The sequence below is a fragment of the Streptomyces sp. NPDC001549 genome, from assembly GCF_042894025.1.
GTDB lineage: Bacteria > Actinomycetota > Actinomycetes > Streptomycetales > Streptomycetaceae > Streptomyces > Streptomyces kutzneri.
The window spans coordinates 1-54393 of the sequence record NZ_JBIAVJ010000022.1 but is presented as its reverse complement, the minus strand read 5'-3'; the positions used below and the strand labels follow the sequence as shown (position 1 = coordinate 54393).

General features: G+C 72.0%; 56 protein-coding genes, 1 rRNA gene, 1 pseudogene and 1 riboswitch (1 of these 59 only partly in view). Of the genes and pseudogenes, 19 read left to right on the top strand and 39 right to left on the bottom strand.

Going from position 1 to position 54393, the window contains the following annotated elements; translation table 11 throughout:
- Positions 1–237, bottom strand: partial view of an acyltransferase gene (locus tag ACFY04_RS30275; RefSeq protein WP_389121534.1) — the 5' portion only. 510 nt of this gene lie to the left of the window's left edge; 237 of the gene's 747 nt are visible here — the first part of the coding sequence; its start codon is at positions 235–237; its stop codon lies off the left edge, out of view.
- 138 nt (positions 238–375) lie between these two features.
- Between ACFY04_RS30275 and ACFY04_RS30270 the strand changes: the two genes are divergently transcribed.
- Entirely contained in the window at positions 376–921 is a 546-nt protein-coding gene (locus tag ACFY04_RS30270) for a gamma carbonic anhydrase family protein (RefSeq protein ID WP_389121532.1), read from the top strand.
- Here ACFY04_RS30270 and ACFY04_RS30265 read toward each other — a convergent pair.
- The 5 genes and pseudogenes from ACFY04_RS30265 to ACFY04_RS30245 form a co-directional block, all read right to left on the bottom strand.
- Complete coding sequence (locus ACFY04_RS30265; RefSeq protein WP_389121529.1) at positions 857–1603, bottom strand: ankyrin repeat domain-containing protein; 747 nt, start codon at positions 1601–1603, stop codon at positions 857–859. The genes ACFY04_RS30270 and ACFY04_RS30265 overlap by 65 nt on opposite strands.
- On the bottom strand, positions 1600–2274 hold the full coding sequence (locus ACFY04_RS30260; RefSeq protein WP_389121528.1) for a DedA family protein: 675 nt from the start codon (positions 2272–2274) through the stop codon (positions 1600–1602). The genes ACFY04_RS30265 and ACFY04_RS30260 overlap by 4 nt, the downstream gene beginning before the upstream one ends.
- A gap of 58 nt (positions 2275–2332) precedes the next feature.
- Positions 2333–4843: a beta-glucosidase gene (locus ACFY04_RS30255; protein WP_389121527.1), complete on the bottom strand. Its 2511-nt coding sequence runs from the start codon at positions 4841–4843 to the stop codon at positions 2333–2335.
- A 115-nt stretch (positions 4844–4958) separates the two neighbouring features.
- Positions 4959–5096: pseudogene (locus tag ACFY04_RS30250) on the bottom strand (DUF2191 domain-containing protein); the annotation flags it as partial.
- A gap of 64 nt (positions 5097–5160) precedes the next feature.
- A complete protein-coding gene (locus tag ACFY04_RS30245; protein ID WP_181382609.1) occupies positions 5161–5613 on the bottom strand; it encodes a DUF4442 domain-containing protein in 453 nt (150 codons plus the stop codon).
- Positions 5614–5709: 96 nt separating this feature from the next.
- On the opposite strand from ACFY04_RS30245, the gene ACFY04_RS30240 reads away from it, so the two are divergent.
- Complete coding sequence (locus ACFY04_RS30240) at positions 5710–6741, top strand: hypothetical protein (RefSeq protein WP_389121526.1); 1032 nt, start codon at positions 5710–5712, stop codon at positions 6739–6741.
- 69 nt (positions 6742–6810) lie between these two features.
- Positions 6811–8127: an MFS transporter gene (locus ACFY04_RS30235; RefSeq protein ID WP_389121524.1), complete on the top strand. Its 1317-nt coding sequence runs from the start codon at positions 6811–6813 to the stop codon at positions 8125–8127.
- Positions 8128–8158: 31 nt separating this feature from the next.
- On the opposite strand, the gene ACFY04_RS30230 is transcribed toward ACFY04_RS30235, so the two are convergent.
- The 4 genes from ACFY04_RS30230 to ACFY04_RS30215 all read right to left on the bottom strand — a co-directional run bounded on the left by ACFY04_RS30230 (position 8159) and on the right by ACFY04_RS30215 (position 12210).
- On the bottom strand, positions 8159–8950 hold the full coding sequence (locus ACFY04_RS30230) for a spermidine synthase (protein WP_389121747.1): 792 nt from the start codon (positions 8948–8950) through the stop codon (positions 8159–8161).
- A gap of 133 nt (positions 8951–9083) precedes the next feature.
- A complete protein-coding gene (locus ACFY04_RS30225; RefSeq protein ID WP_389121523.1) occupies positions 9084–9944 on the bottom strand; it encodes a patatin-like phospholipase family protein in 861 nt (286 codons plus the stop codon).
- A gap of 91 nt (positions 9945–10035) precedes the next feature.
- A complete protein-coding gene (gene tuf, locus ACFY04_RS30220; RefSeq protein WP_389121521.1) occupies positions 10036–11217 on the bottom strand; it encodes an elongation factor Tu in 1182 nt (393 codons plus the stop codon).
- Positions 11218–11493: 276 nt separating this feature from the next.
- A complete protein-coding gene (locus tag ACFY04_RS30215; protein ID WP_389121519.1) occupies positions 11494–12210 on the bottom strand; it encodes a DNA alkylation repair protein in 717 nt (238 codons plus the stop codon).
- 49 nt (positions 12211–12259) lie between these two features.
- Here ACFY04_RS30215 and ACFY04_RS30210 point away from each other — a divergent pair, with 49 nt between their 5' ends.
- The 5 genes from ACFY04_RS30210 to lnt all read left to right on the top strand — a co-directional run bounded on the left by ACFY04_RS30210 (position 12260) and on the right by lnt (position 16450).
- Positions 12260–12988: a TVP38/TMEM64 family protein gene (locus ACFY04_RS30210; RefSeq protein ID WP_389121517.1), complete on the top strand. Its 729-nt coding sequence runs from the start codon at positions 12260–12262 to the stop codon at positions 12986–12988.
- Between the two features lie 48 nt (positions 12989–13036).
- Entirely contained in the window at positions 13037–13915 is an 879-nt protein-coding gene (locus tag ACFY04_RS30205; protein WP_389121515.1) for an undecaprenyl-diphosphate phosphatase, read from the top strand.
- 164 nt (positions 13916–14079) lie between these two features.
- Positions 14080–14256: a hypothetical protein gene (locus ACFY04_RS30200; protein WP_181382610.1), complete on the top strand. Its 177-nt coding sequence runs from the start codon at positions 14080–14082 to the stop codon at positions 14254–14256.
- A 69-nt stretch (positions 14257–14325) separates the two neighbouring features.
- Positions 14326–14793: a nuclear transport factor 2 family protein gene (locus tag ACFY04_RS30195; protein WP_389121514.1), complete on the top strand. Its 468-nt coding sequence runs from the start codon at positions 14326–14328 to the stop codon at positions 14791–14793.
- 67 nt (positions 14794–14860) lie between these two features.
- On the top strand, positions 14861–16450 hold the full coding sequence (gene lnt / locus ACFY04_RS30190; RefSeq protein WP_389121511.1) for an apolipoprotein N-acyltransferase: 1590 nt from the start codon (positions 14861–14863) through the stop codon (positions 16448–16450).
- Here lnt and ACFY04_RS30185 read toward each other — a convergent pair.
- Positions 16374–17279 carry a Gfo/Idh/MocA family protein gene (locus ACFY04_RS30185; RefSeq protein WP_389121509.1) on the bottom strand — a complete coding sequence of 302 codons (906 nt, stop codon included), beginning with the start codon at positions 17277–17279 and terminating at the stop codon, positions 16374–16376. The two genes, lnt and ACFY04_RS30185, sit on opposite strands and share 77 nt — an antisense overlap.
- A gap of 84 nt (positions 17280–17363) precedes the next feature.
- Here ACFY04_RS30185 and ACFY04_RS30180 point away from each other — a divergent pair, with 84 nt between their 5' ends.
- The gene (locus ACFY04_RS30180) at positions 17364–17888 is read left to right on the top strand and encodes a DinB family protein (protein WP_389121507.1); all 525 of its coding nucleotides are present in this window, start codon (positions 17364–17366) and stop codon (positions 17886–17888) included.
- Between the two features lie 116 nt (positions 17889–18004).
- Entirely contained in the window at positions 18005–18544 is a 540-nt protein-coding gene (locus ACFY04_RS30175; protein ID WP_389121506.1) for a hypothetical protein, read from the top strand.
- A gap of 12 nt (positions 18545–18556) precedes the next feature.
- On the opposite strand, the gene ACFY04_RS30170 is transcribed toward ACFY04_RS30175, so the two are convergent.
- The 8 genes from ACFY04_RS30170 to ACFY04_RS30135 form a co-directional block, all read right to left on the bottom strand.
- On the bottom strand, positions 18557–19207 hold the full coding sequence (locus tag ACFY04_RS30170; protein ID WP_389121745.1) for a hypothetical protein: 651 nt from the start codon (positions 19205–19207) through the stop codon (positions 18557–18559).
- 95 nt (positions 19208–19302) lie between these two features.
- Positions 19303–19971 (bottom strand): uracil-DNA glycosylase, encoded by a 669-nt coding sequence (locus ACFY04_RS30165; RefSeq protein WP_189746257.1) that lies wholly within the window; start codon positions 19969–19971, stop codon positions 19303–19305.
- A 124-nt stretch (positions 19972–20095) separates the two neighbouring features.
- Positions 20096–21679 carry an ABC transporter substrate-binding protein gene (locus ACFY04_RS30160; RefSeq protein WP_389121504.1) on the bottom strand — a complete coding sequence of 528 codons (1584 nt, stop codon included), beginning with the start codon at positions 21677–21679 and terminating at the stop codon, positions 20096–20098.
- Positions 21680–21831: 152 nt separating this feature from the next.
- Entirely contained in the window at positions 21832–22593 is a 762-nt protein-coding gene (locus ACFY04_RS30155) for an SDR family oxidoreductase (RefSeq protein WP_030770413.1), read from the bottom strand.
- A gap of 28 nt (positions 22594–22621) precedes the next feature.
- On the bottom strand, positions 22622–23383 hold the full coding sequence (gene fabG, locus ACFY04_RS30150; RefSeq protein ID WP_327734427.1) for a 3-oxoacyl-ACP reductase FabG: 762 nt from the start codon (positions 23381–23383) through the stop codon (positions 22622–22624).
- Positions 23384–23567: 184 nt separating this feature from the next.
- Positions 23568–23951, bottom strand: coding sequence for a DUF3037 domain-containing protein (locus ACFY04_RS30145; protein ID WP_030009794.1), 384 nt, complete (start codon positions 23949–23951; stop codon positions 23568–23570).
- Positions 23948–24796 carry a HipA family kinase gene (locus tag ACFY04_RS30140; protein ID WP_389121501.1) on the bottom strand — a complete coding sequence of 283 codons (849 nt, stop codon included), beginning with the start codon at positions 24794–24796 and terminating at the stop codon, positions 23948–23950. Before ACFY04_RS30140 ends, ACFY04_RS30145 begins: the two co-directional genes overlap by 4 nt.
- Before the next feature lie 18 nt (positions 24797–24814).
- Positions 24815–25429, bottom strand: coding sequence for a cysteine hydrolase family protein (locus ACFY04_RS30135; RefSeq protein WP_389121500.1), 615 nt, complete (start codon positions 25427–25429; stop codon positions 24815–24817).
- 130 nt (positions 25430–25559) lie between these two features.
- Here ACFY04_RS30135 and ACFY04_RS30130 point away from each other — a divergent pair, with 130 nt between their 5' ends.
- Positions 25560–25985, top strand: a complete 426-nt coding sequence (locus ACFY04_RS30130; RefSeq protein WP_389121743.1) for a pyridoxamine 5'-phosphate oxidase family protein — start codon at positions 25560–25562, stop codon at positions 25983–25985.
- 12 nt (positions 25986–25997) lie between these two features.
- Here the strand turns inward: ACFY04_RS30130 and ACFY04_RS30125 are convergent, their stop codons facing one another.
- Positions 25998–26918, bottom strand: a complete 921-nt coding sequence (locus ACFY04_RS30125; RefSeq protein ID WP_389121499.1) for a LysR substrate-binding domain-containing protein — start codon at positions 26916–26918, stop codon at positions 25998–26000.
- Between the two features lie 38 nt (positions 26919–26956).
- Here ACFY04_RS30125 and ACFY04_RS30120 point away from each other — a divergent pair, with 38 nt between their 5' ends.
- Together ACFY04_RS30120 and ACFY04_RS30115 are read left to right on the top strand one after the other, a co-directional pair.
- Positions 26957–27985 carry a DMT family transporter gene (locus tag ACFY04_RS30120; RefSeq protein WP_389121496.1) on the top strand — a complete coding sequence of 343 codons (1029 nt, stop codon included), beginning with the start codon at positions 26957–26959 and terminating at the stop codon, positions 27983–27985.
- Positions 27986–28030: 45 nt separating this feature from the next.
- A complete protein-coding gene (locus ACFY04_RS30115; RefSeq protein WP_389121494.1) occupies positions 28031–28291 on the top strand; it encodes a hypothetical protein in 261 nt (86 codons plus the stop codon).
- Positions 28292–28373: 82 nt separating this feature from the next.
- On the opposite strand, the gene ACFY04_RS30110 is transcribed toward ACFY04_RS30115, so the two are convergent.
- Positions 28374–29708 carry an aminotransferase class I/II-fold pyridoxal phosphate-dependent enzyme gene (locus ACFY04_RS30110; protein WP_389121491.1) on the bottom strand — a complete coding sequence of 445 codons (1335 nt, stop codon included), beginning with the start codon at positions 29706–29708 and terminating at the stop codon, positions 28374–28376.
- 37 nt (positions 29709–29745) lie between these two features.
- Here ACFY04_RS30110 and ACFY04_RS30105 point away from each other — a divergent pair, with 37 nt between their 5' ends.
- A complete protein-coding gene (locus ACFY04_RS30105) occupies positions 29746–30456 on the top strand; it encodes a pyridoxamine 5'-phosphate oxidase family protein (RefSeq protein WP_389121488.1) in 711 nt (236 codons plus the stop codon).
- Here ACFY04_RS30105 and ACFY04_RS30100 read toward each other — a convergent pair.
- Both ACFY04_RS30100 and ACFY04_RS30095 read right to left on the bottom strand, forming a co-directional pair.
- Positions 30438–31397 (bottom strand): DMT family transporter, encoded by a 960-nt coding sequence (locus tag ACFY04_RS30100; protein ID WP_389121486.1) that lies wholly within the window; start codon positions 31395–31397, stop codon positions 30438–30440. The two genes, ACFY04_RS30105 and ACFY04_RS30100, sit on opposite strands and share 19 nt — an antisense overlap.
- A 324-nt stretch (positions 31398–31721) precedes the next feature.
- Positions 31722–32696: a DMT family transporter gene (locus ACFY04_RS30095; protein WP_389121483.1), complete on the bottom strand. Its 975-nt coding sequence runs from the start codon at positions 32694–32696 to the stop codon at positions 31722–31724.
- 173 nt (positions 32697–32869) lie between these two features.
- On the opposite strand from ACFY04_RS30095, the gene ACFY04_RS30090 reads away from it, so the two are divergent.
- On the top strand, positions 32870–33298 hold the full coding sequence (locus ACFY04_RS30090) for an SRPBCC family protein (RefSeq protein WP_314251349.1): 429 nt from the start codon (positions 32870–32872) through the stop codon (positions 33296–33298).
- A 102-nt stretch (positions 33299–33400) separates the two neighbouring features.
- Here ACFY04_RS30090 and ACFY04_RS30085 read toward each other — a convergent pair whose 3' ends face one another.
- Positions 33401–34021 (bottom strand): PadR family transcriptional regulator, encoded by a 621-nt coding sequence (locus ACFY04_RS30085; RefSeq protein ID WP_389121480.1) that lies wholly within the window; start codon positions 34019–34021, stop codon positions 33401–33403.
- A 292-nt stretch (positions 34022–34313) separates the two neighbouring features.
- On the opposite strand from ACFY04_RS30085, the gene ACFY04_RS30080 reads away from it, so the two are divergent.
- Positions 34314–35156, top strand: coding sequence for a PhzF family phenazine biosynthesis protein (locus tag ACFY04_RS30080; RefSeq protein ID WP_389121479.1), 843 nt, complete (start codon positions 34314–34316; stop codon positions 35154–35156).
- A 75-nt stretch (positions 35157–35231) separates the two neighbouring features.
- Here ACFY04_RS30080 and ACFY04_RS30075 read toward each other — a convergent pair whose 3' ends face one another.
- The 3 genes from ACFY04_RS30075 to ACFY04_RS30065 all read right to left on the bottom strand — a co-directional run bounded on the left by ACFY04_RS30075 (position 35232) and on the right by ACFY04_RS30065 (position 38660).
- On the bottom strand, positions 35232–35981 hold the full coding sequence (locus ACFY04_RS30075; RefSeq protein ID WP_389121478.1) for a hypothetical protein: 750 nt from the start codon (positions 35979–35981) through the stop codon (positions 35232–35234).
- 87 nt (positions 35982–36068) lie between these two features.
- Positions 36069–36908: a CPBP family intramembrane glutamic endopeptidase gene (locus ACFY04_RS30070; RefSeq protein WP_382546538.1), complete on the bottom strand. Its 840-nt coding sequence runs from the start codon at positions 36906–36908 to the stop codon at positions 36069–36071.
- A 219-nt stretch (positions 36909–37127) separates the two neighbouring features.
- Positions 37128–38660 (bottom strand): glutamate-cysteine ligase family protein, encoded by a 1533-nt coding sequence (locus ACFY04_RS30065; RefSeq protein ID WP_389121476.1) that lies wholly within the window; start codon positions 38658–38660, stop codon positions 37128–37130.
- A 487-nt stretch (positions 38661–39147) separates the two neighbouring features.
- Between ACFY04_RS30065 and ACFY04_RS30060 the strand changes: the two genes are divergently transcribed.
- Together ACFY04_RS30060 and ACFY04_RS30055 are read left to right on the top strand one after the other, a co-directional pair.
- Complete coding sequence (locus ACFY04_RS30060) at positions 39148–39768, top strand: hypothetical protein (protein WP_389121475.1); 621 nt, start codon at positions 39148–39150, stop codon at positions 39766–39768.
- A 261-nt stretch (positions 39769–40029) separates the two neighbouring features.
- Positions 40030–40218 (top strand): DUF5999 family protein, encoded by a 189-nt coding sequence (locus tag ACFY04_RS30055; RefSeq protein WP_030009772.1) that lies wholly within the window; start codon positions 40030–40032, stop codon positions 40216–40218.
- 138 nt (positions 40219–40356) lie between these two features.
- Here ACFY04_RS30055 and gcvP read toward each other — a convergent pair whose 3' ends face one another.
- Positions 40357–43242, bottom strand: a complete 2886-nt coding sequence (gene gcvP, locus ACFY04_RS30050) for an aminomethyl-transferring glycine dehydrogenase (protein ID WP_389121472.1) — start codon at positions 43240–43242, stop codon at positions 40357–40359.
- A gap of 195 nt (positions 43243–43437) precedes the next feature.
- Positions 43438–43536, bottom strand: a riboswitch (glycine riboswitch).
- 112 nt (positions 43537–43648) lie between these two features.
- Between gcvP and ACFY04_RS30045 the strand changes: the two genes are divergently transcribed.
- Positions 43649–44014, top strand: coding sequence for a PRC-barrel domain-containing protein (locus ACFY04_RS30045; RefSeq protein ID WP_052873034.1), 366 nt, complete (start codon positions 43649–43651; stop codon positions 44012–44014).
- Here the strand turns inward: ACFY04_RS30045 and ACFY04_RS30040 are convergent.
- From ACFY04_RS30040 to rrf, 11 genes are all read right to left on the bottom strand, one after another.
- Complete coding sequence (locus ACFY04_RS30040) at positions 44011–45474, bottom strand: DNA polymerase IV (RefSeq protein ID WP_389121469.1); 1464 nt, start codon at positions 45472–45474, stop codon at positions 44011–44013. The two genes, ACFY04_RS30045 and ACFY04_RS30040, sit on opposite strands and share 4 nt — an antisense overlap.
- 43 nt (positions 45475–45517) lie before the next feature.
- Positions 45518–46156, bottom strand: coding sequence for a MerR family transcriptional regulator (locus ACFY04_RS30035; protein ID WP_389121467.1), 639 nt, complete (start codon positions 46154–46156; stop codon positions 45518–45520).
- A 180-nt stretch (positions 46157–46336) separates the two neighbouring features.
- Positions 46337–46810, bottom strand: a complete 474-nt coding sequence (locus ACFY04_RS30030) for a bifunctional nuclease family protein (protein ID WP_030009777.1) — start codon at positions 46808–46810, stop codon at positions 46337–46339.
- Positions 46811–46861: 51 nt separating this feature from the next.
- On the bottom strand, positions 46862–47635 hold the full coding sequence (locus tag ACFY04_RS30025; protein ID WP_389121465.1) for a MerR family transcriptional regulator: 774 nt from the start codon (positions 47633–47635) through the stop codon (positions 46862–46864).
- A 19-nt stretch (positions 47636–47654) separates the two neighbouring features.
- Positions 47655–48602, bottom strand: coding sequence for an FHA domain-containing protein (locus ACFY04_RS30020; protein ID WP_301374854.1), 948 nt, complete (start codon positions 48600–48602; stop codon positions 47655–47657).
- A gap of 85 nt (positions 48603–48687) precedes the next feature.
- Positions 48688–49623, bottom strand: coding sequence for a DUF881 domain-containing protein (locus tag ACFY04_RS30015; RefSeq protein ID WP_389121462.1), 936 nt, complete (start codon positions 49621–49623; stop codon positions 48688–48690).
- A gap of 5 nt (positions 49624–49628) precedes the next feature.
- Complete coding sequence (locus ACFY04_RS30010; RefSeq protein WP_030010496.1) at positions 49629–49961, bottom strand: small basic family protein; 333 nt, start codon at positions 49959–49961, stop codon at positions 49629–49631.
- Complete coding sequence (locus tag ACFY04_RS30005; protein WP_314251318.1) at positions 49958–50866, bottom strand: DUF881 domain-containing protein; 909 nt, start codon at positions 50864–50866, stop codon at positions 49958–49960. The genes ACFY04_RS30010 and ACFY04_RS30005 overlap by 4 nt, the downstream gene beginning before the upstream one ends.
- Positions 50867–50976: 110 nt before the next feature.
- Positions 50977–53472, bottom strand: a complete 2496-nt coding sequence (locus ACFY04_RS30000) for a sugar phosphate nucleotidyltransferase (protein WP_389121460.1) — start codon at positions 53470–53472, stop codon at positions 50977–50979.
- Positions 53473–53572: 100 nt separating this feature from the next.
- Positions 53573–54163, bottom strand: coding sequence for a CDP-alcohol phosphatidyltransferase family protein (locus tag ACFY04_RS29995; RefSeq protein ID WP_327261436.1), 591 nt, complete (start codon positions 54161–54163; stop codon positions 53573–53575).
- A 137-nt stretch (positions 54164–54300) separates the two neighbouring features.
- Positions 54301–54393 (bottom strand): 5S ribosomal RNA (rrf, locus tag ACFY04_RS29990); the annotation flags it as partial.

Below are 54393 nucleotides of genomic sequence, written 5' to 3'. Positions count from 1 at the left end.
CTGCTCGCCGATGATGCAGTGCCCGCCGAGCCGGATCCACCGTTCGCCGAAGACGGTGCCCTGCGGGAAGGCGAGGCGGGTGCCGTCCCCGATCGCACCGAACCTGAGCCGCCCCGGGGTCTGCGCGGTGACCGCACCGGCCTGCTGCATCCAGCGCCAGCCGGTGTGGACCACGCGGCTCGCCAGCCGGCGGCGCACGGCCGTCAGAGATGAGAACGTGTTCTGTTTCTTCGGCACCCGGCCACGGTAGTGCGCCGGGCCCCGCTCGCCCCGGCCACACTCCTGTGATCTTCACCCCATCGCCGGTGCGGCGGCACGCGTGGCCTACGGTGCCGTTAGCGCGGCAACCGGACGACGGACGCAGAGGAAGAGAACATGACGCACCAGGCGGCCCAGGCACTCGTGGCGGGTGTCGGCGGCAAGAACCCGGACATCGACCCGACGGCCTTCACGGCTCCGACCTCGGTCGTGGTCGGCGAGGTCACCCTCGCCGCGGGCGCGAGCATCTGGTACTCGGCGGTGCTGCGCGCCGACTGCGGCCCGATCACGCTCGGCGCCGACAGCAACGTGCAGGACAACTGCACGGTGCACGTGGACCCCGGCTTCCCGGTCTCGATCGGCGAGCGCGTCTCCATCGGCCACAACGCCGTCGTGCACGGCTGCACCGTCGAGGACGACTGCCTGATCGGCATGGGCGCGACCGTGCTGAACGGCGCCGTGATCGGGGCCGGTTCGCTGGTGGCCGCGCAGGCCCTGGTCCCGCAGGGCATGATCGTCCCGCCCGGCTCACTGGTGGCGGGCGTCCCCGCCAAGGTGCGCCGTGAGCTGACCGACGAGGAGCGGGAGGGCATCAAGGTCAACGCCCTGATGTACGTGGACCTGGCCAAGCAGCACCGCGCGTCGGTGACCCCGGAGGGCTAGGCCGTCCCTTCCACGCGGCTGCGAGCAGGGTCCTGACGGCCTTGTAGTCCGGGTCGTGCGAGAAGGGTCCGCGGCGGGCGGTGATCCACTGCCCGGACGTCCCTTCCCGGACGGTCCGCTCGGTGGGGACGGCGCCCCGTGCGAGCAGCAGCTCCACCAGGGCCGGGTAGCCGAAGCGGGCGGACCAGTCGAGCACGGTGCAGTCCCTCGTCTCCTCCTCGATGTCGGCGCCCCGCTCCAGCAGCAGGTCCACGAGCTCCGTGTGCTCGCGGTCCCTGCGCGTGGCCGCCAGGACCAGCGGCACGTGGCGCATCCGTCCGGCGGGACCGCCGGGCGGGGCTCCCGCGTCGAGAAGGGCCCGGGCGACGTCCGTGTCCCCGTTCATCGCCGCCAGGCTCATCGGCGTCGCCTCGTCGTAGGCGCCGGCGTCGAGCCGGGGGTCGGCGCCCGCCGCGAGGAGCAGCCGGACGATCTCCGCGTGCCCGGCGCACACGGCCAGGTCCAGCGCTCTCCGGCCGCCGATGACATAGGCGTCGGGCTCGGCTCCCCCGGCCAGCAGGCGCTGCACCAAGGCCGTGTCGCCGCTCTCGGCCGCTCGTCCCAGCCCGTTGACCAGCGGGTTGTAGTGGTCCGACCGGCCCTCGTCGGACCAGTCCCCTTCCGGTCGCTCAGCTTCCGTCATTCGCCGACAGCGGCCCGGGCCGCCGGCTGCGAGGGGATCTCCGCTTCGGCGGCCGCTCCGGCGGCCGCGGCCGCCTTCTTCATCCGGCTGCGCACCACGAGCGTCACCGCGAGCCCGAACAGCACGGCGAGCCCCAGGGCCAGCCAGGAGAACCGCTTCAGCCACGGCTCGGCGACGATCCCGACCGAGTAGATGACGGCCGTGGTGCCGCCGGCCCAGAGGATGCCACCGAGGACGTTGGCGACCAGGAAGCGCCAGTAGGGCATGTGCAGCACGCCCGCGAGCGGACCGGCGAAGATCCGCAGCAGGGCCACGAACCGTCCGAAGAAGACGGCCCACATGCCCCACTTCTCGAAGGAGCGTTCCGCCAGCGCCACCTGCTGGGGTCCGAAGTGCTTGGGGAAGCGCCGGCCCAGCCGCTCGAGCAGCGGCTTTCCGCCCCGGCGGCCGATCGCGTAGCCGATCGAGTCGCCCACGATCGCCCCGGTGATCGCGCAGAGCCCCAGGACCACGGGGTCGATCTCCCCGTGCTGCGAGGCCAGCAGCGCCGAGCTGACCAGGATGATCTCTCCCGGCAGCGGGATGCCGAGGCTCTCCAGCCCGATGACCAGACCCACCAGGAGATAGATGCTGACCGCCGGAATCGTCTCCAGCCATTCCTGGATGTGCACCGGTACGTCCTCCCGTGTCGTCCCCGGCGCGCCCCCTGTGACACGCCGAACGGGCAGCCTATCCGCTCGTCACGACCGCCTTGGACCTCAGTGGCAGTTCACGCGACGAACGGCCCACGAACACCTGCCGTCGGCCGGAACCCAGCACCCAGGCTTGCCGCTCCGGGTCCCATGACGACAGCGCCCGCTCGCCGATGTCGAGGGTGACCCGCTCCGCCGCGCCCGGTGCCAGGACCAGTCGCCGGTAGCCGGCCAGCGCGCGCACCGGCTGGTCGAGCTCCAGTTCCGCGGACGGGCCGACGTACACCTGGGCCACCTCGGTGCCCTTGCGGCGACCGGTGTTGCGGACGGTGAACTCCACGCGCAGCCCGCCCCGCTCCGGGCGGACGGTGAGCTTCTCGTACTGCCAGGTGGTGTACGAGAGCCCGTGCCCGAAGGGGAAGAGCGGGGTCACCCGCTGGGCGTCGTACCAGCGGTGGCCGACGTGGATGCCCTCGGAGTACTCCTGCCGGCCGCCCACGCCCGGGTAGCGCAGCGGGTCGCCGCCGACCGGGGTGGCCTGCTCGTCGGCCGGGAAGGTCTGGGTGAGGCGGCCGCCGGGGTCCACGTCCCCGAAGAGGAGATCGGCGGTGGCTCCCGCGCCCTCCTGGCCCGGGTAGTACATCTGGAGGACCGCTCCGGTACGGGAGAGCCACGGCATCGTCGTACTGGAGGAGGTGTTGAGCACGACGGTCGTACGGGGGTTCGCGGCGGCCACCGCCTCGATCAGCCGCTCCTGCCCGCCCGGGAGTGCCAGGGAGGTCCGGTCCCGGCCCTCGGTGGCGTCCTCGTAGGCGAACAGCACCACGCTGCGGGCCGATTTCGCGGTCTTCACGGCCTCGGCGAGGTCCGCGGCGCGGATCGCCCCGGTGGTGTGCCGGAGCCGGAAGCGCTGGCCCCTGTCCCCGCCCTCGGCGGTCACGGCGAGCCGGTGGGCGCCCGCCTTGAGGGCGAGGGTGGTGCGGCGGACGCTCATCCCGTCGGGTGCGGAGCCGAGCAGGCCGCCGGCGAAGTACTCGGCCACGCCCTGCCGGACGGGGAACAGCTCCTCCCCGTCGATACGTACGACGGGCCGCTTCCCGGTGTAGTGGACGAGCAGGGTCCATTCGTCGTCGTCCGCGAGGCGGAACTCCCCCTCGTGGCTCCAGACGCGCCCGGGGTCCACGGCCCGCGCGTCCAGGTCGGCGGCCGGGGTCAGCAGCTTCGCCGGGAGCGGCCGCCCGTACAGGTCCTCGCCGAGGGCGTAGCGGACGGTCGAACCGTTCCCGGCCCGTCGCCGGATGGCGGTGAGCGGGGCGGCCGCCCCGTCGGGGACCACGTGCGCGCTGCCCCCGCCGCCGACGAAGGGCACCAGGCCGGTCGGTCCGATCACCGCGATCGAGCGGGCGCCGGCGCCGGTCAGGGGCAGGGTGCCGTGTTCGTTGCGCAGCAGCACCGCTCCTGCGGTGGCCACCTTGCGGGCGGTCCGCGCCCCGGCGGCGCCGTCGCGCGGGGGCCGGGCGGCGGGTGGGACCGCGAGCAGTCCGAAGCGGTCCATGGTGGTCAGGATCCGGTGGACGGCGAGGTCGACGGCGTCCTCCGGTACGGAGCCGCCGCGCACCGCCTCGCGCAGCGGTCCGCCGAAGTGGGTGCCGCCGGGCATCTCCATGTCGAGGCCGGCGCCGATGGCGGCGACGGTGCTGTGCGTGGCGTCCCAGTCGGACATCACCCAGCCGCCGAACCCCCAGCTGCCGCGCAGCAGTTCGTCGAGCAGCGCCTTGCTCTCGCAGGCGTGGACGCCGTTGACCTTGTTGTAGGCGCCCATGACGGCGCCCGCGCCGGCCGCCACGGCGGCCTCGAAGCCCCGTAGCTCGGTCTCGTGGAGGGTCTGCTCGGCGGCGATCACGTCGACGGTGTCGCGGCCGTGCTCCTGGTTGTTGAGGGCGAAGTGCTTGACGGTGGCGATGAGGCCCTCGTCCTGGATGCCGCGGATCATCTCGCCCACCAGGTCGGCGGTCAGGCGGGGGTCCTCGGCGAAGGTCTCGAAGTTCCGGCCCGCGTACGGGGTGCGGATGAGGTTGACCATGGGTGACAGCAGGACGTCCTGGCCGAGCGCCCGGCCCTCGCGGCCGATGACGCGGCCGTACTCGCGGGCCAGCGCCGGGTCGAAGGCCGAGGCGAGCAGGACCGGCGCGGGCAGTGCGGTGGCGGGTCGGGCGACCCGTACCCCGGCGGGCCCGTCGGCGAGGCGCAGCGCCGGGATTCCGAGGCGCGGTACGCCGGGCACGTAGCCTGCCTGGCCGAGGGAGGCGGGATCGGGGGCTCCGTGCAGCAGGGAGGTCTTCTCGTCGAGGGTGAGCCGCTCCAGCAGGGCGTCGATGCGCGCGGCGCCCTTGGCCTCGGCGGCGGCCGGTGCGGCGGGCGGGGCCTTACGGGCTCCCGCGCCCGGCGGCACCCCGGGCGCGCAGGCGCCCGCTCCGAGGGCCGTGACCGCCGTGCCCGCCGCCGCGAGCAGTCGCATCGCGGAACGTCTGGACACGGCCTCGCTCATGGGCGCTCCCTGCGGCGTGGGTCGGCGGGAGCGGCCCGCGCCGGACCGTTCCCGCGCCCACTGTGCGCCGCGTGCCCGCCGGGTCGGCCGAGACGCGCCACCGCGGCGCCGAGGTTCAGCCCTCCGGCAGCGGCGGCGCGCTGTCGGCGCCGCGCCGGGTCTCGTCCTGGCGCTGCACCCGTGCCTCGGTGCGGTGGCCGCGCGCGATGTAGTCCCGTACGACGGCCTCCACCGCGTCCTGATCCGGCCCGACCGTCAAGGCACCCCCTCCTAGGACGTGGCGGACCGTGGCCGCAGCGGTTGTCGTCCGCCGGTCGTCACGCGTTGGGACGCAGGGTCCAGACGACGGTCATCTCGCCGGTCACGGCCTCGTCCTCGCGCTGGATGGCGATGGTGACCGGGAACTCGGGGCGGCCGCCGGCGTCGAGTTCGGCGATGACCTCCGCGGCCGGGCGGCCGAGGGTGGCGGTGGCGGTCACGACGCCCTTGGCGAGCTTCTTGTAGCCGATCTCGGCCTTCACGGCGAGCGGGACGGCGCGCGAGAGCTGGTCGCCGAAGGCGGCCAGGACGATCGCGCCGCTCGCGGACTCGGCGAGGGTGAACATCGCGCCGGCGTGCGGGCCGCCGACGTGGTTGTGGTAGTCGGGCTGGTCCGGAAGCCGGACGACCGCGCGCTCGGGGGTGGTCTCCAGGAACTGGAGGTTCAGGGTCCGGGCCATCGGTACGGTCGCGGCGAGCAGTTCGCCCACGTTCATCTGATCTGCGCTCATGGGACGCGATGTTACCCACGAGTATACCTCGTTGACCAGAGCTCCCAAGGGGGCGGCCGTGGCTCCCCGCCGCCACGGCCACTATCGTTACCGGCCATGTGGCCAGGACAGCAGCAGCCGCCCGGGGGCGAACAGAACCCTCAGGACGCGCAACAGAACCCGTACCAGCAGCAGCCGGGACAGCCGGGGCAGCCGAACCCGTACCAGCAGCAGGCCGGTTACGGATACCCGCAGCAGCCGGGGTACCAGCAGCCCCAGGGCGATCCCGGCCAGCAGTGGGGACAGCCCCAGCTGCCTCAGCAGCCCCAGCCAGCCGCCACCGGCGGCGGGAGCCCGTACTCGACCAAGACCGTGGCGATCGTCGCCGCGGCCGCCGTCGTCGTGGTGGCCGCCGCGACCGGCGCCTTCGTCCTGACCCGGGACGACAAGAAGACCGAGGCCGACGACAAGCCGGCGGCCAGCCCCTCGGCACCGGCCTCCGAGGCACCCGCCCCGGCCGGCAGCAGCCCGAACCCGCGGGCCGGCGGCAGCGCCCAGCCCGTCATCCCGGGCTGGAAGGTCGTGGTCAACACGAAGTACGGGGTCAGCTACGACGTGCCCCCCGAGTGGAACGTCAACGAGTCCGGCGTGATCCTCTCCTTCCACGACGAGGTCAAGAACGACGGCACGCCGCTCATCACGATGAGCGGCACCGCCACCCTCAAGGAGGAGTGGTGCACGGTCGACAAGGACGCGGACGGCAGGGTCGAGAAGTTCTCCGTCGCGGACACCGGCATCAAGGGCGCCCAGGGCGCCAAGGACACCGCGCAGGTGGCGACCGACAACACCAGTGCCTGGGCCTGGGCGGCCTTCGCCCAGAAGGAGCCCAAGGGAACGGTCAAGGTCGGAGCTCCGAAGGAGTACACGACCTCCTCCGGGGTCAAGGGCCACCTGATCGTGGCGACCGCTCCGAACCTGAAGAAGGAGCACAAGTGCTCCACCGACGGCAAGACGGTCGGCTTCGGCTTCAAGAACGCCGTCGGTGACTTCGCCAGCTTCGTGCTCATCAGCGCGGCCGGCGTGAAGGACGAGGTTCCGACCGACGTCTCCGACAAGATCATCAGTTCCATCCGGCTCACCACCCCGTGATCCCCGCGTCCCGTGTCCCGGGCCGGCAATCCGTTTGGATTCCCGGCCCGGGGCGGGGATAGTCCCTGGGTGAGCTCTCCCCGCCCCGCAGCACCCCGTACGCCCGCGCACCGCCGCCGACCCGACTGGGCCGGCCGCAACTACAGCCTGCTCACGGGTGCGGCGATCATCACGAACCTGGGGAGCCACGGAGCGCACATCGCGGCCGCCTTCGCGGTCATGGAGACCGGCGGGTCCGTCGGCGACGTGGGCCTGATCGCGGCCGCCCGCACGCTGCCGCTCGTCCTCTTCCTGCTCATCGGCGGCGCCATCGCCGACCGGCTGCCCCGCCACCGTGTGATGGTCGCGGCCAACGTCCTGAACTGCCTCTCGCAGGCCGCCTTCGCCGTCCTCGTCCTCGCGGGCGAGCCCCAGCTGTGGCAGATGATGCTGCTGACCGCCCTGTGCGGCACCGGTACGGCCTTCTTCAATCCCGCGGCCGAGGGCATGCTGCTCTCCACCGTCTCCGGCGAACACTCCAACCGGGCCTTCGCGCTCTTCCGCATGGCGATCAACGGCGCCGGCATCGGCGGCGCGGCCCTCGGCGGCGCGATGATCGCCGCGGTGGGCCCGGGCTGGGTCCTGGCCGCCGATGCTGCGGCCTTCGCCGTCGCCGGCGCCCTGCGGACCTTCCTCGACGTCGGCCACGTGCCCGACCGGGCCCCCGGCGGCGGCCTGCTGGCCGATCTGCGCGAGGGCTGGGTGGAGGTCCGGACCCGCCCCTGGCTGTGGAGCATCGTGCTCCAGTTCTCCGTCGTGGTGGCCGTCGTCGGCGCCGCCGACGCGGTCTACGGACCGCTGGTCGCCCGGGACCAGCTGGGCGGGCCCGCGCCCTGGGGCGTGGCCCTGGCCTTCTTCGGCGTCGGCACCATCGCCGGGGCCGTCCTGATGATGGCGTGGAAACCGCGCCGCCTGCTGCTCGTCGGCACCCTGTGCGTGTTCCCGCTGGCGCTGCCCTCGGCGGGACTCGCCGTGCCGCTGCCCGTATGGGGGCTGTGCGTGGTGATGTTCGTCAGCGGCGCGGCAATCGAGGTCTTCGGCGTGAACTGGATGACCGCGATGCACCAGGAGATCCCGGAGGAGAAGTTCTCCCGGGTCACCGCCTACGACTGGTTCGGCTCGGTGTCGATGCTTCCGCTGGCCACAGCCCTGGCCGGCCCCGCCGAATCGGCCTTCGGGCGCACCCAGTCCCTGTGGGGCTGCGCGGTCCTGGTCGTCGTGCCCACCGCCCTCGTCCTGCTGGTCCCGGACGTCCGCCGCATGACCCGCAGGGCCCAGGGCAAGACCGTCGCCGGGGCCGCAGCGGCCCCGGCCGAGCAGCCCCCCGCCGACGCCGTCGGCCACTGACGCACCGTCGGCCCCGGCCGGCCCCGGGCGCTCACCCCAGGCTGAACGCACCCTCCGGCGGGGCCGGGGAGGGGGCCGCGTCCGCGTCGGCCACCGGCGCCGCGCCCTTCCTGAACCGGACCAGCCCGTCTCCGTACTCCACCCTGGCGGGGAACGCGTCGGCCGCGCACCTGCGGGCCAGCGCGCCCACTTCCAGCGGGGTGTCGGAGGCCAGCAGTACGGCGTTCCCGAACCGCCTCCCCCGCAGCACCGCCGGCTCGGCGATCAGCGCCAGCTCCGCGAACGCCCCGGCGAAGTTCGCCACCTGCGCCCGCAGGAAGTCGAAGGGCGCCCCGTCGGCCAGGTTCGCCGCGTACAGCCCGCCGGGCCGCAGCACCCGCGCGGCCGCCCGGGCGTACTCCACCGACGTCAGCTGCGCCGGCACCCGCGAGCCGCCGAACACATCGGCCACCACCACGTCCACGCTCGCCGCGGGCGCCGCCTCCAGCCAGGCGCGGGCGTCGGCGGTGTGCACGGTGACCCCGGAGCCCGCCGCGAGCGGCAGGTGCTCGGCCACCAGGTCGACCAGGCCCGCGTCGAACTCGACGACGGTCTGCCGGGAACCGGCCCGGGTGGCCGCGGCGTAGCGCGGCAGGGTGAGCGCGCCGCCGCCGAGGTGCAGGAGGTCCAGCGCGAGCCCCGGCTCGGCGGCGCAGTCCAGGACGTGTCCGAGGCGGCGTACGTACTCGAATTCCAGGTGCTGCGGATCGTCCAGGTCCACGTACGACTGCGGGGCCCCGTCGACGGTCAGCAGCCAGGCCCGGTCCCGGTCCACGTCCGGCATCAGCTTGGCGGTGCCCTGGCCCACGTCCCGGACGACCGGGATCTGTTCGTCGCTCACCGCTCCATTGTCCGGCAGCGGCCGGGCGGGATTCGAACAGCCCTCAGGCAGCCCTCAGGCAGCCCTAAGGCGGCCCTCAGGCAGCCCCGGCCGACCAGACCGCCTCCGTCTCCCCCGCGTGCTCCTCGGCCTGCGCCAGACCCGCCCGGGCGGCGGGGTCCCGTCGCGCCGGATCCAGCACGTTGCGCCCGAAGGCCTTGCGGGCGGCAGCCGACGGGGTGATCAGCAGGACCCGCGCGCCCGCCTCCCGCAGCCGCTCGGCCTGCGCCGACGGCGAGGGGACCAGCCCGGAGCCGAGCGACATCGGGGCGAGGATCACCACGCGCGCGTAGCCGGCGGCCAGGTCTGCATTGGTGGCGGAGCGGATTCCGCCGTCGATGAAGCGGCGGCCGCCGACCGTGACCGGCGGCCACACCCCGGGCACCGCGCAGCTCGCCGAGACCGCGTCGACGAGCCCGTCGCCGCTCCCCCGGTCGAACGCCTTGAGCTCACCGCTGAGCGCGTCCACCGCCGTGACGACGAGCCGCCGCTCGGGCCACTCGTGCGAGACCAGCCGGGCGGCCAGCACCTTGCGGCGCTCGGCCTCGGAGCCGGCGCCGGTGTCGGCGGCCAGCGCCATGGCGCCGACCCGCTGCCGGTAGGCCGTGGCGGTGCGCGAGCGCGCCATCGCGACGGCGTACCGGGCGAGGAGACCGGCCCCGAGCTTCGCCGTGGCCTCCCCGGCGGGCTCCCCGAGCTGACGCTCGTACAGCTCCTGCGCGGTGAGCAGTCCGGAGGTGAGCTGCGCCCCGACCACCGAACCGGCCGAGGTGCCGACGACCAGGTCCGCGGTGGTGAGGTCCACGCCCGCGCGGGCGAGGCCGTACAGGATTCCGCACTCCCAGCCGATGCCGGTCAGTCCCCCGCCGCCGAGCACCAGTGCCGTGTCTGCGCCCATCTCCGCCCGCCCCTCCGCTCATGCCTGTGGTGACGGCAGTCTGGCGCAGCCAGGCCACCGCCACCACAGAGGGGTCCGGATCAGGCCCGGTTCACCCCAGTACGGCCGTCACCGTCCCCGCGCCGACGGTCCGCCCGCCCTCGCGGATCGCGAAGCCGAGCCCCGACTCCAGCGGGACGTCCCGGCCGAGCTCGACGGTCATCGTGACCGTCTCCCCGGGCCGGGCCACGGCGGCCTCACCCAGGTCGACGTCCCCCACCACGTCGGCGGTGCGGATGTAGAACTGCGGCCGGTAGCCGCTGGCGACCGGTGTCGTACGGCCGCCCTCGCGCCCGGAGAGCACGTACACCTGCGCGGTGAAACGGCGCTGCGGCGTCACGCTGCCGGGCGCGGCCACCACGTGCCCGCGGCGCACGCCGTCGCGCGGCACCCCGCGCAGCAGCAGCGCGACGTTGTCCCCGGCCTCGGCGGACTCCATCGGCTTACCGAAGGTCTCCAGCCCGGTGACGACCGTCTCGGCCGGCTCGCCGTCGCTGCCGAGGAGCGCCACGCGGTCTCCCAGCCGTACGGTGCCGCGCTCGACGGCGCCGGTCACGACGGTGCCGCGCCCGGTGATGGTCAGCACGTTCTCCACCGGCAGCAGGAACGGCGCGTCCGTGTAGCGCACCGGGGTCGGTACGTACGTGTCCACCGCGTCCAACAGCGCCTGGATCGCCTCCGTCCACCGCAGGTCGCCCTCCAGCGCCCCGAGTCCGGAGACCCGTACGACCGGCGCGCCGTCACCGCCGTATCCGTGCGCGGTGAGCAGCTCGCGGACCTCCAGCTCGACCAGGTCGGTCAGCTCGGGGTCCCCGGCGTCGGCCTTGTTGAGCGCCACCACGATGTGGTCGACTCCGACCTGCCGGGCGAGGAGCACGTGCTCGGCGGTCTGTGGCATGACCCCGTCGAGCGCGGAGACGACGAGGATCGCGCCGTCGAGTTGGGCGGCGCCCGTGACCATGTTCTTGATGTAGTCGGCGTGACCGGGCATGTCCACATGGGCGTAGTGCCGGGTGTCGGTCTCGTACTCGACGTGCGTGAGGTTGATGGTGATGCCGCGCCGGGACTCCTCGGGGGCCCGGTCGATGCGGTCGAAGGGCACGAAGGAGGCGCCGCCGCGCTCGGCGAGGACCTTGGTGATGGCGGCGGTGAGGGTGGTCTTGCCGTGGTCGACGTGACCCATGGTGCCGATGTTGAGGTGCGGCTTGGTACGCACGAAGGCCGTCTTGGCCATGATTCATTCCCGTGTCTGGAAGCTGGAACGGGACCCCGGGGCCGAGCCGACCCTCCCCCTGCGGGGTCCGCCGGACGATCCGGGAAGGGTCAGCTTCGTGCGCCGTCGAATGCGGCGAAGAACGGTGCGTACGCAGGTGCGCCTGCCGGTGCGTTTGTGATCGCGGCAGCCTTCGGCGCGTCCGCGACTGCGGACCGCGCTGCGAGGAAGGCATACCGGTTCATGCCCCTGATCCTGCCGGACGCTCCGGGGCACGTCGAACGAATTACGGCGTGGTCAGAGCTTCTTGAGCGCCTCGCGCACGGACAGCGGGGCCAGGGAGCCGCGTTCGGCCTCGACGAAGGCGCGTACCGCTCCGGGGTCCGTCTTCGCGTACTCGCGCAGGGCCCAGCCGATGGCCTTGCGCACGAAGAAGTCCGGGTGGCCGGCCTGGCGACGGCAGTAGGCGAAGAGCCGTCCGGTGTCGGTGGCGGACTTGAAGCGGAGCTGGTGGAGCAGGGCGGTACGGGCGAGCCAGAGGTTCTCGTCCTCGATCCACTCGTCCATCACGGCCGCGAGTTCCGGGTCGGCGGCCACCAGCGGTCCGACCGTGTGCGCGGCCAGCAGGTCGACGGTGTCCCACCACGGGACGGTGACGATCAGGTGCCGGACCACCGGCAGGAAGCCGGAGGAGCAGCGGGCGGCGTGGCGGCGCAGGTAGTCCACCGCGAAGTACTGGTACTCGCGCTCCGGGAGCAGCCAGCAGCGCAGCGCGAGCGCCGCGCAGTCCGTCTCGGACGGTTCCGGAGTGTCCTTGGTCACGGTCTTCGACCGTTCCCGGCGCAGCGGGGTGGGGATGCCGAGGAAGGGCGCGACGTCCTTCATGTAGGCGGCCATGGCCCGGGCCCGTACGGGGTCGGCGGCCGCCCCGTACGCCCCGGGCAGCCGCTCCAGCAGGGTGTCCGCGAGGGGGCTGCGGGGAACGCGCGCGGGGCACCGGTCGTTCGACAGCATGAGGCCCAGATTACGGCGCCCCGCCGTATACGTGGGCTAGTCTCCCGGGATGTCCCTCCTCCTCGCGCCGCGGACCCGGCTGTCGGTGCTCGTCGTGCTGCTCGTCGCGGCCGGCGTGTGCGTGCTGCTGTACGAGCCCCAGCGCATCCTCTCGGAGGGCTGGCCCCCGGGGCTCCCGGTGGGCATGGCGGTCCTGATGTTCGCAGCCGCGTACGGTGTGTGCACGGCCGCCTTCGTGCCGCGCCCCCTGCTCAATCTGGCCGCGGGAGCCGTCTTCGGCACCCAGTTCGGCCTCGTCGCGGCGGTCGGCGGCACGGTGCTGGGCGCCGGGATCTCCTTCGGGCTGGGCCGGATCATGGGCCAGGAGGCTTTGCGGCCGTTCCTTCGCGGGCGCTGGCTCCAGGCAGCCGACGGGCAGCTCAGCCGGCACGGTTTCCGCTCGATGCTCGCGGTCCGGATCTTCCCCGGAGTGCCGTTCGTGGTGGCCAACTACTGTGCTGCGGTGTCGCGGTGCGGCTGGGGCCCGTTCCTCCTCGCCACGGGGATCGGGGTCGTCCCGAACACCGCCGCGTACGTGATCGCGGGCGCCAGTGCCTCCTCGCCCGGATCGCCCGCCTTCCTCGTCTCGTTCGGCTTCATCGTCGTCTCGCTCGTGGGCGCGGGAGTCGTCGCATGGCGCAAGCGACACCGTCTGGCACCCCCTCGAACCGAGGATCGGGTGCCCGAACTGGCGCCCCAGCACCCCCCTGTGGTCAGCGCCGCTTCGCACGGGCCCTAGCATCGGACGCGAACTGCCCGACGATCACAAGGACGAGCGCACCCCGACATGAGCTGGTTCGAATCCCTAATCCTCGGTCTCGTCCAGGGGCTTACGGAGTTCCTCCCGATCTCCTCCAGCGCCCACCTGCGGCTGACCGCGGCGTTCGCCGGCTGGCACGACCCAGGAGCGGCCTTCACCGCGATCACCCAGATCGGCACCGAGGCCGCCGTGCTGATCTACTTCCGCAAGGACATCGCGCGGATCGTCTCCACTTGGTTCCGTTCCCTGTTCGACAAGGGGCTGCGCTCCGAGCAGGACGCCAAGATGGGCTGGCTGGTGATCGTCGGCTCGATCCCGATCGGCGTCCTGGGTCTGGTCTTCAAGGACGCGATCGTGGGCCCGGCCCGCGACCTGCGGCTCACGGCCACCACCCTGATCCTCATGGGCATCGTGCTCGGCGTCGCCGACCGGCTGGCCGCCCGCGACGAGGAAGGCGGCCGGCACCGCGCGATCCGCGAGCGCAAGACACTGCAGCAGCTGGGCGTCAAGGACGGTCTGGTCTTCGGCCTCTGCCAGGCGATGGCCCTGATCCCCGGCGTCTCCCGGTCCGGCGCGACGATCTCCGGCGGTCTGCTGCTCGGCTTCACCCGCGAGGCCGCGGCCCGCTACTCCTTCCTCCTCGCGATCCCGGCCGTGCTGGCCTCGGGGGCGTTCGAGATCAAGGACGTCGTGGAGAACCCGGGTCACATCTCCTGGGGTCCGACGATCTTCGCGACGGTCATCGCCTTCTTCGTGGGCTACGCCGTGATCGCGTGGTTCATGAAGTTCATCTCGACCAAGAGCTTCATGCCCTTCGTGATCTACCGGATCCTCCTGGGCATCCTGCTGTTCGTGCTGATCGGCACGGACGTGCTGAGCCCGCACGCGGGCGAGTCCGGTTCCTAGTGCGGCAACCGGAAAGGTCCACCGGGTCGCGACGCCCGGCACGGCACTAGCGGGACCCCGCTCCACCTCTTCGCGTGAACCGCAGGCCGTTCGGGAACGTTCCCGGGCGGCCTGCGCGTCGTTGTGCCTGAAGAGAGCGGAAGGCAAACAGCAGGGGGTGTCCCATGGGTCGAGTGGTGCTGGAGCGATTTCCTGCCGGAAGTCCGCGGGGAAGCTGGCCCGCCGAGGAGTACGCGGCGCAGCGGATGCGCGAGGGCGTGCCGGCGGAGGTGGTCATGGACCTGGACAGCGACGCGTTCCTCGTCGTGGTCCGGCAGCGGGAGTCCCGTTCCGGTCATTGACCGCCCGCGGGAAGATCCGGTGGGCGCACGGCCCTTGGCCTCGCGCCCGCGCAGCCCCACACTGACCCGATGACTCAGCGTGTGGATCTCGCGACGGTGATGGACCGGCTGGCGATCGACGAAGTGGTCACGGGCTACGCGGTGGCCGTCGACGACGGTGACTGGGCCGCGTACCGGGCCCTGTTCACCGCCGGCGCAAGGGTCGACTACAGCTCGGCCGGCGGGATCGAGGGCCCGGTGGCGGAGGTCGCGGACTGGCTGGCGGAGACGATGACGCTCTTCCCCGTCCGCCAGCACCTGATCGTGAACCGGCTGATCCGGCTGGAGGACCTGGGCGGCTCCCCCGGGGACACCGCCGAGGTCCGGGCGGACTTCCTCAATCCGATGCGGCTGGCCGGGCCGGACTCCGACGCCTCGGCCACCTCGCCCAACTTCGTCGCCGCCGGGCGCTACGGCTTCGCGCTGGCCCGCACCCGTGACGGCTGGCGGCTCACCCGCGTCACCGTGCAGGAGAAATGGCGGCACATGACCGTCTGATCCGGGCCGGGGCCGCTCGACTCGGCCGGGACGTCAGGCACTGCCACACTGGAAGCGGAGGCACGCCATGATCACGATGCGCACGCGGTGGTGGTCCCCTCGATGGCGTGCGCCCGCCGCCGTGGCCGCCGGGGCGCTGCCCGCCCTCGCCTTCCCGGCCCCCGCGCTCTGGTGGTTCGCCTACACCGCCCTCGTGCCCTGGATGCTGCTGCTGCGGTCGGCTCCCACCGGGCGGCGGGCCGTGCTGGAGGGCTGGCTCGGCGGTGCGGGGTTCATCCTGGCCGTCCACCACTGGCTGCTGCCCAGCCTGCACGTGTTCCTGATCCCGGTGGCCGCGCTGCTCGGGCTGTTCTGGATCCCCTGGGCCCTGCTGGTGCGGGAGCTCCTCGGCGGGACCCCGTCGGCGGACCGGGCCTGCTGCGCGCTCGTCCTCGTACCGGCGGGGTGGCTGCTGTCGGAGCTGGTCCGGTCCTGGCAGGGGCTGGGCGGGCCGTGGGGGCTGCTGGGCGCGAGTCAGTGGCAGGTGGCACCCGCACTGCGCCTGGCCTCGGTGGGCGGGGTGTGGCTGGTCGGTCTGCTGGTGGTGGCGGTGAACTGTGCGCTGGTGCTGCTGATCGCGGTGCCGGGGGCGCGGATCCCCGCGGTGGCGGGGATGACCGGGTGCGCGGTGCTGACGGGAGCGGTGTGGGTGTGGGCGGCGCGACCCGAGGAATCGGGCCGGCTGCGCGTGGCCGTCGTACAGCCCGGCCCGGTGGCGGACGGCCCGGACAGTGCGGATCGGCGGTTCGACGTCGGTGAGCGGCTCACGCGGCCGCTGGCGGGGCAGCGGGTCGATCTGGTGGTGTGGGGCGAGAGCAGCGTCGGCGCGGACCTGACGGCCCGCCCGGACCTGGCCCGGCGGCTGGCCGCACTGTCGGCGGAGGTCGGTGCTCCGCTGCTGGTGAACGTGGACGCGCGGCGGGCGGACCGCCCCGGAATCTACAAGAGCGCGGTCCTCGTCGGCCCCCAGGGCGCCACCGGCGACCGGTACGACAAGATGCGGCTCGTCCCGTTCGGGGAGTACGTACCGGCCCGTGCGCTGTTCGGCTGGGCCACCTCGGTCGGCAAGGCGGCGGGCGAGGACCGGGTGCGCGGCGACACCCCGGTGGTCATGGACCTGCCCGGGCGGCCGGACGGGCCCGGCCGGGTCCGCGTCGGCCCGCTGGTGTGCTTCGAGTCGGCCTTCCCCGACATGAGCCGGCGCCTCACCCTGGACGGGGCCTCCCTGCTCGTCGCCCAGTCGGCGACCTCCTCGTTCCAGGAGAGCTGGGCGCCGGCCCAGCACGCCTCGCTGGCCGCGCTGCGGGCGGCCGAGAACGGCCGCCCGATGGTCCACGCCACCCTCACGGGCATCAGCGTCGTGAACGGCCCGTCCGGCGCGCGGGTCGGCGCCGCCCTGCCCACCTCCGCGAGCACGGCGGCCGTGTACGAGGTCCCGCTCGCCCGCGGCACGACCCTCTACGTCCGCTTCGGGGACTGGCCGGTGACCGCCGCCCTCGCCGCCCTGGCCGTGTACTGCGCGGTGGCGGGCAGCCGTTCGCTCAGGAGGCCTGCTCCAGGGCCGAGCGCACCACCCGCTCGCACAGCTCGTGGGTTCGCAGGGCGTCGCGGGCGCTGAGCGTGGTGCCCGCCGCGACCGCCTCCAGGAAGTGGTCGACGACCTGCTCGATGCCGCGCTGGCGGGCGACGGAGACCCAGTCCCCGCGGCGCCGCACGGTCGGCTGGCCCTTGTGGTCGATGACCTCCGCGAGGTTGACGACCTGCCGCTTGGTGTCGCGGCCGGACACCTCCAGGATCTCCTCGGTGGAGCCGGACAGCCGGTTCATGATGCCGAGGGCGGTGAAGCCGGCGCCGGACAGCTGGAGCACCACCTGGTGCATCAGCCCCTCGCGCACCACCGCCCGGACGTCGAGGTGGTCGGCCTCGCCGGGCAGCAGGAACCGCAGGGTGTCGACGACGTGGATGAAGTCGTCCAGCACCAGCGTGCGCGGGTCCTCGGGCAGCCCGACCCGGTTCTTCTGCATGATGATCAGCTCGCGGGCGTGGTCGGCGCACTGCGCGTAGGCGGGCGCGAAGCGGCGGTTGAAACCGACGGCGAGGGAGACCCCGAGCTGCTCGGCCCGTTCCACGAGCTGCCGCGAGTGCGCGAGTTCGTAGGCGAGCGGCTTGTCCACGTACGTGGGCACGCCGGCCTCCAGCAGCCGTGTGACGATCTCGGGGTGGGCCACGGTGGCGGCGTGCACGAAGGCCGCGTCGAGCCCTTCGGCGAGCAGCGCGCCGAGATCGGTGTGCCGGCGCGCGGCCGGGACGTGGTGGCTGTCGCCGACCCGCTCCAGGGTGTCGGGGTTACGCGTCTGCAGATGCAGCTCGATGCCCGGGCGGGTGGTGAGGACGGGCAGGTACGCCTTCTGCGCGATGTCGCCGAGTCCGATGCAGCCGACCTTCACCGGGCGCCTCCAGATTGGTTCCTTGTGGGATTCCCGCAGCTTAATCCCTGGTGACGGGGGGCCGGTTCGCCCAGGATGAGCCCCATGACCACCAGTTCAGGATCACATCGCAACGAACCCGCCACCACCGCCGACGAGCGGGACATGCTGGACGGGTGGCTCGACTACCACCGTGCCACCCTCGTCTGGAAGTGCGAGGGGCTCCAGGACGAACAGCTGCGCCGCACCCCGCTCGCGCCCTCCGAGCTGAGCCTCCTGGGCCTCGTACGGCACATGGCGGAGGTGGAGCGCTACTGGTTCCGGGAGATCATGCTGGGCGAGGACCTCCCCGAGCTGTACTCGACGAGCGAGGACCCGGACGGCGACTTCCACTTCACCGAGGAGGCCACCTGGGCCGAGGCCGAGCAGGTCTGGCAGACCGAGGTCGAGCTGGCGCGCCAGGCCGCCGCGGGCCGTTCGCTGGACGCGGTCTCGCAGGCCGGGAGCCACCACCGGGGCGAGGTGTTCAGCCTGCGCTGGGTCTACACCCACATGATCGAGGAGTATGCGCGCCACAACGGCCACGCGGACCTGCTGCGCGAGCAGACAGACGGCGCCACCGGCGACTGAAGACTGTCCCGGGCCGGCCTTCGGGCCCTGTCCGGCGGGTGGGTCCGTCACCCGTGCGGGGTGAATATCGGCTCCGGGTTTTCGCAACGGGGTCCTCGCACAGCAGAGTTGCGCGAGTGCATCCAACCCGAACCACGACAACGCTGCTGCTCGGAGTCGCCTGCGCCGTTTCGGCGGTCTCCGGCTGTGTGAGTGTGAGCCCCGGACCCGTGCAGCCCGCGGCGGCCCCTGCGGCCGGGGTACCGCCCCGCCATGAGCCGCGCGGCGCGCCCGGGGCCGCCCCCGTGGTCGTCCGCGCGCCCGCTCTGGAGGCGCTGGAGGCGGTGGAGACCGCCCCGGAGCGGCCCGCGGCCCCGGCGGCCCCCGCGCCCGCCCAGCGGTCCGCACAGCGCCCCGCACCGGGCGGCTCCGGCGTGCCCGTACGGGAGGCTCCGCCGGTCCCGGACATCCCGGAGCCCCGGCGGGCCGCCGAGCCCGTCACCGGGCACCCGGGCGGCCGTCCGCAGCGTCCCCGGCGCGACGCCGAGGTGGAACGTGAGCTGGTCCGGAAGCTGCCGGTGCGGCCGGCCGATGTGTGCGCGCTGGGCCGCAGGCACGGCCACTGGCATCCCGAGAGCCCGGAGGCCCGTATCTGCTCAGGTGTCCACGGGGACTGACCGCCGGCGGGCCTACGGGGACTGCTCGGGGAACGGCCGGGGTCCAGGACCAGGTCCAGGTCCAGGTCCAGGTCCGGGTCCAGGTCCGGGTCCAGGTCCGGGTCCGGCTCCCGGATCCGCGGCCAGGCGCCGCTCCAGCCGGGCGATGGCGGCCCGTACGCCGTTCCCGTACCCGTCGTCGGACAGCGCTCCGGTGGCCGCGCGGGCCCGGGCCAGGTGGACCCGGGCCGCCTCCGGCCGCTGCAGTTTCACGTAGTCGGCGGCCAGGTTCAGGTGCAGGGACGGGTAGAACACGCGCATCGCCGGATGCGGCTCCCACCGCGCGGGCCGCCCGTCCTGGAGCGGCCTGGTCCCGGGCCTGTCGCCCGGCAGGTCATCCGGCAGGTCATCCGGCAGGTCATCGGGCGGGTCACCCGGCACGTCGGCGGCGGCGGTCAGGGCCCGCAGGTCCCAGGCCAGCTCGTCGGCCGGATCGTCCTGGGCGTCGGCCATGTAGTGGGCCAGGGTGCACCGGTGGAGGGAGTCCCCCTCCTCGCCGATCTCGGACCAGATCTCCCCGAGCCGGTTGCGGGCCTCCTCGCGGTCCCCGGCGTGCAGCAGGATGACCGCCTGGCCGATCCTGGTCATGACGGCGTCCTCCGACGCCTCCTGCTGCTCCGTCACGGCGGCCTCCGGCTTGCTCTGCCAGACCTGCTCCGGTCTGATCATCTAGAAGCTAGCCGGAGGTACCGGCAATGGCGCCGAGGCGCGGGGGGACGTCAGCCGAGGTCCGGGATCCGCCAGTCGATCGGCTCATGCCCCTGGGCGGCGATGGCCTCGTTGATCTGTGTGAAGGGCCGGGATCCGAAGAACTTCTTGGCGGACAGCGGGGAGGGGTGGGCGCCCTTGACGACCACGTGCCGCTCCTCGTCGATCAGCGGGAGCTTCTTCTGGGCGTAGGCGCCCCACAGGACGAAGACGGCCGGGTCGGGCCGCTCGGACACCGCGCGGATCACGGCGTCGGTGAACTTCTCCCAGCCCTTGCCCTTGTGCGAATTGGGCTCGGCCTCCCGGACCGTGAGCACCGCGTTGAGCAGCAGGACACCCTGCTCGGCCCACGGCATCAGGTACCCGTTGTCCGGGATCGGCAGGTCGAGCTCCTCCTTCATCTCCTTGTAGATGTTGCGCAGCGAGGGCGGGGTCTTGACCCCGGGCTGCACGGAGAAGCACAGGCCGTGGCCCTGGCCGGCGCCGTGGTACGGGTCCTGGCCGAGGACGAGGACCTTCACCCGGTCGAAGGGAGTGGCTTCCAGGGCCGCGAACACCTGCTCGCGGGGCGGGTAGACCGGCCCGTTCGCCCGTTCCTTCTCGACGAACTCGGTGAGCTCTTTGAAGTAGGGCTGGTCCAGCTCCCCGCCGAGGACGGGGAGCCAGGACTCGGGCAGCATCTGGGTCACGGCGACAACCTCCGGTACAAGTTCGTGCAACTGCTCGTGCAACTGCTCCAGAACCTACCGGGGCCCACTGACAATGCGTCGGCCGCCCAGGGCGGCCGACGCACCGGTGCCGGTTCTACCAGCTGGTCTTGCGGTAGAACTCCCACATCTGCATGACGGTCTGCGGGTCCAGCGCCCGCTCGGCGCCCGCGATGTCCTCGCGCGCCGCCACGTACAGCTTGCCCTGCCACAGGGGCAGCAGCCGGACGTCCTCGGCGAAGATCTTCTGGGCCTGCTCGAACTCCTGGACGCCCGCCGAGCGGTCGCCCTCGCGGCGGGTCTTGGGCAGCAGATCGTTCACGATCTCGGCGGGCTCGTACGGGGTGCCGACCGCGTTCTCCTTGCCGACGAACGGCGCGATGAAGTTGTCCGGGTCCGGGAAGTCGGGGAACCAGCCGCGGCCGAAGATCGGGTACTCACCGGTCTTGTAGCCGGTCTGGAAGGTCTTCCAGGGCTGGCTGCGCAGGGTGATCCGGAACAGCTGGCTCTCGTCCAGCTGCCGCTTGAGCTCGGTGAACTCGTCGGCGGTCGAGGAGCCGTAGCGGTCGGTGGTGTACCAGAAGGTCAGCTCGACCGGCTGGGTGATCCCGGCGTCCCTGAGGATCTTCTTGGCCTTGGCGACGTCCGCGGCGCCGTACTTGTCGTAGAAGGGCGTCTTGTGGCCGACGACCCCCTTGGGGACCATCGAGTACAGCGGCTCGGCGGTGCCCTGGTAGACCTTGGAGACGAGCGCACCGCGGTCGACGATCTGGGCGATGGCCTGGCGGACCGGGAGCTTGGCGACCTGGGGGTCCTTGGGATTGAAGACCAGGTAGCGGATCTCGGCGCCGACGTTCTCGACGACCTGGACGCCCAGTGCGTGCGCCGCGGGGGTCTGGAGGTCGGTGATCTCCGGGGCCGACAGGCCTCGGTAGGTGGCGTCGATCTCCTTCGCCTTCATCGCCGCGATCATCTTCGGCGAGTCCGCGAAGTAGCGGATGGTCACCGCCTTGTTCTTGCGGTTGGCGAAGCCGGTGTAGCTCGTGTTGCCGGTGAGCACCGCCTCGGCGCCGTCCTTGTACGAGTCGAGCACGTACGGGCCGGAGCCGGTGACCTTGTCGCCCTCGCGGACCTTGTCGGCCGGGTAGTCCTTGGGCGCGACGAGCGAGGCGGCGGGCGAGCCGAGGACGTACGGGAAGGTGGCGTCCGAGGTGTTCAGGTGGAAGACGACCGTCAGCGCGTCCGGCGTCTCGATCTTGTCGAGGGTGCCGAAGAGGCCCTTGGGGCCGACGTTGGAGCCGATGGTCTTGATCCGGTCGAGGGAGTGCTTGACCGCCTTGGAGTCGAGCGGTTCGCCGTTGGAGAACTTCAGGCCCTTGCGCAGGGTGCACCGGTAGGCCTGGCTCGCCGCGTCCGTGAACTCGCAGCTCTGGGCCGCGTCGGGCTGGGGCTTGCTGGAGCCCGTCGGGAAGGCCAGCAGGGTCTGGTAGACGTTCCGGTACAGCTCCCAGGAGCCGTCCCACGCGGCCGCGGGATCGAGGGTGCTCGGTGCGCTCGTGGTACCGACGACGATCCTCTTCATCTCGTCGCCGTCGTCCTCCGACAGCAGGCCGCATCCGGCGAGCAGGGATATGGACGCAAGGGCCGCAGTGATCTGCAGGCATCTGGTCCGGTTGAACACGTGCACGCTCCTCGATCAGCCAGGGGTGCGGCAGACCCTACCGCAGTGCCCCACGAATCCAATGGGTTGGTTTCGTGAGGCACTTGACCGGTTCCGTGCATATTCGATACGCATTTACCTCCCTTTTGGAGCCAAATGCGTCCGATTATCGGTCAGTGAACCCCGGCATTGAGGAACATCCCACCATCGACGACGAGAGTTTGCCCGGTGATCCATTCCGCTTGTGCAGATGTGAGGAACGCCGCCGCCCCGCCGATGTCCTCCGGGAGCCCCAGCCGGCCGAGCGGATAGGCCGCCGCGGCCTCCTGTTCCCGGCCCTCGTAGAGCGCCTGCGCGAACTTCGTCTTGACCACCGCGGGAGCGATCGCGTTGACCCGGACCCCGGGCGCCATCTCGTGCGCGAGCTGGAGGGTGAGGTTGACCATGGCGGCCTTGCTCATCCCGTACGCGCCGATGAAGGGCGATGCGGAGACCCCGGCGATGGACGCGATGTTCACGATCGCGCCGCCGTTGTCCTTCTGCCAGGCGTGCCAGGTCCGCTGGGCGAAGCCGAGCGCCGAGATCACATTGGTCTCGAAGACCTTCCGCGCGACCCCGAGGTCCAGGTCCGCGATGGGCCCGAAAACGGGATTCGTGCCAGCGTTGTTCACCAGGAAGTCGACGCGGCCGAAGGCCTCCATCGTGCGCTCGACCGCGACGGCCTGGTGGGCCTCGTCGTGCGCCTTGCCTGCGACACCGATCACCCGGTCCGCGCCGAGCCGCTCGACGGCCTCCTTGAGGGCCTCCTCGTTGCGCCCGGTGATGCAGAGCCGGTCACCTCGGGCGACCAGCGCCTCCGCCACGCCGTAGCCGATGCCCCGGCTCGCCCCGGTGATCAGAGCGACCTTGCCGCTGTCGATACCGCTGTACGTCATGTCGTACGCCCTGTCTCTCGTGGACTCGTCAGTTGAGCGGGCCGCCGGCCACGTACATGACCTGGCCGGAGACGAAGCCCGCCGCCTCCCCCGTGAAGAAGGCGATGGCGTTGGCGATGTCGTCCGGACGGCCGACGCGCTGGACCGGGATCTGAGTGGCGGCCGCCGCCTGGAAGTCCTCGAAGCCCATACCGACGCGGGCGGCCGTCTGGGCGGTCATCTCGGTGGCGATGAAGCCGGGGGCGACGGCGTTGGCGGTGACGCCGAACTTGCCGAGCTCGATGGCCAGGGTCTTGGTGAAGCCCTGCAGACCGGCCTTGGCGGCGGAGTAGTTGACCTGGCCGCGGTTGCCGAGCGCCGAGCTGCTGGAGAGGTTCACGATGCGGCCGAACTTGGCCTCCACCATGTACTTCTGACAGGCCTTCGACATCAGGAAGGCACCGCGCAGGTGCACGTTCATGACCGTGTCCCAGTCGGTCTCGGTCATCTTGAACAGCAGGTTGTCGCGCAGCACACCCGCGTTGTTGACCAGGATGGTCGGGGCGCCGAGCTCGCTCGCGACGCGCGCGACGGCCGCCTCCACCTGCGCGCCGTCGGAGACGTCGCAGCCGACCGCGAGGGCCTTGCCGCCGGCCGCCGTGATGGCCTCCACGGTGTCCTTGCAGGCCGCCTCGTCGAGGTCGAGTACGGCGACGGCCCGGCCCTCGGCGGCCAGGCGTACGGCGGTGGCGGCGCCGATGCCCCGGGCCGCCCCGGTCACGATCGCGACGCGCTGCTCGGTGGTGGACATGCTGGATCTCCTCGCCCTTGAGAGGCGGCCGCCCAGAGGTGAGCAACCGCTTAGTAGCTTCAGCTGAGGAGACGCTAGGAGCCCTGGCACCCGGTGTCAACGCCACTCGGTCCGGCCCCGCCCGCATTCGCGGCCCGGGGGTCCGGGTGCCGGGGGCGCAACCCCCGGCACGGCGCCGCGCCCGTCAGCGGACCAGCAGGTCCAGCAGCCGCTCCACCTCCGCCGCCGGATCGGCCGTCAGGCCGGTGTGCACCGGACCCGGCTGCACCACGGTGCTCCGCGGGGCGATGAGCCAGCGAAACCGCCGTCCCGCGTCGTCACCCGCCGCCTGCCCCGCCTCGGCCCCGCCGCTGCACACGCCCTCGACCCCGCGCAGGGCGGCCCGTACCCCGGCCACATCGGCCCCGGGGTCCAGCGCGAGGAGCTTCGCCTCGTCGAGGTGGGTGCGCGCGGCGACGTACGTGTGCGCCCGGCAGTAGACGATCACGCCGGCGTTGAAGCACTCGCCCCGTTCCATCCGGGGCACCACACGCACCAGCGCGTACTCGAACACGTCCCGCTTGGTCACTCGATGTCGCTCTTCTTCTTGTGGGTCTTGTGGGGCCATTCCGGCAGGTGGTCGGTGAGCCAGCCGGGAGGTCCGGCAGGCGTCTTCACCTCGGCCTCCAGCGAGATCCTCTCGTGGATCGTGGCCGCGCGCGGCAGCAACGCCTCCACATAGGCGCGGCGCAGCGCGTCGGTGGAGTCGAAGCCCGGCTCGTCGACCAGCCACTCGTCGGGGACGTCGGCCGCGACCTCCGTGAGCAGTTCCTCGGTGACCAGCGGCGCGAGCGCGGCGGCCGCGGCGGCGATGTCCGGGCCCACGGGGGCCAGTACGTGGTCGGAGGCGTTGTAGGGCTTGACTGCCGCGGCCGCGGCGGTGGGCCAGTTGTGGTGCCAGATCATGGTGGCGCCGTGGTCGATGAGCCAGAGGTCCCCGTGCCAGACCAGCATGTTCGGGTTGCGCCAGGAGCGGTCGACGTTGTTGACGAGGGCGTCGAACCAGACCACGCGCCCCGCCTCGACCGGGTCCACCTGGTAGGCGAGCGGGTCGAAGCCGATCGAGCCGGGCAGGTAGTCCATGCCGAGGTTGAGCCCGCCGCTGGCCTTGAGCAGCTCCTGGACCTCCTGGTCGGGCTCGCCGAGCCCGATCACGGGGTCGAGCTGCATCTGTACCAGCCGTGGGACCCTCAGCCCCAGCCGCTGGGCCAGGCGGCCGCAGATGACCTCGGCGACCAGGGTCTTGCGGCCCTGGCCGGCTCCGGTGAATTTCATGACGTAGGTACCAAGGTCGTCGGCCTCGACGATCCCCGGGAGCGAGCCGCCCTCACGCAGGGGCGTGACGTAACGGGTCGCGATCACTTCGGACAGCATCCGCCCAGGTTACGGGGGTCAGGTCGCGGGAGCCCACTGCATAAGCAGCTCTTCGGCGGTGGTGATGGCCGCAACCAGCGCGAGGGAGTTGCGGATCACCTCGGCGGTGCAGGAGGCGGGCACCCCCGCGATCGCGTCGGCCGGGACCACCACCCGGTAGCCGAGGTTCACGGCGTCGAAGACGGTGTTCGGGATGGCGATGTTGGAGGAGACCCCGGTGACGACGAGCGTGCGGATGCCGAGATTGCGCAGCAGGGGGTCGAGATCGGTGCCGGCCATCGGGGAGAGCCCGTGCAGCCGGCGGACGACCAGGTCCTGCCCGGCGACGACGATGGGCGCGGCGACCTCCACCGCCCGGCTCCCGGTCAGCTGGCGCACGGGCAGCCTCTCCGCGGCCCGGAACAGCCGGGCGTTGGTGTTCGCGCCGAGCCCGTCGGGCCGTCGCTCGGCGACCGCGTGCAGCACCTGTACGCCGGCCCCGCGCGCGGCGTCGACCAGTGCGGCCACCCGTTCCAGCATCCCCGAGTCCCGGGCCTCCTCGGCCAGCTCCGGCAGCGCGCTCTCCTCGCCGACGACACCGTTCTGGCACTCGACGGTGAGCAGCGCGGTGGTGGCGGGATCGAGATCCGGCATGGCTCCCCCTGGCGTGGCGACGGAAGAGCCCTCATGATTCCTGACACACAGTCAGATGTGAAGGGGTGCAGGACGGATGGACGTGGACGGGGCACGAACCGGAACCTCACAGCGGCGGGGCCGGCGCATCATGATGAGCGACGCGGAGGTGGACTCCTTCCTGCGCGAGCAGAAGACCTGCCGGGTCGCGACGGTCTCCCCCGACGGGCGCCCGCACGTGGGCGCCCTGTGGTTCGCGTGGGACGGCAGCTCGCTGTGGCTGTACTCGATCACGCGCAGCCGCCGCTGGTCCGACCTGAGGAAGGATCCGCGGATCTCGGTGGTCGTGGATTCCGGTGAGTCGTACGACGAACTGCGCGGGGTGGAGCTGTCCGGCAGCGCCGTCTTCGTGGGCGAGGCCCCGCGCACCGGCGAGCCCTGCCCCGAGCTCGCGGAGGCCGAGCGGATCTTCCCGGTCAAGAACTTCGGCATCGAGGAGATGCCGCACGACGGGCGGCACGCCTGGATCCGGCTGACCCCCGACTCGGTCGTCTCCTGGGACTTCCGCAAGCTGTAGGGGGCGGCGGACCTACCGAAGTCCGGCGGCCGCCTGACGGAGGGCGCCGACCGCGGCCCGGATGGAGGGCCGGCGGTCGGCGTCCGCGCGCCAGACGGCGTACACGTGGCGGCGTACGCTGTCGCACACCGGCAGCAGCCGCACGCCCGGCGGCACCGGGCCGCGGCCCAGCTTCGGCGCCACGCACACGCCGAGCCCGGCCTCCACGAAGGCCAGCTGGGTGTGGTGCTCCTCGGCGATGTGGGCGATGCGCGGCTCGATGCCCGTACCGCGCAGGGTGAAGACCAGCCACTCGTGGCAGAACTGCCCCTCGTTCCAGGAGATCCAGTCGTCGTCGCCGAATTCGGCGAGGGAGATCCCGGACTTGGCGGAGTCCTCGGTCCGGTCGGCCAGCCGGTGGCCGGCCGGGACCGCGATGTCGACGGTGTCGTCCAGCAGGTGGGTCCGCGTGAGCTCGGCGGGCACCGGCATCCGCTTGTTGTGCCAGTCGATCGCCAGGGCCAGGTCGAGGTCCCCGCGCACGACGGCCGCCATGCTCTCCTCGGGCTCCTGCTCGCGCACCCGGACGCGCAGCTCCGGATGCCCGGCCCGCAGCGCGGCCAGGGCCTGGGGCAGCAGCCCGCGCATGGCGGTCGGGAAGGCGCCGATCCGCAACTCGCCCACGGCGCAGCCCCGCTGGGCCTCGACGTCGGCCTGGGCGAGCTCCACCTGGGAGATGATCCGGGCGGCGTGATCGGCGAGCAGCCGCCCGGCGTCGGTGAGCCGGACCCCGCGCCCGTTCCTGGCCAGCAGCGGCTGTCCGACCTCGCGCTCCAGCTTGGCCAGCTGCTGGGACACCGCAGAGGTGGTGACGTGGAGGCCGTCGGCCGCGCCGCTGACCGAGCCGTGACGGGCGAGGGCGTCCAGGGTACGCAGGCGCTCCAGGTTCAACATGTAAGCAATGCTACGGCGTGACCCCGAGAAACTCTCGCTTGTCCTACGAAGTTGATACGAGCACAGTAAGGGGCATGAGCGCACCGACCACCCCTGGGCCGACCCTCCCGGCCGCCTCCCCGTCCCCGGCCTCCCCCACCACGACCGCCGCCTCCACCACCACCGGCCGGCGCCGGGGCGGCCTCCTGGACTGGCGGGTCCGGTTCGCGATCCTCTCGGTCGTCTGGGGCTTCAGCTTCCTCCTGATCAAGGTCGGCACGGAGGCGTACGCGCCCTTCCAGGTGGCGCTGGGCCGGGTCCTGTTCGGCGCGCTCGCCCTCCTCACCGTGCTCCTGGTCCGCCGCGAGCCGCTTCCCCGGGGACTGCGCACCTGGGGCCACCTGACCGTGGCGGCGCTGCTGCTCAACACCGCCCCGTTCTCGCTCTTCGCGTACGCCGAGCTGAGCATCCCCTCCAGCCTGGCCGGCATCTGCAACGCCACCTCGCCGCTGTGGGGCATGGCGCTGTCGCTGGTCGCCCTGTCCGAGGACCGCCCGACGCGCCGCCGCTTCGCCGGGCTGGGCCTGGGCTTCCTCGGCGTCCTGACCGTGCTCGGCGCCTGGCAGGGCTTCTCCGGTGTCGACGCCAAGGGCACTGCGTTCGCCCTGCTGGCGTCCCTCTGCTACCCCATCGGCTGGATCTACGTCCGCCGCACGCTGGCCGGGACCCCCGGCTCCCCGGTGGCCCTGACCGGCGGCCAGCTCATGGTCTCCACGCTCCAGCTCGCGCTCGTGAGCGCCGCGTTCACCTCGGCGCCGAGCTCGTTCCCGCTCTGGCCCACCCTGTCGGTGATCGCGCTGGGCGCCCTCGGCACGGGCATGGCCCTGCAGATGCAGTACGGGCTGGTGACGGAGGTCGGTCCGACCACCGCCCAGATGGTCACCTACTTCATCCCGGTCATCGCCACCACGGCGGGCGTCCTGGTCCTCGGCGAGCAGCTCCACTGGAACACCCCGGTCGGCGCCGCGATCGTGCTGGCCGGCGCGGCCCTCACCCAGACCCGCCCCGGGGCCCGCAGGCCCGCCTGACCGGTGCTAACGTCCGAAGATCAACACATTTTCCGGGGGCGGCACATGGGCATCGGCATCTTCCTCCTGGCCTTCGGCCTGACCGCCCTCGTCGGGGGCGGCTGGGTCGCGCTGAACCTCCGCGGCTCGGCGGCCTCCCTGGAGCGCCGGGCCGCTGCCAACGCGGAGCTGCGCATGCAGGCGCAAGGCAACCTCGGCCCGGCGCCCATGCACGTATCGCGCGGCCTGTACCGCACCCTCGGCGCCGTGATCGCCCTGGCCGGATCGGTCCTCGCGCTGGGCGGACTGCTGGAGCTCGCCTCCTGACCGCCCCCTGACGGCCCGCCCGCGCTGCCGACCCGACGTCCCCCGCGGGACCGGGCCCGTCGGCGCCGGGCGGGGTCCGGTGTCAGTCGTACCGCACGCCCGCCGCACCCACACTGGCCGCCGCGGCCACCGCGTCCGCCAGCCCGGGCACATCGGCAACCGTCAGCCGCGAGACCGTCAGCCGGATCCCCGGCCCCGCCTCGACCCGGAAGACGGCCCCCGGCGCCACCGCCCATCCGGCGGCGAGCAGCCGCGCCACGACCACCGTCTCGTCGACCACCGGCACCCAGACATTCAGGCCGCTGCGCCCGTACGCCCGGATCCCCCGCTGCCGCAGCGCCTCGACCAGCGCGTCCCGCCGCCCCGCGTACGAGCGGGACACCGCCACCGGGTCGACCGCGCCCGAGGTCCACAGGTCCACCACCGCGTACTGCAGGAGCCGGCTCACCCAGCCCGGCCCCAGCCGCTGCCGCCCCCGCAGCCGGTCCAGCGTGACCGCGTCGCCGGTCAGCACCGCGAGCCGCAGGTCCGGCCCGTACGCCTTCGCCGTGGACCGCACCAGCACCCAGTGCCGGGTCACCCCGCCCAGCGGATGCAAGGGCAGGTCGACGATCCCGTTCCCGTGGTCGTCCTCGATCAGCAGCACCTCGGGGTGGTCCGCCAGCAGCGCCCGCAGCTCCCGCGCCCGCTCCGCGCCCACCGCGGCCCCGGTCGGGTTCTGCGCCCGCGCGGTCACCACCAGCGCCCGCGCCCCGGCCGCAAGCGCCCGGGCCACCGCCTCGGGCCGGGGCCCGTCGTCGTCCACCGCCACCGGCAGCACGCGCAGCCCGAGCGCCGGGACCAGGTCCAGCGCGCCGCCCCATCCCGGGTCCTCGACCGCCACCGCGTCGCCCGCCCGCAGATGGGCGGTGAGCACCCGTTCGATCCCGTCGAGCGCACCCGAGGTCACCGCCACCGGCCCCGGCGGCACCCCGTCCGCGTCGAAGCCGGCCCGGGCCAGTTCCGCGAGCTCCGGGGCGACCGGGTCCGCCCCGTAGAGGGTCGGCGCCTGCGCGTACCGCCGGGCGGCCGCCGCCAGCGGCCCCTCCAGCGCGGGCAGCAGGGACACGTCCGGACTGCCCTCCGCGAGGTCCCGTACGCCCTCGGGCACCACCATGCGCAGCGCGTCCCGCGGCGTGTTCGACGGGCGGGACCGCACCCGGCTGCCGCGCCGCCCGTCGGTTTCGATGACCCCGCGCTCGCGCAGCGTCCGGTAGGCGGCGGCCACGGTGTTGGGGTTCACCCCCAGATCGCCCGCCAGCTCCCGCATCGGCGGCAGCAGTGAACCCGGCGGGAGCGCGCCCGAAGCCACGCCCGCCTCCACGCCGGCGGCGATATCCGCTGCGCGACGCCCTGTGATCCGATAGTCTCCTAGCACAAACCCCAGTATGCACTAGTGCAATGGAGTCCGCACCATGACCGCCACGCCTGCCACGGAGACGCCCGGGACGCCGACCCCGGGGGACGCATCGACCGGAAGCTACGAGCCCACCGACCTCACCGTCCCCAGCCGCTCCCGCGACCGGGCGCGCTACGACCGCGAGACGGTGCACTCGATACTCGACCAGGCCTACATCTGCCACCTCGGCTTCATCCGCGACGGCGCGCCCGTGGTCCTGCCCACGCTGTTCGCCCGGGTCGGCGAATCGCTCTACATGCACGGCTCGACCGGCTCCCGCCCGCTGCTCGCGGCCCGCCGCACCGACCCGGGCCTCCCCGTCTGCGTGACCGTGACCCACGTCGACGGACTGGTCCTGGCCCGCTCGGCCTTCCACCACTCGCTCAACTACCGGTCGGTGGTCGTGCACGGCACCGCCCACCAGGTCACCGACGAGGCGGAATGCCGGACGGCTCTGGACGCCATGATCGAGGCCGTCGCCCCGGGCCGCTCCGCCGACGTCCGGCCGGCCAACGCCAGGGAACTCGCCGCCACCTCGGTGATCCGCGTGGACCTCGCCGAGGTGTCCGCGAAGATCCGCAGCGGCCCGGTGAACGACGACGCCGAGGACCTGGACCTGCCGTACTGGGCGGGCGTGGTTCCGGTGGCCCCGGCGTACGGAACCCCGGTGCCCGCCGCGGACCTGACCCCCGGCATCGCCGTCCCGGACTACCTCAGCGCGCTCTGAGGGCTGCGCCGCACGGGGGTGGGCGCGGCCACCGGCCGACGGGCCTCCGCCACGATCAGCGCGCCCACCGCCGTCAGCAGCAGTACGGTGCCCAGCACCACGGCGCCGGTCAGCCGCTCCCCGAGCAGCAGGACCGCGATCACCGCCGCGCTCACCGGCTCGATCAGCATGATCACAGACACGGTGGCGGCCCGTACCGCGGCGGCACCCGTGAAGTAGAGCGCGTACGCCAGTGCGGTCGGCACGGTGGCGACGTAGACCAGCAGCCAGAGCACCCGTCCGAGATCGGCGGTGTGCGGCAGCAGTCCCTCCACCGCGGCCAGCGGCAGCAGGCACACCGTGCCCACCGCGACCGACCAGGCGGTGGTCACCAGCGGGTCCCCGCCCGCCCCGCGCTGCCCGAGACACCGCGCGCGCAGGGTCATCCCCGCGTACCCGGCGGCCGACAGCAGCGCCCAGCCGACGCCGAGCGGCCGCACCTCGCCGCCGCCGCTGCCCAGCACCAGGACGGCCAGCCCGGCCAGCGCCCCCACGACGGCGGCCACGCCGCCACGGCCGAGCCGCTCGCCCATCCAGGAGCGGGCCCCCAGCGCGATGATCACGGGCCCGGCGCCGAGGGTGACCACGGTGCCCACCGCGAGGCCGGTCTCGCGCACGGCGGCGAAGTACGCGGCCTGGAAGAGGGTGAAGAGGAGCCCGGTCCCGATCAGCGAAGCCACCGAGGGCCGCACCCGGCCGGTGGCGGGGCGGGACCCGCGCACGGCGAGCACCCCGAGCAGCACCACGAGCCCGCCCGCGCACCGCCAGAAGGACAGGGCGAGCGGGCCGAGGTCACTGGCCAGGAAGAGGAGGGAGGCGGCCGCCCCGGCGGTGCCCCAGGCGGCTCCGGCGACGACGAGGTACAGCAGACTGCGCCCGGCGGCGGGCGAATGGTTCGACACGAGATGTCTCCGCGCATGCGTGAAGGATGAAAGAAGCAGGTCATCGCTTCGCGGGCAGCACGGACCCGCCCGGGGGCTCCCCGGGCCGGGTACCAGACGTGGTGGCGCCGCCCGCGCTAGGCGGCGGGAGGCGGAAGCACGGTCGAATGCATGACCGCCATCCTAGGGGGTGTCTTGTAGGTCGGGCCGGATCAGGGAGCGGCGCCTGGTGCGTGCGATCGCAAGGCCGAGGAGGAAGTCGACGCGGAGCGTCGGCGACCGACGAGAACGCGGCGAGCGTGCATGCCAGGCGCCGCGAGCCCGGCCTGACCGGCAAGACACCCCCTAGCCCTTGCCGACCGCGGTCGTCTCACGCGCCGGTACGACCTGGTCGGCCACGGCCGGCACCGGCGGGGTGGCAGGCCGGGAGGACTGCGCGATGAAGGCGCCGCCGAGGACCAGGCCGCCGCCGACGATCTGCCAGGTGGAAAGGTGCTCGCCGAGCAGGATCCAGGCGAACACGGTGGCGACGACCGCCTCCAGGAAGGCCACGACGCCGGCGACCTGGGGCGAGAGCCGGCGCACCGAGACCACACCGGTCAGGTAGGCGAAGACGGTCGCCACCAGCACCACCCAGGCGAGCAGCACCGGCGCGGGCACCAGCGTGCCGCCCACGGAGGCGTCGCCGCCCAGCACCTGCCAGTCCATCTCCCAGGGCCGGGCGATCACGGTCATCACCAGGGCGCCGACGAGCATGCCGTACGCGATCACGCCGAGCGGGTCGGGGGCGTCGTCCCCGTCGGCGCCCTGGTCGGCGAAGACGAAGTAGAAGGCCTGGCAGCAGGCGGCGGCGAGGCCGAAGAGCACGCCGAGCAGGTCCAGGCTCAGCCCGGCCCAGATCTCGACCACGCAGGCCAGTCCGACGACAGCCACGGCCGCGCCCGCGGCGGCCCCGCGCGTCACGGGCTTGCGCTGTACGAAGCGGATGTAGCCGAGCAGCAGCGCCGGGCCCAGGTACTCCAGCAGGAGGGCCACGCCGACGGGAATGCGGGACAGGGAGGCGAAGTAGAAGGCCTGCACACCCGCGACGGCGACCAGCCCGAAGCCCGCGAGCAGCGCGGGCCTGCGCAGCACGAGGTCACGGTGGCGCCAGGCCAGCGGGGACAGTACGAGCGCTGCCCCGGCCACCCTGAGCCAGACCATGTGGAGGGGGTCCAGACCCGCCTCGATCAGCGGCTTCGCCGCCACTCCGGAACCACCGAACGCGAACGCCGAGACGAGGGCGAGGCCCAGTCCGGCATTTCTCCCTGACGCTTGCATCCAGCCATCATGACAGGACGGGGTCAGGACCGTCATGGGGATGACACCTGTTGAGACGGAGTCGAGATCACGCCCCGTCGGCATCAGCCATATCTGACAGGTCGTCAGCATTGAATGTTCCGCCCGCCGGGGCTACCTTCCGCCGCACGTACCCGACGAGAAGGGGTGGTCGCATGGCTGAAGTCACCGCGGAATCACGCATCGAGGCGTCCGCCGCGCAGCTCTGGTCCCAGCTGACGGACTGGGACGCGTACGGGCAGTGGAGCATGACCCACACGAACTTCCCCAAGGGCGGACCCGAGACCCTCGCGGTCGGCGCCACCTTCGCGGAGAACATGAAGATGATGGGCTTCCCGGCCGAGGTCGTCTGGACCGTCTCGGAGCTGGAGGCCGAGCGCCTCTTCGCCATCACCGGCAAGGGCCCGATGGGGGTGGCGGTCCTCACCCGGTACACCCTGACCCCGGACGGCGAGGCCACCACGGTCCGCATCGACGGCGAGTTCACCGGGGCCGCCGTCTCCCTGATGGCGGGCAAGCTCAAGGACTCGGCCACCGCCGCGCTGAACGAGTCGCTGCGCAAGCTGGCCGGCCTGGTCGTCTGACCGCCGGGCCGAGCCGCCCACGCCGCACGCGACGGCGCGCCCCGCGAGACGAACCCGCGGGGCGCGCCGCTGCGTGCCGTTGCACACCTGGGCCGACTGGGCTCAGTGCTCGTCGGCCAGGATCAGGTAGAGCTTCTTGCGGGCGTCGTTGATGACCCCGAGCGCCTTCTCGCGCTGCTGGGGCGAGCCGGTCTTGAAGACCTGCCCGAAGGCTTCCATCAGGCCGATGCCGGCCGTCCGCACCTCCTGCATCGCCTCGAAGTCGAAGCCGCGCCCGGCGTCCGCCCAGGGGGCGTCCGGGCCCGACTCGGCCTCGGTGCGGCCGGCGTCGGTGAGCGTGAACAGCTTCTTGCCGCCCTCGCTCGCGCTGGTGATCAGCCCCTCGTCCTCGAGCAGCTGCAGGGTCGGGTAGACCGAGCCCGGGCTGGGCTTCCAGGCCCCGCCGCTGCGCTCGCCGATCTCCTGGATCATCTCGTAGCCGTGCATCGGCCGGTCGGCGAGCAGCGCCAGGATCGAGGCGCGCACATCTCCGCGCCGGGCCCTGCCCCGCGGTCCGCCGCGTCCGCCGCGGCCACCGAAGGGGCCTGCGCCGAAGGGCGGTCCGAACGGGCCGAAGGCGGCGCGCCGCCCCTTGAAACCCTCCCGACGATCGGGCCCGCAGTGGTCGTGGCCCCGTCCGTGGTCATGCCCGTGGCCGTGTCCGTGCTGTCCGTGTGAACGCATGACTGCGCTCCTTTCGTCACGTTGTCGTTGCTTCATCGGTTGTCCGATGTCTCCACTATCGGCGACGGCTCGCGATGTGTCAACGATATATCGGAACACGTCGGCGACAGTCGAACGGATCGCACATCTCGCCCCGGAGTGTGCCGCCGGCCGCGGGCTCCACCACGTCGCCCCCTGCTCTCCGGCACCCCGGCCCTCTCCCGGACCTGACCGCCGGCGCGCCGACCCGACAGGGCCAGTCGCTCCGGATTGGCCTTTGTCGACGATCAAGAAATCGCCCTACCGTCGGGGCATGCGCATCCGAATCGTCGACGCCTTCACCGACCGCCCCTTCCACGGGAACCCCGCCGCAGTCCTGCTCCTCGACACCGCGTTCCCCACGGACGCCTGGCTCCAGCAGGTCGCGTGCGAGATGAACCTCTCCGAGACCGCCTTCGCCCGCCCCCTGCCGCCCGGCGGGGACGCCGACTGGGCGCTGCGCTGGTTCACCCCGGCAGCCGAGGTCGACATGTGCGGCCACGCCACCCTGGCGACCGCGCACGTACTGGCCACCAGCGGGCTCGCCACGGGACGGATCCGCTTCTCCGCGCGCTGCGGCATCCTCACCGCCGAGACCGCCGAGGACGGCACGATCACCATGGACTTCCCGACGTCCTCACTCACCCCGGTGCCGGCACCGGCCTCCGTGGACCACGCGCTCGGCGGCCCCCCGATCCTCTCCGTGCACGACACCGCCGACCACGTCGGTGACCTCGTCGTCGAGCTCGCCGACGAGAAGACCGTCCGCGAGCTGGAGCCGGACCACGCGGCCCTGCGCGCCTTCGCCCGGCGGGGGGTGATCGTCACCGCGCCCGCCGAGGATCCCTCCCTCGGGTACGACTTCGTCTCCCGCGGCTTCTTCCCCGCCTTCGGGATCGACGAGGATCCGGTCACCGGAAGCGCCCACACCGCGCTCGCCCCGTTCTGGGCGCAGCGGCTGGGCCGTACCGAGCTGACCGGCCTCCAGGGCGGTGCGCGGCGCGGTCTCGTACGGGTGACCCTGGCGGGCGACCGCACCCTGCTGACCGGCCGGGCCGTCACCGTCGTCGACGGCGAGCTCCTCGCGTCCCCGCCCGGGGCCGGACAGGCGGGGTGACCACGAGGCACGGACCCGGGCACGGACCCGGGCCGGGCACGGACCCGGGCACGGGCCGGGCGTCCGCGGGCCGGCTCAGCCCGCGGACCCACCCCCGTCGGCCGTACCGTCCCGCTCCCCGTCGCCCTTCCCCCCGACGTCCCCCTTCGACCGCGCCTTCGCATCCGCCTTCGCGCGTGCGGCACTGCGCCGCTTCTCCTCCTGCTCCACCCAGGCCGCCGAGTCGATCCGCTTGCGGTAGACCTGCCCCGGCTCCGCCGCGCCCAGGTGCACCGTCCATCCCCACAGGCCGGCCGACACGAGGAACAGGACGCCCGCCACCCCCAGGTAGGAGGCGATCTCCTCGGACTCCGAGACGCCTTCCTCGTGCATGAAGCCGGGTACGCCGGCGATGAGCGCGTTCACCCACCACGCGAGCGCCACGTTGAACAGGACGAGGGAGACCCAGTAGGCGACCCGCATGCTCTTCGCCGGGCCGCTCAGTTCCCCCAGCAGCAGGAGGCGCCGCAGCGAGACCGGCCCCGTCCGGTGGCGGCCGCCCGTGTTCTTCTTGGCCCGGCGCACCGACGCGTAGCACTCGTCCAGCCAGCGCCCCGGCTCCGGGTCCGGCGGCGGGGAGTCGGTCGGCGCCAGCTGCTTGGCCTGGATCCAGCCCATGAGGAACTGGATCTCCAGCTGGGCCTTCTCCAGTCGCCTGCGGTAGTGGTGGTCGGTGCTGCGCGCCTCGCGGCGGTCCCGGATGAGGAGGCTGATGCCGCCCACCAGCCCGGTGACCACGGGCACGAAGAAGGGCGCGAACGGTACCAGGGTGTCCAAAAGAGCCACCGGGCGCGCCTCCTCACTCGCCCCAGGGTCGCACCGCTCCGGCGTCCGCCACTGCCCGGAAGGTCCGATCGGGTGGGCCGCCCCGGGTCACGGCGTCGGCAGCCAGCCCACCTTGCCCGCGAGCAGGGCGTACCCGCCGAAGGCCACGATGTCGAGGAGCGCGTGGGCGACGACGAGCGGTCCCACCCGGCCCCAGCGCCGGTAGGCGAGGACGAAGACGACGCCCATCACCACGTTGCCGATGAAGCCGCCGATGCCCTGGTAGAGGTGGTACGAGCCGCGCAGCACCGAGCTGGCCAGCAGCGCGGCCATCGGCGACCAGCCCAGCTGGCCGAGCCGGCGCAGCAGGTAGGCCAGCACGATGACCTCCTCCACCACGGCGTTCTGCAGCGCGGAGAGGATCAGTACGGGGAACTTCCACCACACGTCGGGCAGCGCCTCCGGCACCACCGTGAGGTTGAATCCGGTGGCCCGGGCGCCCAGGTAGAAGGCCAGCCCGGCGCTTCCGATCCCGGCCGCGACGAGGGCCCCCCGGCCCAGGTCCCACCAGGGCCGGGTGCGGTCGAAGCCCAGCACCCGGAGCCCGGGGGCGCCCTCACGGGTCAGCAGGTGCGCCACCAGCAGTACGGGCACCAGGGCGCTCGCGATGCCGAACAGCTGCCAGGCGAGGTCCAGCCAGGGCCGGCCCGGGGCGTAGGAGCCGTTGAGCGTGGCCGCCTGGTCCTTGAGACCGCCGGGCTTGGTGAGCGACCCGATGAAGCTGATCAGCGCCGAGACCCCGCTCGCGCCCAGCGACAGCGCGAGGACGAGCAGCGTCTCGGTGCGCAGCAGGCTCCGCCGCCCGTCCTCGTCCAGTTCCACGAACACCGGCTCCGGCTCCGTCCGCACGCCCGACTCCGTCCTGCCATCCCGTTGCGACCACCCCATACTGCCTCCTCACGGGACCGCGAGGATCACTGCGGGGCCTGCACCGGGATCACCGGAGGGCGACGGGCGGACGTCGGATGACGGCGGATGACGGCGGACGTCGGATGACGGCGGACGGCGGACGGCGGACGGCGGACGGCGGACGGCGACGGGCGGCGGGCGGGCCCGGGGGGCGGGCCCGGCGGGCGGGCGGGTGGGGGCGGCCCGCCCCGCGGCCGGTCAGCGCACGACGGGCGCCGGGACGCTCACCTCCTCCGTCAGCCCGACCGGCCAGGTGTGCACCGGGTCGCCCTTGTGCATCAGCTCGGTGTACCGCCGGGTCGTCGCGGCCAGCGCCTCGTCCCGTTCCCGTCCGGCGGCGAGCGCCCGGTGGTAGGTGTCCACCTGCCAGGTCGCCCCGTTCACCCGGCGCCGGCAGCGCTCCTCGATGATGCCGAGGTAGTGGTCCCGGTCCGCGGGCTCGATGCCCCAGGCGTCCAGCCCCGCCGCCGCCATCGGCAGCAGCTCGTCCAGGACCAGCCGCACGGCGGGCACGCTCGCCAGCCCCCCGGCCCGGCCCCGGCGCGGCCACCGCAGCCGCGCGTCGATCCCGTACCGGCAGGCCGCGTCGAAGTTCGCCTCCGCCTCGGCGAAGGGCAGCCGGGTCCACACCGGGCGCGGTTCGTCCGCGAGGGTGCGTACGAGCCCGTAGTAGAAGGCGGCATTGGCGACGACGTCGGCGACCGTCGGCCCGGCCGGCAGCACCCGGTTCTCCACCCGCAGGTGCGGCACCCCGTCGGCGACCCCGTACACGGGCCGGTTCCACCGGTAGACGGTGCCGTTGTGCAGCACCAGTTCCTGCAGCCCCGGTACCCCGCCCTCGGCGAGCACCCGCAGCGGCTCCTCCTCGTCGCATATCGGCAACAGGGCGGGGAAGTAGCGGACGTTCTCGGCGAAGAGCTCGTACGCCGAGTCCACCCACCGCTCCCCGAACCAGGTGCGCGGCCGCACGCCCTGGGCCTGGAGCTCGGGCGGCCGGGTGTCGGTGGCCTGCGTGAACAGCGGCGGCCGCGACTCCCGCCACAGCTCGCGCCCGAACAGGAAGGGCGAGTTGGCGCCGACGGCTATCTGCACCGCGGCCACCGCCTGCGCCGCGTTCCACACCGCCGAGAACCGGGCCGGGGTCACCTGCAGATGCAGTTGTACGGAGGTGCAGGCGGCCTCCGGCACGATCGACCCGGAGGTCCAGATCAGCCGTTCGACGCCGTCGATGTCGAGCGTGAAGTCCTCCCCGCGCATCATCAGGATCTGCTCGTTGAGCAGCGAGTAGCGGTCCACCGCCGAAAGGTTCGCGGTGACCAGGTCCGCGCGGGTGATCGTCGGCAGAATACCGATCATCACCACTCCGGCGTCGATCTCCGCGGCCTGCCGGTGGGCATAGCCCAGCCCCGCGCTGAGTTCCTCGGCGAGCTGGTCGAAAACCCGGCCGCCGAGCCGGTGCGGAAGGACGTTCACCTCCAGATTGAACATTCCCAGCTCGGTCTGGAAATCGGGGCTCGCAATCCGCTCCAGCACCTGCGCATTCAGCATTCTCGGCAACCCGTCGGCACCCGCGAGATTCAGCTCGATCTCCAGTCCCATCATGTTCTTCGGGCGATCGAACCTCTTCTCCGCCAGGAGCCGCTCCAGTCCCTCCAGACACTCGTGGAGCTTCCTTCGATACCGCTGCCGATCGGACAGGTCGAATCCGCCTGCCACGACCTTCTCCCCCATCGAAGTGTCCCTCCTCGAGTGGGCCTGGCCCAGTACACCCAGGCGCGCGTTACGGTCGATGATGCCCCGGCAGCGTGATCCATAACGCGCGGGGGGCGTGCGTGACGACGAGCGCGCGCCGGTTTGGCCGAAGGGCGCTTCGGCACATTCACGTGGCAAGTCGCGGTATGCAAATTCCGCTTAGACTTTGCCTCGTTCGGATAACCGACGCTTTCCAGCCGAGCCCCCGTCCGGTAACCTCCGAGGTCAGCGCGACATGTTCGCGCGCATCCGGCATGAATGCCATGTCAGCGGGTCCGGTAAGCGCCTTGCCGGCAATAGGCGGGACAGCTAGCCGAAACACTGCGTGAACACATGTCGTATAAACTCCGCAAACGAGGCAGAGAGTTGGCGCGCGGCCATTGCCCCTCGGCCCCCCTCTGGCCCCAGAATGCGAGTCCGCACCTGCCCCCGTTCCACCGGTCTCCCAAGTGAGAGGCGACCCACCATGCCGCTGCATGTCCCTCCGGCTCCCGCGCCCGCCCTGCGCAGCGTCCTCGCGGCACTCGGTTCCCCCACCGCCGTCCACGAGGCGCACACCCCGGCCCTGCGCGCGAACCAGGGGCCGCTGACCGCCGAACTCCCGCTTCCGGTCCACGTCCTCGACCGGCTGGGCATGTCCAACCTCGCGGCCGGCGGCAGGCCGCCGCGTACCCGGCTCACGGGCTGGCGGTTCCTGATCCGCAGCGGGGACCGCTACATCGCGGCGGCCGACACCCGGCTGACTCACGACGGCTGGGTCTTCTCCCATTTCTTCGAGGGCCCCTATGTCGCGGCCACCGAACGCGCCCTGCGCCAGGCGGAATCCCTCACCACCGGCTACCAGCCGCGGCTGCTGTCGGTTCCGGAGCTCTACATGCTGACCTTGTGGCTGCACGGGGCGGTGGGCGCCGACGCCGCCGCCGGACTGCCGGCCGGCGAGGACCTGCTGGTGCCCCTCGCCCCGGCCCCGCCCGGCATCGCCGCGTACCGGCCGCATCCGGTCTCCGAGCTGCTGCCCGTACTGACCCGCCGGCTGACCCCGGCGCCGACGGCGGCGCCTCCCTCCCTGGCCGCGCCCGCCGCCTGACCCAAATCACCCATTCGGCCTAGTCCACCCGGGCCACTTGCGAACCATCCGAAATGACAGGGGAGTTGGCCTGAACCGCCCGCACGAGTGATGCGTCATCAATCTGTGAGGACAGCTGCCGGGAAATACCTGCGAAGCGGCTGTCATGGGGGAAGACTGATGACACTCTCCCCGCGGGTGCGGGGATGACCCAGGGGGACGGCCATGAATCACGCATCGAGCCGTAGCACACAGACCACACCGCAGCGAAAGAACGCATCCATGTGCCAGCACCAGCCAGCCTGCCCGTCAGCCGAATCCGCCGACCGGGAGGCCGCGCGCCCGGTGGCCAACCACCCGGAGCAGGGCTGGAGCCTGCTGTGCAATGGCGTCCTGCTCTTCGAGGACACCGGCGAACTGCTGCCGGACGGCCAGATCATCGCCCCGCACCGCCCGCTCGCGGCGGCCTAGGCCACCAGGGCCCAGGCGATCGAGCGGTCCGGCCGACCGTAGCGAACGACGAAGGGGCCGGTCAGGGAGACTCTCCCGGACCGGCCCCTTGTTCATGTCGTACGACCGTCATACGGCGGTCGTACGACACGGAACACCTCAGGCGTCGTACTCGTCCAGCGGCGGGCAGGAGCACACCAGGTTCCGGTCACCGAACGCACCGTCGATGCGGCGCACCGGCGGCCAGTACTTCTCGGCGGCCGTGACCCCGCCCGGGAAGACGGCCTCGTCCCGGGTGTACGGGTGGTTCCACTCGCCGCCCAGCGCCGCAGCGGTGTGCGGGGAGTTCGCCAGCGGGTTGTCGTCCACCGGCCACTCGCCGCCCGCGACCCGCTCGATCTCGCCGCGGATGGCGATCATCGCGTCGCAGAAGCGGTCGATCTCGGCGAGGTCCTCGGACTCCGTCGGCTCGATCATCAGCGTGCCGGCGACCGGGAAGGACATGGTCGGCGCGTGGAAGCCGTAGTCGATCAGACGCTTGGCGATGTCGTCCACGCTCACGCCCGTGGCCTTCGACAGCGGCCGCAGGTCGATGATGCACTCGTGCGCGACCAGGTTGCCCGGGCCGGTGTAGAGCACCGGGTAGTGCGGCTCCAGACGCTTGGCGATGTAGTTGGCACCGAGCACCGCCACCTGGGTGGCGCGCTTGAGGCCCTCGCCGCCCATCAGGCGCACGTACGACCACGAGATCGGCAGGATGCCCGCCGAACCCCACGGAGCGGCCGAGATCGGGCCGACGCCCGTCTCCGGGCCAGCGGTCGGCTGGAGCGGGTGGTTCGGCAGGTACGGGGCCAGGTGCGCCCGGACACCGACCGGGCCGACGCCCGGACCGCCGCCGCCGTGCGGGATGCAGAAGGTCTTGTGCAGGTTCAGGTGCGAGACGTCGCCGCCGAAGTGACCCGGCTTGGCCAGGCCCACCAGGGCGTTCAGGTTGGCACCGTCGACGTAGACCTGGCCGCCGGCCTCGTGCACCTGGGCGCAGATGTCGGCAACGTGCTCCTCGAACACACCGTGCGTCGAGGGGTACGTGATCATCAGCACGGCGAGCTCGTCGCGGTGCTGCTCGATCTTGGCGCGCAGGTCGGCCGCGTCCACCTCGCCGTCGTCGGCGGTCTTGACGACGACGACCTTCATGCCGGCCATCACGGCGCTGGCGGCGTTGGTGCCGTGCGCGGAGGACGGGATCAGGCAGACGGTGCGCTGCTCGTCGCCGTTCGCCCGGTGATAGGCGCGGACGGCCAGCAGGCCGGCGAGCTCACCCTGGGAGCCGGCGTTCGGCTGGATGGAGACCTTGTCGTAGCCGGTCACCTCGCAGAGACGTTCCTCCAGCTCGTTGATGAGCGTGAGGTAGCCCTCGGCCTGCTCCACCGGCGCGAAGGGGTGCAGCTGACCGAATTCGGGCCAGGTCACCGGCTCCATCTCGGTGGTCGCGTTGAGCTTCATGGTGCAGGAGCCCAGCGGGATCATGCCGCGGTCCAGCGCGTAGTCCTTGTCCGAGAGCTTGCGCAGGTAGCGCAGCATCGCGGTCTCGGAGCGGTGCTGGTGGAAGACCGGGTGCGTCAGGTACGCGTCCGAGCGCAGCAGGCTCTCGGGCAGCGTGTCGGCCGTGGTCGCGTCCAGCGCCGCAATGTCTGCGGTGACACCGAAGGCGGCCCAGACGGCCTCGATGTCGGCGCGCAGGGTGGTCTCGTCACAGGCGACGGAGACGAGGTCGGCGTCGACCTGGAACAGGTTGACCCCGCCCTCGCGGGCGGCGGCGGCGACCTCGGCGGCACGGCCCGGCACGCGGGCGGTGATCGTGTCGAAGTACGAGCCGTGCACGATCTCGACCCCGCCGGCCGTCAGACCGGCGGCGAGCAGGGTGGCGTAGCGGTGGGTACGGCTCGCGATCGTCCGCAGGCCGTCCGGGCCGTGGTAGACGGCGTACATGCCGGCCATGACGGCGAGCAGCACCTGCGCGGTACAGATGTTGCTGGTGGCCTTCTCACGGCGGATGTGCTGCTCACGGGTCTGCAGCGCGAGGCGGTAGGCCTTGTTGCCGTCCGCGTCCACGGAGACGCCGACGAGGCGGCCGGGCAGGGAGCGGGCGTGCTTGTCCTGGACGGCCATGTAACCGGCGTGCGGTCCGCCGAAGCCCATCGGGACGCCGAAGCGCTGGGTGGTGCCGACGGCGATGTCCGCGCCGAGCGCACCCGGGGAGGTGAGCAGGGTCAGCGCGAGCAGGTCCGCGGCGACGGCGACGACGGCGCCGAGCTCGTGCGCCTGGTCGATGACGGGCTTGATGTCCCGGACGGCACCGGAGGCACCCGGGTACTGGACCAGGACACCGTAGATGCCGCGCTCGGCGATCTCGGCCGGGATTCCGGCGGACAGGTCGGCGACGACGACCTCGATGCCGATCGGCTCGGCGCGGGTCTCGATGACGGCGATGGTCTGCGGCAGCGCGTCGGCGTCCACCAGGAAGAGGTTGCCCTTGGACTTGCCCACGCGGCGGGCCAGGGTCATGGCCTCGGCCGCCGCGGTGCCCTCGTCGAGCAGCGAGGCGCCCGAGGTCGGCAGCCCGGTCAGCTCGGCGACGACCGTCTGGAAGTTCAGGAGTGCTTCGAGGCGGCCCTGGGAGATCTCCGGCTGGTAGGGCGTGTACGCCGTGTACCAGGCCGGGTTCTCCATGACGTTGCGGAGGATCACCGGCGGCGTGAAGGTCCCGTAGTAGCCGAGACCGATCATCGGCGAGAGGACCTGGTTGCGGTCGGCGAGCGAGCGCAGCTCGGCCAGCACCTCGGCCTCGGTGCGCGCCTCGGGCAGGTCGAGCGCCTCGGCGGTCTTGATCACATCCGGGACCGCGGCAGCGGTCAGTTCGTCCAGGGAGCCGTAGCCCACCTGGGCGAGCATCTTCGCCTGCGCCTCGGCATCCGGGCCGATGTGGCGCTGTTCGAAGGGGATGCCTCGCTCCAGCTGGGAGAGCGGAATGCGGTTGGCGGTCATGTACGGAGGCCTCCTGGTCGTATGACCTGCGAGGGGCACCACGGCGCTGGCACCCGGACGGCCTCCCCCTCTGTCATCTGCACCTGAGAGTTTCACCGGAGTCACGGGGGTCTCCCGAGAGTTCCGGCTTTCACCGTCGGTGAGGAGGGGGACCGGCACTGCGCGCCCGGTACCCGCCCTGCTTTCCAGAGTGGCCTCGTCCGTGCGGTACGTATGCCTGAGAGATTCCGGGGAGGATTTGCTCCTTCGGCGCCTCCGTCTTGTTCACTCGGAGGACTCTCCCGCACAGGGTCGACAGCCGTTCACCAGGGTACCAGCGAGGATCTGGACCCTCCCCGAGTGGCCTCCGCTGCGGATATGCACTTCTGTAGTCATTACGGAGCAGTTGCGACCTTTTGGAGGGACCGTGCAGACCGACATCGATCCGCGCAGCCTGATCGGCCGCAAGGCGTTCGACCGCAATGGCACCAAGATCGGCACGATCGACGAGGTCTACCTCGACGATGCCACGGGCGTCCCGGAGTGGGCCGCGGTCCGGACGGGGCTCTTCAGCCGGGACGCCTTCGTCCCGCTGGAGCCGAGCGAGCTGGTGGGTGACACCCTGCGGGTGCCCTTCGAACGCGCCCTCATCAGGGACGCCCCGGACTTCGGTGTCGGGCGCCACCTCTCCCCCGAACAGGAGCTGCAGCTCTACCACCACTACGGACTGGACACGACCCTGCCGTCGGACTTCCACCGCGACTTCGGCCGCCTGGCGGGCGACGAGAGCTAGTCCGTCTCCTTCGGATCTTGCCGATCCGGGCCGTCCCCCACCAGCGGCAGCGGATCGGACGGCTCCAGCTCGGGGTCGTCCACCCGGAAGGTCCGCACCCGGCCGGGCTCCGATCCGGGCTGCTCGAACCGCACGGTCACCCGCCCGACCCCGCTGCCCTGCACCCATCCGGGCCCGTACACGGCATGCCGTACGTCGCTCCCGGCCGTCCAGCGCCGTTCGGGGGCCGGCTCCGGATCCCCGGGCGGCCCAGCGGCCTCCTGGGCACCCTCGGCCGCCGCCTCGGCGGCACCGGCCGCCACCGCTTCCCCTCCGGCCCCGTCCGTCCTGTCCATGCCGTCAGCCCCGTCCGAGCCGTCAGTCCCGCCCGCCCCGTCCGGCTCAGCGGCGAGCGACTGCGCGAACAGGTCCTCCTGTGTGTAGTCCGCCAGCCCGCTCACCCCCACTCCCAGCAGCCGCACCCCGCCCGTGGTGTCCACGCCCTCCAGCAGCCGCGCCGCCGCCTCCCGCACCACCGCCGGGTCGTCCGTGGGCCCCCGCAGGGTCTCGGACCGGGTCAGCGTGGAGAAGTCGTACCGCCTCACCTTGAGCACGATCGTGCGCCCCGAGTGCCCCGAGCCCCGCAGCCGCTGCACGCACCGGTCCGCGAGCCGCTGCACCTCGCCGCGGATCCGTACCCGATCGTGCAGGTCCACGTCGAAGGTGTCCTCGACCGACACCGACTTCGCGTCCCGCTCCGCGACCACCGGCCGGTCGTCCAGCCCGAGCGCCATCCGGTACAGCCCGGCACCGGCCGCGCGGCCGACCATCCGGACCAGCTCGTCCTCCCCGGCCTCCGCCAGCTCCCCCACGGTGGTGATCCCGGCCCGGCGCAGGTGCTCGCCCGTGGCCGGCCCCACCCCGGGCAGCGTCCGTACCGACATCGGCGCGAGCAGCTCGCGCTCGGTCCCCGGCTCGATCAGCAGCAGTCCGGCCGGCTTGGCCTCCTCGGAGGCCACCTTGGCCAGCATCTTCGACCCGGCCAGCCCCACCGACCCGCTGAGCCCCGTGGCGGCCCGGATGTCGGCCCGCAGCCGCTCCCCCGTCTCCCGCGCGCTGCGCGAGTCGAAGGCCACCCCGCCCGCCTCCAGGTCCACGAAGGCCTCGTCCAGGCTCAGGGGCTCCACCAGGGGCGACAGTTCCCGCAGCATGGCCATCACCACGTCGCTGACCTGCCGGTAGAGGCTGAAGCGGGGGATCAGGTACGCGCCGTTCGGGCAGAGCCGCCGCGCCTGCCCCATCGGCATCGCGGAGTGCACCCCGAACCGCCTGGCCTCGTACGAGGCCGTGGCGACGACCCCGCGCGGCCCGAGGCCGCCGACGATGACGGCCTTGCCCCGCAGACTCGGCTTCGACGCCTGCTCCACGGAGGCGTAGAAGGCGTCCATGTCCAGGTGCAGGATGGTCGGCGCGGCTCTCACAGCCCGATGCTGCCCTACGCCACTGACAATGCCCCGGCCCGGGTCAGACGGCCCGGTTGCGGCGGGCGGCCAGCTCGTCCGTCGGGTTGTGCCGCACCAGGGTCTCGCCGGTGTCCACGCGCTCCCCGTGCAGCTGCGACAGCGCGCTCTCGACGTCGCGCCACACCACGCCCACGGCGATGCCGAAAACGCCCTGCCCGCCCTGGAGCAGGCTCACGACCTGGTCCGGGGAGGTGCACTCGTACACGGTGGCGCCGTCGCTCATCAGAGTCATCCGTTCGAGGTCCGAGAACCCGCGGTCCTGCAGGTGCTGGACCGCCGTGCGGATGTTCTGCAGCGCCACCCCGGTGTCGAGGAAGCGCTTGACGATCTTGAGGACCACGACGTCGCGGAAGCTGTAGAGCCGCTGCGTCCCGGCCCCGTAGGCGGCCCGCACGCTGGGCTCCACCAGCCCGGTCCGGGCCCAGTAGTCGAGCTGCCGGTAGGTGATGCCGGCCGCGGCGCAGGCCGTCGGCCCGCGGTATCCGATCTGCTCGGGCTCCGGGTCTGCGCCCACCGGTCCGACCGGCGTCGACTCCGGCTGACGGCGCGCGGACCCGACCGCACCGCCGCGCAGCGGGTACGGCCCAGCCTCACTCCGTGCGGGGGTGCCCCCGGTCGTACCGTCGCCCGTGATCCTCACGCCGACCCTCCGTCCTTGACCTGCCCACCTTGAAGGTAGGCAGTCACCAGGGGTGCGTCAACGATCGCCACACTCGGCACGCCGAGTGATAATCACCCTGAGAGTGGTTTCCCGTATCCCTTTACGGGGAAAGGCTAATCGAATGGCCTGAAGATCCCCGAGGACGACGCGGCCGACACCTCACTGCGGGCCGGTGCCGAAGTCCTCCGGTGAGATCTGGTCGAGGAACTCGCGGAACTTCTCCACCTCGTCCTCCTGCTCGTCCGGAATGGCGATTCCGGCGTCGTCCAGCACGCCGTCACTGCCGTAGATCGGCGTCCCCGTCCGCAGGGCGAGGGCTATGGCGTCGGAAGGACGCGCACTCACCTCGACCCCGCTGGCGAAGACGAGCTCCGCGTAGAAGACGCCCTCCCGCAGATCCGTGATCCGGACCTCGGTGAGCTCCTCGCCGATCGCCTCCAGCACGTCCTTGAACAGGTCGTGCGTCAGCGGTCGGGCAGGGGCCATCCCCTGCTGCGCGAAGGCAATGGCGGTCGCCTCCCCTGGACCGATCCAGATGGGGAGGTACCGGTCGCCTCCCACTTCACGCAGGAGCACGATCGGTTGGTTGGAGGGCATTTCCACCCGGACACCCACAACGTCGAGCTCGTTCACACAGCAACCCTAGGACCTGCTCGGCAGGTTTGGGTAGTCGGGCCCCCCACCTCAGGGCAGCCGGACCCCGAGAGCGGTCTGTACGAGCGCCTCGTGGAGCCGTACGGAAAGCCCCGCGAGCTCCTTCAGGGTGGCCTCCGCATGAGTCCTGGTCTGTGGATTGCGATGCCTGCGCAGCGGTGCCACGACCTGCTCCACCAGCCCCGCCTCGCGGTCCGCTGCGGCCTTCATCGCACGCAGGTGCCGCGGCTCCAGCCCGAACCGGCCCAGGTCGGCCACCAGCCGGGCCACCGTGACCGCCCCGGCGTCGAATCCGCCGTCCGTGCCCTCGGCCAGCAGCCCGTACGACTCCCACTCGACCAGCTGTACCTCGTCCACCCCGGCGGCCGCGAGCAGCTCGGCCCGGCCCACCCGGGCCACGGTGGGCCGCTCCCGCCCCACTTCGCCGTAGACGGCCGCCGGTCCGGCGGGATCGGCGGAGTCCCCGTGCGCGGTGGGCCCCGGGATGCGGATCTGCTCCCCGCGTGCGAGCGCGTCGAGCTGCTCGCGGATGACCTTGAGCGGCAGGTAGTGGTCACGCTGCAGCCGCAGGATCCGAGCCAGCCGCTCCACGTCGTCGGTGCTGAACTTGCGGTATCCCGAAGGTGTGCGCCGGGGCTCGACGAGCCCCTCCGCCTCCAGAAAACGGATCTTCGAGATGGTGACTTCGGGGAACTCGTCACGCAGCGTGGTGAGCACCGTGCCGATGCTCACCAGCCGCCCGGCCGGGCCGGCGGTGCCGGCGGCGCCACTTCGCGGGGCACCGCCGGTCGGGGTACGCAGCATGGAACCTTCCCTAAAAGGGTCAGATGCCCCGCAGGCTCGCGTAGAAGACCAGCCGGTACTTGCCGATCTGCACCTCGTCGCCGTTCTGCAGGGCGACGGAGTCGATCGGTTCACGGTTCACGTACGTGCCGTTGAGGCTGCCGACATCGGCGACGGTGAAGCCGCCCTCCTGGCTCCTGCGGAACTCGACATGGCGCCGGGAGACGGTGACGTCGTCCAGGAAGATGTCGCTCTGCGGGTGGCGGCCGGCCGTGGTCAGCTCACCGTCCAGCAGGAAACGGCTTCCGGAGTTGGGACCGCGCCGCACGATGAGCAGAGCGGAACCGGGGGGCAGCGCTTCCACCGCGGCCTGCGCCTCGGGGGACAGCGAGGAGGACGACACGTGCGGTTGTCCCGACACCTCGGCCTCGTAGGCCTCGAGGCCCGAGATCGAGATCGTGGACGTGGTCTCCGAGGCACGCTCCGGCGTCAGACCCGCCCGCAGCGGCGCACCGCAGTTCGAGCAGAACCGACTGGCCGCATCGCTGCGGTGTCCGCACCTGCTGCAAATCTGCTCGGCCGACATGGACGGCTCCTCGCGCCGCGGATGCCCCGCGGATGCATTGGTGGCATACGGGTCGGGGGCAAACCCTCCACCCGCACTTGAGGTTGATGGTTCACCGAAACCTATGCGTCCGGTACCAGCAGGGTCAACAGCCGACGCGCCGGGGGCGCCGGAAACATCACCCGCTCCGGCGACCTCGTCGCGGAAGAGCGGCCGGTCGCCCTGCCCTTCCACGTCCCCGTGCCCGGCGCGGTGCCGTGCCGCGCCGCCTTCCTCACGGTTCTTCTTGCCGAACAACTTCTCAAACAACTTCACGGGCGATTCCCCTTGACCTAAACAGACCCGCCCGTGGGGCAGGACGAACTCCGAATGCAGACACCTGCCGACCCGGACATTCTCACAACGTCCGTAACCACCAGACAGTTTCCACCACGCACCGCGACTTCGGTGCGCCGACCCCCCGCAGGCATCCGCCCGCGTGGGACGCTCCACTCATCACTCCGATTCATCACGATGACGACCGAGCGTAGTCAGGCTGCTTCGCAGCCCGCAAGGCATCCACAACGATCTTCGCCGACCGTGTGACGGCGACGGTGGCCTGCTCCTTCTCCAGCGTCTGGACGACACCGCCCGGAATGTTCAGCGCGGGCTCCAGATCCTGGGGCTTGCCGATCACCCTGAACTCATAGGGTTGTGTGATCTTCTTACCGTCGATGGCGACCCCGCCGTTCTCGTCCGAGAAGTACGAGCCCGCCACGATGCGCACCCCGTTGATCTGGATCGCCTCGGCCCCCGCCGCCCGCAGCTCCTGAAGCGTGTCCAGCAGCTGGTCGGACTGCACCTGACCGGTGGGATCCGTGATCTTCAGCGTGATGCCCGGCCCCTGGGCTGCCACCGTACCGGCCAGGATGCCGAGTTGGCGTTCCTTCTCGATGGTCTGCTTGCGGGCCTCCTCGGCCTGGTTGGAGCTGTTCTCCAGCTCCTTGCGCTGGTCCTCCAGCTGCTGCTTCTCGTCCTCCAGGCGCTTGGTCCGCCCGTCGAGCTCGTCGAGGATCCGTACGAGGTCCTCCTGACGGGCCCCGCGCAGCGCGCTGGAGTCGCTGTTGGAGCGGACTTGGATCGCCAGCCCCAGCCCCAGGACGAACAGCAGCAGCGCCACGATCAGTTGGGCCCGGCTCACCCGCGGCGGCCACAGCCCGGCCGCGAGCCGCTGGCGGCCGGTCTCCTCCGGCTGCCCCGGAGCCTCCTCGGCCGGCTCCGACGGCTCCGCCGACGGCGAGGGCTGCGCGGGCTGCGGCGCCTGCGGGGGCTCCGAAGACTGCGGCGGCCGCACGGACTCCGGAGCCTGCTGGGGCTCGGGAGACTTCGGAGGCTCGGGAGACTTCGGGGGCTCCGGCGGACGGCCCGCGCCCCCCGGCTCCTCGGGGCTGTCGTTCGTACGCATCGGCCTCACGCCCGGAACACGTGCCGGCGGATGGCCGCGGCGTTGGAGAAGATGCGGATACCGAGGACCACGACCACACCCGTGGACAGCTGCGAGCCGACGCCGAGCTTGTCACCGAGGAAGACGATCAGCGCGGCCACGACCACGTTCGACAGGAACGACACCACGAAGACCTTGTCCACGAAGATGCCGTCCAGCATCGCGCGGAGGCCGCCGAACACCGCGTCCAGCGCCGCCACCACGGCGATCGGCAGATATGGCTCCACCACGGCCGGCACTTCGGGCCGGACCAGAAGTCCGGCCACCACTCCGGCCAAGAGGCCCAGTACCGCGATCACGATGCACCCTTCTGCTGCTCTGCCGGTGTAGCTGTACGTACGGTCAGGCTCGACGCGGCCGGCAGCCGCAGGTCGTCCGCCGGGGACAGGGCGTAACGGATCCCGTAGCTCTCCTGCAGCACGTGCAGGTACTGTCCGTCCGCCGAGTCCTGGAAGGCCGTGCCGAGCCGCTTCTTGTCCCCCACCGCCAGCACTTCGTACGGCGGCACCAGCGGCCTGTTGTCAACCAGTATCGCGTCACCCGCGGCTCTGATCGCCGACAGTTCCGTCAGCCGCTGCCCGTTGATGGAGATGGCCTCCGCCCCGGACTGCCAGAGCCCGTTGACGATCTTCTGCATGTCCCGGTCGCGGAGCCGGCCGGTGTCCGAGAAACCGGAGCTCTCGCGCGGTTTGCCACCGCCGCCCGACGAAGCGCCCTTCGCGTCGTCCACCACCAGCTTGATCCCCGGCCCGCGGACCTCCGTGGCACCCGCCAGCAGGGCCACGAGCTCGCCCTGGCCCCCGCCGGGCTGCTTCAGCGCCGCACGCTGGCGCGCCGCGACATCGGTCCTGAGGCGGTCGACGTCACGCTCCAGGCCGTGCGCGCGGTCATCCGCCCGCTCCACCCGGTCGATCAGTTCCTGACGCTCCTTGGCCAGCACCGGCGCGGCTATCCGCGCCTCGGCCGCACCGAGCGTGACGACCATGGCGGTCACGACGAGCCCGGCCGCGAGTCCCAGTTTGGCCTTGAGGGTCCGCGGCAGACCCGCCGTACCCTCCGCCTCGCGCCGGGCCGCGGCTTCCGCGTAGCCCTCGTCGAGACTGTGGTCCATCACGTGCGTCAGCAGCGACATGGAAGCGTCCGGGCGCGCGGGCACAGGTGACGCCGGAGTCCGGTTGTGGGGCGGCTGCGACATGCCGCACATCGTCGCATGTCGGCAGCGCAGTCACCCAATGCGTCCATCCGGTGGTCCGGGCCGATACTCTCCGCACCCGGACCACCGGACTTCCGCCTACGTCATCGCACGCCCGGCACTCACTGTCCGGCGCCCTCCACGACGGCCGCCCACTCGTCGAGCAGGGCTTGCGCGGTGCCGTCGTCGGGCCCCTCGGCCCACAGGTGGGTGACCGCTTCCGCCGGGTCCGGCAGGACCAGCGCCCACCGTCCGTCGGCCTCGACCACCCGCACCCCGTCGGTGGTGTCCACCTGCCGGTCGCCGGCCGCCTCCACAACCCGCCGCATGACGAGCCCCTTCACCGCCCACGGCGTCGAAACGTCCCGCCTGAGCACATGGGCCCGCGGAATCCGGGCGTCGATCTGGCTCAGCGTGAGCTGTGTACGCGCCACCAGCCCGAGCAGCTGCACGAAGGCCGCCGAGCCGTCGAAGACGCTGCTGAACTCCGGAACGATGAAACCGCCCCGGCCGTCTCCGCCGAAGATCGTGCTCTCCGCCCGCCCCACCCGGGTCAGGTCGTCGGGCGAGGTCGTCGTCCACTCGACCTGCGTACCGTGGTAGGCCGCCACCTGCTCGGCCACCCTCGTCGTGGTCACCGGCAGCGCGACCTTGCCGCTGCGCTTCTCCGCGGCGACCAGGTCGAGCATCACCAGCAGCGCCCGGTCGTCCTCGATGATCCGCCCGCGCTCGTCCACCAGGGAGATCCGCTCGCCCACCGGGTCGAACCGCACGCCGAAGGCCGCCCGCGCCGAGGCCACGATCTCCCCCAGCCGCACCAGCCCGGCCCGCCGGGACTCCCTGGTCTCCGTCGGCCGGGACTCGTCGAGCCCTGGATTGATCGTCAGCGCGTCCACACCGAGCCGGCCCAGCAAGCTGGGCAGAACGAGCCCCGCGCTTCCGTTCGAGGCGTCCACGACCACCTTGAGCCCGGCGTCGGCGATGCCGGTGGTGTCCACCCGCCGCAGCAGCGAGCCGGTGTAGGCGTCGAAGACACTGCCCGGGAACTGCAGGTCTCCGATCTCCCCGGGGAACGCCCGCCGGTACTCCTGGCGCGCGTACACCCGGTCCAGCTTGCGCTGCCCCTGGAGCGAGAGGTCCGCTCCCCGCTCGTCCAGGAACATGATGTCCACGGAGTCCGGCACACCCGGCGAGGTCCGCAGCACGATCCCGCCGGCGCTGCCGCGCGCGGTCTGCTGCCGCGCCACCGGCAGCGGTACGTTCTCCAGGTCCCGTACGTTGATGGCGCTGGCCTGGAGCGCGGAGATCACGGCCCGCTTGAGCGCCCTGGCGCCTCGCGAGTGGTCACGGGCCGTGGTGACGGTCGCCCCCTTCTTCAGGGTCGTGGCATACGCGCCGGCGAGCCGGACCACCACCTCGGGAGTGATCTCCACGTTCAGGATCCCGGAGACCCCACGCGCGCCGAACAGGTGCGCCTGGCCGCGGGACTCCCAGATCACCGATTCGTTGACGACGGCGCCGGCCTCGATGGTCTTGAAGGGGTAGATCCGTACGTTCCCCTGAACGATCGATTCCTCACCGATGAGGCACTCGTCGCCGATGACGGCCCCGTCCTCGATCCGTGCGGCCCGCATGATGTCGGTGTTCTTGCCGATGACGCAGCCGCGGAGATTGCTGTGGGGCCCGATGTACACGTTGTCGTGGACGACGGCCCGGTGCAGGAAAGCCCCGCTCTTCACGACGACGTTCGACCCGATGACGGTGTGCTCGCGGATCTCGGCGCCGGCTTCGACCTTGGCGTAGTCGCCGATGTACAGCGGCCCGCGCAGCACCGCGTCGGGACTCACCTCGGCCCCTTCGGCAATCCAGACCCCGGGTGAGATCTCGAAGCCGTCCATCTCGACCTGGACCTTGCCCTCGAGCACGTCGGCCTGCGCCTTGACGTAGCTCTCGTGCGTACCGACGTCCTCCCAGTAGCCCTCGGCGACATAGCCGTAGATGGGCCGGCCTTCCTTCATCAGCTGTGGGAAGACATCACCGGACCAGTCGACGGAGACGTCCGGATCCACGTAATTGAAGACCTCGGGCTCCATGACGTAGATGCCGGTGTTGACGGTGTCCGAGAACACCTGCCCCCAGGTCGGCTTCTCCAGGAACCGCTCGACCTTGCCCTCCTCGTCCACGATCGTGATGCCGAATTCCAGCGGGTTCGGCACCCGGGTCAGGCACACCGTGACGAGGGCGCCCTTCTCCTTGTGGAAGCGGATCAGATCGGTGAGGTCGAAGTCGGTGAGCGCATCGCCGGAAATGACGACGAAGGCATCGTCCTTCAGGGCCTCCTCGGCATTCTTCACACTGCCGGCGGTCCCGAGTGGCTTCTCCTCATGGGCGTAGGTGAGCTCCATTCCGAGCTCTTCGCCATCCCCGAAATAGTTCTTGACGAGTGACGCCAGGAACTGCACGGTGACCACGGTCTCGCTGAGCCCATGCCGCTTGAGCAGCCTGAGGACATGCTCCATGATCGGCCGGTTGGCCACCGGCAGGAGCGGCTTGGGCATGCTCGAGGTCATGGGGCGAAGACGCGTGCCCTCGCCACCGGCCATCACGACGGCCTTCATGTCGGAAGAGTCCTCCTTGGGAGACGACAGTCGTGCCGACCCTCACCCGTCTCGGTCGGTGACTCCGCAACTCCTCCGCGTCATCCGGCGCCGGGCGGGCTCAATCGGCCGTGGAGTCAGCCTTCACCAGACGGCGGACTTGAACCACGTAAAGGATTCCTGCCCACCAGTAGAGGGTTGTACCCCATACAGCGAACGCCCATCCGAAAACTGCGGCCAACCAGGCCAACCAGCCGCTTCCGTCACTGAGCAGGAGCAAGGGAAACGCGTACATCAGGTTGAAGGTGGCGGCCTTGCCGAGGAAGTTGACCTGCGGCGGCGGATATCCGTGACGGCGCAGGATCCACACCATGACCAGCAACATCAGCTCGCGCGCGAGCAACGCTCCGGTGAGCCACAGCGGCAGAAGCTCGCGATAAGTCAGACCGAAGAGCGTCGACAGGATGTAGAGCCGGTCCGCGGCAGGATCGAGCAGCCGGCCGAGCTTGCTGATCTGATTCCAGCGCCGTGCGAGCTTCCCGTCGAGGTAGTCGCTGATCCCGCTGAGCATGAGGACGGCCAGGGCCCACCCGTCGTACTCCGCGAGGATGAGCCACAAGAACAGGGGCACGCCGGCCAGGCGAGCCATGCTCAGGATGTTCGGAATGGTGAAAATTCGGTCAGTCTGAACCCGAGTCTCCTGGACCTCCACCCGGGGGCCTCCACTGTGACTGTAGAAATCGGTCGTTCGATGCCCCCTGACCCTACAGGAGTCCGCACACGTGTCCTGAACGCAGAAAAGCCCCGCACCGAGCCCGTAAGGGCTGGTGCGGGGCTTCCGCAATGATTGTTCGGCGGCGTCCTACTCTCCCACAGGGTCCCCCCTGCAGTACCATCGGCGCTGAAAGGCTTAGCTTCCGGGTTCGGAATGTAACCGGGCGT

What these genes read in the sequence shown, in the direction of transcription:
- ACFY04_RS30070 (WP_382546538.1), bottom strand. Translation starts at nt 36,908, where the DNA reads ATGGGGTGGTCGCAACGGGATGGCAGGACGGAGTCGGGCGTGCGGACG.
- ACFY04_RS30240 (WP_389121526.1), top strand. Translation starts at nt 5,710, where the DNA reads ATGTGGCCAGGACAGCAGCAGCCGCCCGGGGGCGAACAGAACCCTCAG.
- gcvP (WP_389121472.1), bottom strand. Translation starts at nt 43,242, where the DNA reads ATGACCGCCAACCGCATTCCGCTCTCCCAGCTGGAGCGAGGCATCCCC.
- ACFY04_RS30205 (WP_389121515.1), top strand. Translation starts at nt 13,037, where the DNA reads ATGAGCTGGTTCGAATCCCTAATCCTCGGTCTCGTCCAGGGGCTTACG.
- ACFY04_RS30200 (WP_181382610.1), top strand. Translation starts at nt 14,080, where the DNA reads ATGGGTCGAGTGGTGCTGGAGCGATTTCCTGCCGGAAGTCCGCGGGGA.
- ACFY04_RS30085 (WP_389121480.1), bottom strand. Translation starts at nt 34,021, where the DNA reads ATGCGTTCACACGGACAGCACGGACACGGCCACGGGCATGACCACGGA.
- ACFY04_RS30155 (WP_030770413.1), bottom strand. Translation starts at nt 22,593, where the DNA reads ATGACGTACAGCGGTATCGACAGCGGCAAGGTCGCTCTGATCACCGGG.
- ACFY04_RS30255 (WP_389121527.1), bottom strand. Translation starts at nt 4,843, where the DNA reads ATGAGCGAGGCCGTGTCCAGACGTTCCGCGATGCGACTGCTCGCGGCG.
- ACFY04_RS30245 (WP_181382609.1), bottom strand. Translation starts at nt 5,613, where the DNA reads ATGAGCGCAGATCAGATGAACGTGGGCGAACTGCTCGCCGCGACCGTA.
- ACFY04_RS30125 (WP_389121499.1), bottom strand. Translation starts at nt 26,918, where the DNA reads ATGTTGAACCTGGAGCGCCTGCGTACCCTGGACGCCCTCGCCCGTCAC.
- ACFY04_RS30065 (WP_389121476.1), bottom strand. Translation starts at nt 38,660, where the DNA reads ATGGGGGAGAAGGTCGTGGCAGGCGGATTCGACCTGTCCGATCGGCAG.
- ACFY04_RS30105 (WP_389121488.1), top strand. Translation starts at nt 29,746, where the DNA reads ATGACCGCCACGCCTGCCACGGAGACGCCCGGGACGCCGACCCCGGGG.
- ACFY04_RS30225 (WP_389121523.1), bottom strand. Translation starts at nt 9,944, where the DNA reads ATGGGCGCAGACACGGCACTGGTGCTCGGCGGCGGGGGACTGACCGGC.
- ACFY04_RS30265 (WP_389121529.1), bottom strand. Translation starts at nt 1,603, where the DNA reads ATGACGGAAGCTGAGCGACCGGAAGGGGACTGGTCCGACGAGGGCCGG.
- ACFY04_RS30000 (WP_389121460.1), bottom strand. Translation starts at nt 53,472, where the DNA reads ATGAAGGCCGTCGTGATGGCCGGTGGCGAGGGCACGCGTCTTCGCCCC.
- lnt (WP_389121511.1), top strand. Translation starts at nt 14,861, where the DNA reads ATGATCACGATGCGCACGCGGTGGTGGTCCCCTCGATGGCGTGCGCCC.
- ACFY04_RS30115 (WP_389121494.1), top strand. Translation starts at nt 28,031, where the DNA reads ATGGGCATCGGCATCTTCCTCCTGGCCTTCGGCCTGACCGCCCTCGTC.
- ACFY04_RS30060 (WP_389121475.1), top strand. Translation starts at nt 39,148, where the DNA reads ATGCCGCTGCATGTCCCTCCGGCTCCCGCGCCCGCCCTGCGCAGCGTC.
- ACFY04_RS30025 (WP_389121465.1), bottom strand. Translation starts at nt 47,635, where the DNA reads ATGCTGCGTACCCCGACCGGCGGTGCCCCGCGAAGTGGCGCCGCCGGC.
- ACFY04_RS30140 (WP_389121501.1), bottom strand. Translation starts at nt 24,796, where the DNA reads ATGCTGTCCGAAGTGATCGCGACCCGTTACGTCACGCCCCTGCGTGAG.
- ACFY04_RS30135 (WP_389121500.1), bottom strand. Translation starts at nt 25,429, where the DNA reads ATGCCGGATCTCGATCCCGCCACCACCGCGCTGCTCACCGTCGAGTGC.
- ACFY04_RS30080 (WP_389121479.1), top strand. Translation starts at nt 34,314, where the DNA reads ATGCGCATCCGAATCGTCGACGCCTTCACCGACCGCCCCTTCCACGGG.
- ACFY04_RS30230 (WP_389121747.1), bottom strand. Translation starts at nt 8,950, where the DNA reads ATGCCGGACGTGGACCGGGACCGGGCCTGGCTGCTGACCGTCGACGGG.
- ACFY04_RS30090 (WP_314251349.1), top strand. Translation starts at nt 32,870, where the DNA reads ATGGCTGAAGTCACCGCGGAATCACGCATCGAGGCGTCCGCCGCGCAG.
- ACFY04_RS30215 (WP_389121519.1), bottom strand. Translation starts at nt 12,210, where the DNA reads ATGCTGTCGAACGACCGGTGCCCCGCGCGCGTTCCCCGCAGCCCCCTC.
- ACFY04_RS30005 (WP_314251318.1), bottom strand. Translation starts at nt 50,866, where the DNA reads ATGTGCGGCATGTCGCAGCCGCCCCACAACCGGACTCCGGCGTCACCT.
- ACFY04_RS30270 (WP_389121532.1), top strand. Translation starts at nt 376, where the DNA reads ATGACGCACCAGGCGGCCCAGGCACTCGTGGCGGGTGTCGGCGGCAAG.
- fabG (WP_327734427.1), bottom strand. Translation starts at nt 23,383, where the DNA reads ATGTCCACCACCGAGCAGCGCGTCGCGATCGTGACCGGGGCGGCCCGG.
- ACFY04_RS30130 (WP_389121743.1), top strand. Translation starts at nt 25,560, where the DNA reads ATGATGAGCGACGCGGAGGTGGACTCCTTCCTGCGCGAGCAGAAGACC.
- ACFY04_RS30195 (WP_389121514.1), top strand. Translation starts at nt 14,326, where the DNA reads ATGACTCAGCGTGTGGATCTCGCGACGGTGATGGACCGGCTGGCGATC.
- ACFY04_RS30210 (WP_389121517.1), top strand. Translation starts at nt 12,260, where the DNA reads ATGTCCCTCCTCCTCGCGCCGCGGACCCGGCTGTCGGTGCTCGTCGTG.
- ACFY04_RS30165 (WP_189746257.1), bottom strand. Translation starts at nt 19,971, where the DNA reads ATGCTGCCCGAGTCCTGGCTCCCCGTCCTCGGCGGGGAGCTGGACCAG.
- ACFY04_RS30180 (WP_389121507.1), top strand. Translation starts at nt 17,364, where the DNA reads ATGACCACCAGTTCAGGATCACATCGCAACGAACCCGCCACCACCGCC.
- tuf (WP_389121521.1), bottom strand. Translation starts at nt 11,217, where the DNA reads ATGGCCAAGACGGCCTTCGTGCGTACCAAGCCGCACCTCAACATCGGC.
- ACFY04_RS30055 (WP_030009772.1), top strand. Translation starts at nt 40,030, where the DNA reads ATGTGCCAGCACCAGCCAGCCTGCCCGTCAGCCGAATCCGCCGACCGG.
- ACFY04_RS30015 (WP_389121462.1), bottom strand. Translation starts at nt 49,623, where the DNA reads ATGCGTACGAACGACAGCCCCGAGGAGCCGGGGGGCGCGGGCCGTCCG.
- ACFY04_RS30095 (WP_389121483.1), bottom strand. Translation starts at nt 32,696, where the DNA reads ATGCAAGCGTCAGGGAGAAATGCCGGACTGGGCCTCGCCCTCGTCTCG.